Source organism: Flaviaestuariibacter flavus, from assembly GCF_004337505.1.
Lineage (GTDB): Bacteria > Bacteroidota > Bacteroidia > Chitinophagales > Chitinophagaceae > Flavisolibacter > Flavisolibacter flavus.
Genome location: NZ_SJZI01000009.1, coordinates 1 through 55,555 on the forward strand (window position 1 = coordinate 1; position 55,555 = coordinate 55,555).

A 55,555-nucleotide genomic window follows, 5' to 3' on the forward strand; every position below is an offset into this window, starting at 1 on the left:
GATTACATGAGCAAATGAATACATGAGCCGGAGAGGGATGGCTGATGTCGGATGTGTGATGTCTGATTTGTTTGCAGATCCGAGATTCGAGATAGGCAGATTTCCTGCTGCCCTCATGTAATCATGTATTCATGTACTCATGTAATCTGCCTTCAATCTGCTTGCATCTTTTTTGCAGTACATTCCGCCTATGACGAATTTCATCCCGATCTTCCCCCTGGGCATCGTGGTGTATCCGGGCGAGCGCCTCAACCTGCACATCTTCGAGCCGCGCTACAAGCAGCTTATTGCCGAGTGCTATGAAACAAAGCGTCCCTTCGGGATTCCCACCGTGATCAATAACGAGCTGCAGGACTTCGGCACGCTGGTGCAGATCAGCGAACTCAGCAAATTGTACGAGGGCGGCGAAATGGACATAAAGACCGAAGGGCAGCGCATCTTCCGCATCCTGGAAGTGATCCAGCAGGTGCCCGACAAACTGTACAGCGGCGCCATCGTCAACTACCCCGTTACATATGAAGATGCCAACCCCGAAACGATCCGCCGCCTTGTTGCCGGCGTGCGCGAGCTGCACAGGATGCTCAAAGTGACGAAAGACTTTAAGAAAGAAGACAGCGAGCTGCGCAGCTACGATATGGCGCACCACGTAGGCCTCACGCTTGAAGAAGAATACCGCCTGCTCAATTTCCTCGACGAGCGCCAGCGCCTTGAGTTCCTGAAGCAGCACATCACCCGGGTGGTGCCGCTCATTTCAGAGATGGAGAAACTGAAGGAAAAAATCAAAATGAACGGGCACTTCCGGAACATCGAGGGTTTTAACCTGAAATGAGCAGGGACAAAGAAGCCGTCATCAGCAAGGCCGTCATTGCGCGGCACGGAACGAAGTGTAGTGCTGAAGCAATCCCCTGCGGCCGGCCCTGCGTTTATTTGCGCTACCCGAGGCGGTGCCTGCCGTGGGTGATTGCTTCGTATGGCTTGGCCACGCTTTGCCTCCTCGCAATGACCTTCCCAGGGGTTGCTGCGTAGCGGGCTGAAAGCTGTATCTTGCCCCGCACTCAAAACTGACCGTGAACGGGAACCCTACATTCTGCCTCGATTTCGGAAATACCCGCCTGAAGCTGGCGCGCTTCGAGAACGACACCCTCCGTGAAGTGATCTTCCTGCGCGAGGACGCGCTGCAGCACCTGCGTGAGCTGCTGGAACAGTACCGGCCGGCGCGCAGCATCCTTTCATCAGTGGTGCACCACGACCCGGAGATCGAGGTCCTGCTCAGCGCGCACACGCGATTTCACAAGCTGTCCAATACCTCGCGGCTTGCCTTTACTATACCCGTAGGCAAGCCCGAAACCATGGGCGCCGACCGCCTGGCCGTTGCCGCCGCGGCCGTCGACCTGTTCCCGGGCGCGAATAACCTCGCCATCACGCTCGGAACCTGTATCACCTTCAACTTCATCAACACGAAGGGCGAGTTTCTGGGCGGCTCTATTTCCCCGGGTATGGAGATGCGCTTTCGCGCCATGCATGAATACACGGCCAAACTGCCATTGGTAAAAGGCGAATGGAATGTGCCCCTCATTGGCTACGACACCGCCACCAACCTGCAGAGCGGGGTGGTGCTGGGGATGGTGCACGAGATCGACGGCATCATTGACAGCTACGCCGCGCGTTTCGGGAACTTTAACGCCCTTTTAACCGGGGGCGACGGACCCGTTTTAACCCCCCATCTAAAAAACAGGATATTTGCAGACCCCGAACTTATTTTTAAAGGATTATATGCGATCAGCCGCGTCAACACTGACTTCTGAGAAAACCAAACATACTGCGCTCCGCCTGCTGGGTGCTTCCGCACTCGCGCTTACCTCGGTAGCCGCAGGCGCCCAGGGCAACTCGCCCTACTCGCGCTACGGCCTCGGCGACCAAATGTCGAACACCCATGTCATCAACCGCGGCATGGGCGGCATTTCCGCCGGCGATGCCGACAACGTGGATCCCACGGGGCAGTTCAACCGCAATTTCTACAGCCACATCAACTTCAGCAACCCGGCTTCTTACAGCACCTTCCTGGCGCCGCCGCAGCGCACCTCCGGCCAGAAGAAGGCCAAGGCCGGCTTCGGCCGTGTGCTTTTTGACGTAGGCGTGGCCATCGACAACCGCACCCTGCGCGCGCCGGGCGTTACCGACAAGTTCACATCTTCCGAGATCAACATTTCGTATATCCAGGTGGGTATTCCCATCAAAAAGGGCTGGGGCATGGTGTTCGGACTGCGTCCGCTCAGCCGCATCGGCTACCAGATCCAGGACAGTCGCCGGCTTCCGGGCATCGACTCGGTATTCACCGAATACCAGGGCTCGGGCGGCAGCTACCTTGCCTCCGTCGGCACCGGCGTAGCGATCGGCAACCTGAGCCTGGGTGTCAACTTCGGCTACCTGTTCGGCAACCGCGACATCTCCACCATCCGCGATTTCGAGAACGACACCGTTCTGTATTACCACGGCGTCTACCGCGAGCAGACCTCCTACGGAAAATTGTTCTTCAACGCCGGCGCACAGTACCTCGTTTCGCTCAACAAAGCAAAAGATCAGTATATCCGCTTCGGCGCCAGCGGCAACATCCGGCATAAGATGACCGCATCGCAGGACCGCACGGTAGGCACCTTCACCATCGACCCGACGAATCTGACCGACTCCGTGTTCAAGACCAAGGACAACAAAGGTGAGATCATTTATCCCTCTTCTTACACCGTTGGCTTCGTTGCCGGCGGCGGCATCAAGGGCGGTGGCTTCTGGCAGGGCGGTGTTGATGTAGTTCACAGCAACTGGGACGAATACCGCTTCTATGGTCAAACCGACGCGGTACAAAGCAATACCATCATTCGTGTTGGCGGGCAGCTGCTCCCGGCCCCGCTGAGCCGCTCGTTGTTTGGCCGCACCGCTTACCGCGCTGGCTTCGCCATCGGCAAGGACTATGTTACCGCCTCCGGTCGCCTGCCCTTCTGGAGCGCAACCGCCGGCATCGGCCTGCCGCTCGGCCACCGCAACAACATGGCGCGCAACCAGCAAACGATGCTCAACTTCGCGCTCGAATACCTGAACCGCGGCAACAACAACAACCTCCTGAAAGAAAATAATTTCCGCGTCTCCATCGGGCTTAACCTCAGTGACGCCTGGTTCCTGAAACGGAAATACGATTAATGAAGAAGCGCTCCGCAAGGGGCGCTTTTTTTTGCCGGAGAACGACGGGCCGGCTGCGCAAATCATAACAGATCTTATGAAATCTGCGTACCTACGCTCCGCGTCTTTACCGCATCTTTGCACCACTGCTTTGCGTATCGCGATCCTCATATCAGCCACACTCCTGCTTGCCGCCTGCGAGAACGACATGGCGCGCATCAACGACCTTAACAAAACGGTGCAGATGGTGGAAGAGGCAAAGGAGGTGACCACCCTGTTCAGCCAGAGCGGCAACCTCAAAGCAATCCTCAAAGCGCCGCTGATGCTGCGTTACCTGGGCGACTCCACCGTGATCGAGTTCCCGAAAAAGATGCATGTCGACTTCTACGACTCGCTGGGCAGGGTCGAAAGCTATCTCGATGCCCGCTATGCGCGCTATATCGAGAACCGCAGCAAGGTGTTGCTCCGCGATTCGGTGCAGGTGATCAACGTCAACGGCGACACGCTGCGCACCTCCGAAATGTGGTGGGACCAGAACGCGGCCATCTTTTATACCGACTCCACCGTGCGCATTACCCAGCGCGACAAGCGCATCCGCGGCGGCCGGGGCATGGTGGCAAAGCAGGACCTCACCGACGTACTCATTAAATACCCTACCGGGACGGTGCTTGTCGGCACCGATGTGCTGCCGGAATAAACGAGCAGGGTGCCGTGGTTTTGAGGCTCTGAGGTTTTAAGATTGGTTCAACCCGCGTGGCCCATTCCTATTTTTGAACCGCGCCAACCGATCTACGGTTGCACAACTCCAGAACCTCAAAACCTCAGAACCCTAAAACCTTTTTCATGGAATACCGCAGAATGGGCCGCACGGGCCTGCAGCTGAGCGCGCTGTCCTACGGCAGCTGGGTCACCTTTCACAAGCAGGTAGACGACAGCCTCGCCGACGAGCTGATGGGCCTCGCTTATGATGCCGGCGTCAACTTTTTTGATAACGCCGAAGTATATGCGGGAGGAGAAAGCGAAAAACTGATGGGACGCGTACTGCAGAAAAAGAGATGGGACCGCACCTCCTACACCGTTTCTTCCAAGGCTTTCTTCGGCTGGCGCGGAAAAGAAAACAAACCCAACCAGCATGGCCTTTCGCGCAAGCACCTTACCGAAGCCTGCCATGAAGCATTGCAGCGCCTTCAAATGGATTACCTCGACCTGTACTTCTGCCATCGCCCCGACAAAAACGTACCCATCGAGGAAGTGGTGCAGACGATGAACACGCTCATCCAGCAAGGCAAGATCCTGTACTGGGGCACCTCGGAGTGGAGCGGCACCGAGATCATGGAAGCGCACCGCGTGGCCGCCGATTACCGACTCATCGGGCCTTCGGTGGAACAGCCGCAGTACAACCTGCTGGAGCGCGAAAAGGTGGAGAAAGACTATTACAACATCTTCCGCACCGTGGGCATGGGCACCACCATCTGGAGCCCGCTGGCCTCGGGGCTGCTCACCGGCAAATACAACGAAGGCATTCCCGAAGACAGCCGCCTCGCCCTCGAAGGTTTCGACTGGCTGCGCGACAAGCTGATCGCCGATGAAAAGCTTGCCAAAGTGAAGCGCCTCGGCACGCTGGCGCAGGAGCTCGGCGTTCAGCAATCAACGCTCGCCATCGCCTGGACGCTGAAGAATCCCAACGTCACCACCGCCATCCTCGGCGCCACCAAACGCAACCAGCTGGAAGAAAACCTAAAGGCACTCGAAGTGCTCCCGCTGCTCACACCTGAAGTGCTCCAACGCATCGAAGACATCATGGAAACGAAGCCGAAGCTGCCGGATTTCTAAGGCGGAAAAGGGAAAGAAGGTTCGGAACCGCTAAGAAAAGAAGTTGAATAAGCGATTCGCTAAGGAATACGATTGAAAAGGTCCCCGCAAGCGGGACCTTTTATTTGACTGCTGTTATCTAACCAACCTCAAAACCTCAGAACCATAGAACCTCAGAACCTTTCTTAGCGTATCAACTTCTTTGCTTTTTCTCTTTGCGGTGAAAAACTCTTCTTTACCTTTCTCTCATGACTTTCCAAAACAAAACGGTATTCATCACCGGCGGATCGCGCGGCATCGGCAAGGCCATTGCCCTGCGCCTCGCCCGCGAAGGAGCCAACGTAGCCATCGCCGCGAAGACAGCCGAAGCACACCCGAAGCTGGAAGGCACCATCCATACCGCGGCGGCGGAGATAGCGGCTGCGGGCGGCAAGGCACTTGCCCTGCAGGCCGATATCCGCTTCGAAGACCAGATCAATGCGGCGGTGCAGCAGGCAGCGGATCACTTTGGCGGTATCGATATTTTGGTGAACAATGCCAGCGCCATCAACCTGGTGCCCACCGAAACCCTCGAAGCAAAGCGCTTCGACCTCATGCACGGCATCAATGTGCGCGGCACGCTGCTGGTATCGAAGGCCTGCATTCCTTACCTCAAAAAAGGTAGCAACCCGCATATTCTCAACCTCTCCCCGCCGCTCGACCTCGACCCGCGCTGGTTTGGTCCGCACCTCGCTTATACGCTGAGCAAATACGGCATGAGCATGATCGCGCTCGGGCTGGCCGAGGAGCTGAAGCCGCAGGGCATTGCGGCCAACGCCCTCTGGCCGCGTACCACCATCGCCACAGCAGCCGTACAGAACCTGCTCGGCGGCGACTACCTCGTGCAGCGCAGCCGCACACCCGACATCGTGGCCGAAGCGGCCTTCGCCATTCTTTCGCGAAACTCAAAGGAATGCACCGGCAACTTCTTCATCGATGAAGAAGTGCTGCAGCAGGAAGGCATCACCGACTTTTCGAAGTACGCGGTGAACCCGGAGAACGAGTTGCAGAAGGATTTGTTTATCGCTTGAACATGTGAGGAAGCCGGAGAGAAGGAACGCTGATTCCGCATGCGGAATACGCAGATTGGTTATGATCTATACGGATTTTGGTACCAATATCCGTGTGCATCATAACCAATCATAAGAAATCCGCGTTCTTTCTCTCCGCTTCTAAATCACTTTGTAATTCTTGTAGGTAAACGGCCGCCAGCCGGTCCACTTCTCCATGAAGTTCTTGAACTTGTCTTTCTTTCGCAGCCAGTTGCGCGACATATCCCACTCGAACTTCCAGTCCATCTTCGCAATGCGCTCCTGCATCACGGCGGGGTGACGGCCTTCAAAGCGGGCCAGCGAGTTGACCAGCGAAAAAGCATAGCCCTCGGGCACCACCACATTGTCGACATCCGAAACATTATCGATCGTGCCTTCGGCACCGTGGTTGATGATGTCCTTCACATTGAACTTGGCCTTCATCACCTTCGGATCCTGCACCCAGCCATAGTGATGCACATAAGCGTCCACCGGCTTCACGCGCAGCTTCTGGTTGTTGCCCTTCCGAAATCCCTGTGCGTCTTTATACGAATAAAAATCCGGTCGCTTGCGCAGCACGCGGATCTCGTGGCGATACCAATGACCTTCGGCACCCACGTAGTTGTAGGAACCAAAGAAGTGCCGGTACCTGAGCAGGAGCCCGTCCACACGCTTGTTATCCAGCCAGCGGGTCATCGCGGCGCGCAGGTTGTCGTAGCCATCTTCGTGGAGCACTTCGTCGCCCTGGATATAGATGCACCAGTCGGCATCGGCGGGAATCGCGGCATAAGCCTTGTCGGTTTCCACGGCCAGCACGCGTCCGCCTTCTTTCAGGGTATCGTCCCACTCGGTGTCAATGATGCGCACTTTGGGGCTGATGGCCGCCACCAGCTCGCGGGTATTATCCGTAGAGCGGCCCACGGCCACCACCACCTCGTCGCAGAGCGGCAGGATAGAGCGGATCGCTTCCACGATCGGGTATTGAAACGTGGCCGCGTTGCGGATGAAGGAAAAGCCGACGACTTTCATGAACTACAGTTAGGCGTTCGTTTCATTTTCTTCTGCAGGCACGTCATCCGACTTCTCGGGGCGCATCTGCGGGAAGAGCAGCACATCCTGGATCGATACGTTGCCGGTGAGCAGCATGCAGAGGCGGTCGATGCCGATGCCGATGCCCGCCGTGGGCGGCATGCCGTATTCGAGGGCGCGCAGGAAGTCGTAGTCGATGAACATCGCCTCGTCGTCGCCGCGCTCCATCAGCTTCACCTGGTCTTCGAAGCGCTCCCGCTGGTCGATGGGATCGTTGAGCTCGGAGTAGGCATTGGCGATCTCCTTGCCGTTGATCATCAGCTCGAATCGCTCCACGAGGCCCGGCTTGCTGCGGTGCTTCTTGGTAAGCGGGCTCATCTCCACCGGGTAATCGGTGATGAAGATGGGCTGGATATAATGATGCTCGCAACGCTCGCCGAAGATGGTGTCGATCAGCTTGCCTTTGCCCATCGAAGGGGCCACTTCCAGTCCGAGCTTGCCGCATACTTCGCGGAGGCCGGCCTCATCCATCTCGCTTACATCGAAGCCGGTGTGCTCCTTGATGGCTTCATAGATCGGTACGCGCTTGAAGGGTGCCTTGAACGATATCGTTTTGCCGCCGATGATGCTTTCATCGGTTCCGTTGACGGCGATGCAGGTGCGCTCGAGCAGCTGCTCGGTCACGTTCATCATCCAGAAATAATCTTTATAGGCCGTGTACCATTCAAGGATGGTAAACTCGGGGTTGTGCGTGCGGTCCATGCCTTCGTTGCGGAAGTTGCGGCTGAACTCATATACCCAGTCGAAGCCGCCTACGATGAGGCGCTTCAGGTAAAGCTCGTTGGCGATACGCAGGTAAAAAGGCACATCGAGCGCATTGTGATGCGTGATGAAGGGGCGCGCCGCCGCACCGCCGGGGATCGACTGCAGCACCGGCGTATCCACTTCGAGGGCGCCGTGCTCGTTGAGAAACTCGCGGATGGCGTTGATCATCTTCGTGCGCTTCACGAAGGTTTCTTTTACCAGCGGGTTTACCACCAGGTCGGCGTAGCGCTGGCGGTATTTGAATTCGGGATCGGTAACAGCGTCGAAGGTCTGTCCTTCGGCCACCTTCACCACCGGCAGCGGGCGCAGCGATTTGCCCAGGAAGGTGAGCTCCTGCACGTGCACGGAGATCTCGCCCATCTTGGTGCGGAATACAAAGCCTTTGATGCCGATGAAGTCACCGAGGTCGATGAGCTTCTTCCACACGTTGTCGTACAGCATGGTGTCGCCGTCGGTGGCGATGTCGTCGCGGCGCACATACACCTGGATGCGGCCCTGGCTGTCCTGCAGCTCGGCGAAGGCAGCCTTGCCCATGTCGCGCACGCTCATTACGCGGCCGGCGAGGCAAACGGCGGCGAAGTCGTCTTTGTTATCGTCGTTAAATACGGCTTTGATCTCCTGCGAATAGTGACTCACGGGATAGAGGGCTGCGGGATAAGGCTCGATGCCGAGACGCTGGAGTTCGGCCAGCTTCTCGCGGCGGATCAGCTCCTGCTCGGAAAGGTGTTGTGTGCTCATGTTCCTGGAAAAAGTGCGGCAAAGGTACGATCGTGAATCGTCTCCCGAAGCTTCGGGGTATGAATCGTGAATGCAACCCTTGCCGCCAGGCAGTTTACAGCGCGATCCGAAGGTGCATCGCGGCAAAGGAATGGCGTGCGGCGGGATAGGGCAGCAGGGCGGCTTCAGGGGCGAGCACCACGCGCGCAAGGCGCCGGTTGCGGCCGCTGGCCACGAAAAGGGGAATGCTTCCGGCTACGAGTGCGAGCCCGCCGACGGTCAGCCCCACACCGGTGCGCTCGCGTGCTTTGCGGCGCATCCGCTGCGCTTCGGTCTCCACCTGGTAGATGTCGCGGTAATCGGGCTTGAGCATGAACACGCCGATGAGCGAGAGCGTGAGCCCGCTGCCGAGGGAGCTCAGGGCAACCACCTTCTGGCGCCGCGACTTACGGAGGTACCAGTCGGGCGAATACGGCTCGGTCACACCGGGCGGCTCCGGCCGCCTTTGGGCAAAAGCGCCGGTAGCAGGCAGCAGCGGGAACAGCAGGGTGACAAATGCCTTGCACATACGCATGAGCGCCAAGATACTACAGGTAATTAAATGTGTTGCGCAACCGCAAACGCGACTGTGGCCTTCTTTTTGAAAGTACGCCGTCAAAATAGAGCCCCATGTATCGATATATTTTGCTGCTCAGTCTTGCTGCACTGCCGTTCACCTCCTGCGACACCATTAAGAACCTGCCCGGCGCGGGCACCTATGCCCCCATTACCGAGGCGGAAGCCGCCGAAGGCATCCGCCAGGCCCTCGACCAGGGCGTAAGCCGCGGCATCAGCACGCTCAATGCGCGCGATGGCTTCTTCGGCAATGCCGCGTACAAGATCCTGATGCCGCCGGGCGCCCAGCGTATTGAAACAACGCTCCGCGACCTGGGGATGGGCTCGATGGTCGACCGGGCCATCCTGCAGGTGAACCGCGCCGCCGAACAGGCCGTAGTGCAGGCCCGTCCCATCTTTGTGGACGCGCTTCGCCAGATGACCATCACCGATGCCCTCAACATCGTGCGCGGCGGCCGCAATTCCGCTACGCAGTATTTCCGGGACAAAACCACCGCCGCACTCATCACGGCCTTTACGCCCATCATCCGCAGCACCCTCGACCAGGTGAACGCCACGAAATATTACGACGAGGTGATCGGCATCTACAACGGCTTTCCCACCACGCAGCAGAAGCTCAACCCCGACCTCGTTTCCTATGTAGCCGGCAAGGCCGTCGACGCACTCTTTGACCAGGTGGCACAGGAAGAAGCCAATATCCGCGCCAACGCCGCCGCCCGTACGACGGATGTGCTGAAGCGGGTGTTTGGGGCTGCCGCCAATAACCGCGGCTAAGCCGATATAATGAACACGGAACAGGGAATCAGGAACACGGAACCGCAGAACCTTAGAACCCCGGAACCTTAAAGCCCTTCTTATCGTCCTGCCTTCCTAATTTTAGGCATGACCTTTACCAACCCGCCCATCGACCTTGCCGCCCTGCCACCGGTAGCCGGGCTCGGGCTGCAGGCGCCCGAGCCCGGCTACCGGCGCCTCCTGCGGCTGGAGTGGCGCCTCACGGCGCTCTTCGCCTTTGCAGCGGCAGCCGCGTTGTTTTACTTTATTCCTTCCTGGCGCGACCGCACCGCTATGTTTGTTACCGGCGGCGTACTGGGCCTGCTGCTGTTGTGCTGGTACCTTGCCATCGAGCTTGGCTGGCCCTGGCGCGGCTATGCGCTGCGTAGCCACGACATCGCTTACCGCTCCGGCTGGATCTTCCGACGCCTGCAGGTATGTCCCTTCAACCGCATCCAGAACTGCAGCCTGAGCCGCGGTCCGCTCGACCGCCGCTATGGCGTGGCCACCCTCGCGCTCTATACCGCCGGCAGCGACAGCGCCGATATGAAACTGCACGGCCTTCCCGTAGAAACCGCTGAAAGCATCCGCGAATTCCTGCTCAACCGCATCCATGGAAACCACGACAACACCGTCCCCGGCACCGCTGATTGACTGGTCGCGGCCGCAACGCCAGCCCTGGGCCGGCTTCGCCATCACGCTGCTGCACTCGCTGAAGATCGTGCTGCGCATGGTGTGGCCGGTGATCCTCCTGCGCGTCTTCAAAACCGACAAGGAAGAAGTGGGACGAAAGGGCTGGGGCCTCATCGCCTTTGTGCTCGTCATCGTTGCGCTGACCATCATCATCAGTTTTGTGCAACGCTACTTCTTCCGGTTTTTCATTGCGGGCGGCGAGCTGCAGGTGCGCAAAGGCTGGTTGAAAAAAGAAGTGATTTCCATCCCGCTGGAGCGCATCCAGTCGGTTGAGATCGAAGAAGACCTCATGCACCGCGCCCTCAACCTGGTGAAGCTGCGCATCAATACCGCCGGCTCTTCCAAAACCGAAGCCACCATCGATGCGCTGCGCCGTCCCATGGCGGAGGCTTTGCGGGACGCCCTGCTGCTTGATCGTAGTTCTACGGATCAACAACCGGAGACGGGAGCAACAGGGGAAACGGCGCCGCGCCGGCGCGTGGCGCTGCAGCTTTCGGGTTACGACCTGCTGCGGCTGGCGCTCACCGCCAACCACCTCGAGGCCTTTGTGCTGCTGCTCATCTTCGGCTGGGGTCTTTACGACGACCTGCGCCCCATTGCCGAACGCATCTTTCCGGGCCGCGCCGAGCTTGCGGCCGCGGGATTTAAGGCACTGCTCCTTCTCGGTATCGTGGTGCTGATCGTCACCTTCGTATACTCCGGGCTGCGGACGGCGCTGCGTTTTTATGATTACCGCGTGCTGCAGGACGACAAAGGCTTCAGCCTGCGTTATGGCCTCATCGACCGGCGGCAGCGCGTAGTGCCTTTTGAAAAGATCCAGTACCTACAGTGGCGCGCCAACTGGATGCGCCGCCTCTTCGGGCTTTGGCTGCTGGAACTGGGCGCCGTGGGCGAAGAAGAACTGAAACGAAAGCAGAAGATGGAGATCCCGCTCACCGGGCCGGCGCAGGTGGCACCACTGGCGGCGCTCTACCACCCGGTGCCCGATGTTGCAGCAACGGAAGTCCTCCGCATCCACCCAGTGTATCCCTTCCGGCGCCTGCTGCTGGTGGGCCTGTTGCCGCTGCTGGTGCTGCTGCCCGCCACCTGGGCTGCGGGCGAGGAAAAAGCGCTGCTCCTGTTGCTGTGGCCCGCCTTTACGTTCCTGATGTCGACGCTGCGGCAACGCAAGTTCCGGCTCTGGATGTTCGGCGACGTGCTCTACCTCCGCGGCGGCCTGCTGGGCGAATCGTTTACATTGTTGAAATGGTACAAGGTGCAGTCGGCACACATCGTGCAAAGCCCGTATCAAAGAAGCCATGAACTCGCCTCCGTAGAACTACATACCGCGGCCGGCAAGATCAAGGTGCCGTGGATACCGCTGGCGGAAGCGCAGGGGATCGTGGATTATGCCTTGTATAAAGTTGAATGTGAAGAGCGGGTGTGGATGTAAGCGCCCCTACTTGCAAACCAGCACGCCCAGCTGCACATCCAGGTCGAGTTGCTGGCTGCCCATCGTCATCGGCGCCCATGAACCTGTCGGCGTCTTAAAATACATCCCTGTCGCTCCGACCGGGTGCGCCGCAAACGAGTAGCCGTATAACTCCGTTATGGCCTGCGGCGGTGGCGGCCCGTCGAAGGGGACCTTCCAGCGGTACTCTTCGCCCGACACGATCAGCTCGAACACAACGAACAAGCCCTCTTCCGGTACCGGGATGCGAAACGACTCGAGCGGCGTTTCAAACCAGCCGAACTTTTTGCCGGAAACGCGGATGTCATCGTACACGAGCTCCTCGCCCGGACACCCTTCCGCATCGCGGGCGTAGAAGCGCAGGCGAACCGGCGTATTGGGGTAACCGCGGTAGCGCTTGTTGGCGTCAAAGCAAGTTTTAATACCCCAGCCCAGGGTTTGGATGGTGCCGGGCCGGCCTGATGGATTTTTCACCCACACGGCCATCTGCGCGCCGGTAAGCCATTGTATATAGCAGATCGTTTTCGACTGCTTCAGGGCTCCGGCCTGGTCGAGAAACAACGGCAGCGCCGGCTTGCAGCCCTTCACCACTACCTCCGGCATCGTCTTCTGAACAAGCGCTATCCTATTGCGATCACCTACATGCAAACGAGCAGGACGAAATCCAACAAAGCTGAAATCGAGCACTGCACTTCGCAGGCTGTCCGGCAGTGTTGCGCGGCCCAGCGAGTCGGTCATTAGCACCCAGTTCTTTTCAACGCTGGCAATGGTTGCATACGGAAGCCCGCGGCCGGAGGCGCTGTCGACCACATGAAGCACCTGTTGTGCGGAGCTGAAAAGCGGCAGGAGAAGAAAAAGCAGTAGGCGCATTGACTGAGGCATTTAGCTTGATCAGGTGTTGCCAGCGATGTTATCTTAATTAGCACATACTCGTACCTCGAGCCCTACCGCCGGAACCATGCGCGGCCGGTTTGCCCAGGGCATCGCCGGATCGGAAGGTTAATAGCGCACCGGTGCGGCCAGAGTCGTTCGCCACATAAAAATGCAGGCGGATAGGGGCATCGGTGTGTTGATTGCGGTGAATACCCTCTACGAAGAAAGTTAACGACTGAAGCCACGCGCTTTTACCCGTGCTGTTGGGAACATAGGTTTTCCAAAGAATTCCAAAAACGTTCGCGTACAAACCGAGGTAGTAATTCCAACGGGCTTTTGTCACACCCAGATTTGCATTTTTCCAATCCGTGCAATTCGGAACCACTACCTCCGGCAACGACTTCCATGCCTGAACACTGTCGGCATTTTGTGCAGCGGCAATAAGTCCTGTTGCACTGAACATAATTATGAAAAGCAGTTGGCGCATATTTCAATTGACAGAATTCAGTCGACGCAATAGCGAACATCGAGACCAACCGCCGGTCCATCGCCCAGGCGGGCGAGCTGCGGCGACCAGCCCCCCCCAAAAGTCATGCTGGGTGCCGCGCGGCATCGCTTCGAACACAAAAGCACAGTGCTTGTTCAGATGTTTCCGGCCTTCCCAGCCTTTTAACCGCATCCCGCGCACAGGCGCGTACCACCACCTCGGGCAGCACGCGCGGTGACAAAGCAACGGCAGCCGCTCCGCGCACGGTGATCTTTCGCGCATCATAGCCGACAAAGCTGGCCTGCAACGTCTTTCCCATCAGGCTGTCGGGAACCGCAACAACGCCGGCGGAGTCGCTGACGCGGCCCCAGGCACCATCTGTTGTGCCGACCGAGGCATAAGGCAGCCCGCGCCCGCTGGCGCTGTCCACAATACGAATGTTCACTTGGGTGAATGCACAAAGGGGCACGCATAAAAACAGGAAGAGGAATCGCATAAAGGAGTATACCGGAAGATACTTCGAAATAGCATCCCTCCTACTCGCGGCAAAACCGCACGCTCAGCCCGAGGGCCGGCTCGGGCGGCAACACCGGGCGCATGCCGGGCTTCTGCAGGTCCTGCGCCCGCTCGCGGAGCACCGGCGCCGCATCGAAGCGAAAACCATAAAGCTTGTCGGTCCACGCACCGCCGGCACCACTATCTCCTTTCACCTCGTAGCGAAACTGCGGCCCGGCATCCGGCACCTCGATCCCGATGATCAGGCCCTCGGCAGGCATCGGGATGCGGTAGGCCGTGAGGTCGACGTTGATGCGGCCCGTGCGGCCCGGCACCACGCGCACGGCTTCACCGGTAAGCGGGATGCCATTGCGGCTCGTATCGGAAGGAAGAAAGAAGTGCAGGGCCACCGGCGCATCGGTGTGCTGCCGCGGCTCCTGGCGGTCTACATAAAACGTGAGTGACTCAATCCAGCCGTTGCGGCCCGTAGGATTACTGATAAAGACATGAAAACGCATCCCGAACTGCCCGTCCGGGATGCCGATTGAGGGGCCGGCGGGACGGCGCGTCACACCCAGCTCCATCGGCCGCCAGGCCGCGCAGTTGGCCACCACCACCTCCGGCAGCGCCGCCGCGGGCTGGGCAGCCACGCTGGTTACAATCAGGAAGAAAAGGATCGTACTCAAAAAGCGCATGGGCTCATCAGGCCTCGAGCGTCAGCAGCACCTGCCAGGCTTCGGCCACCTTACCCGCATCCAACAACCGGGCCGCATAGCTGTGCACCTCGCGCTCCATATCGGCCGGGTTGAGCGAATAGTATTGCACGATCTGCTTCAGGTGGGCGTCGTCGAAGGCGGGCTCCACCACGGGCGACTCATGCACGTTGGCCAGCATGCCGAGGTGGTTGCCGCTCAGGTAACGGCTACCGCGGATGGCTTCGGGCAGGGCGTCGATGCCGATGCCCAGCTTCGTGTTGGGCTTGGGCACGGTAAAGAGGCTCTCCGGCGTTACGCGGCTGTACCAGTCGCCGCCAAGGCGCGCCACCAGGTCGAGGCCCTTCTGGTCGATCTTCTTATCGGCGTCCAGCAGGCTGTCGTCGATGTGGACGACGAGCACCTCGCAGATCACGAGCTGCCCCGCGCCGCCTTCTTCGCCGAGCGACTTCACCTCCAGCACGCGGCACTCCAGCTTGGCCTTCGCTTCCTTCACCATCGGCGGGCGTACCACCGTGGCTGCTTCCTTGGTCAGGCCGGCCTTGATGAATTCGTCGGTACCCTTGGGATACTCGCAGCTGGAGAGCGAGGTCTGCTGCACGATATCATAGGTAACCATGTTGATCACCACCTCGGGCACGGCCAGCACGTTTTCGAGCGTGTGCTTGATGGTATTGTCGCGCACGCGCCGCGAGGGCGAAAAGATGACGATGGGCGGCTGCGAGGAAAACAGGTTGAAGAACGAGAAGGGGCTCAGGTTGGGATTCCCGTCGGCGTCGATGGTGGAGGCGAAGCAGATCGGGCGCGGCGCCACGATGTGCTGCAGGTAATACTGCTTTTCAGAAGCCTTCAGTGTGCTCAGATCGAAGATCATGCGGCAAAGAAAGGAAAAGACCGGGAGCCGCAGTTCATCCTGCAATGCGGCCGTTTGGTTCGAAAGGCAACTGCATTGCGCGCCCGCTGGCTTACTTTAGTCTTCACAAAAAGAACAACCATGAAACGACTGCTCTTCTTCTGCCTCGCGCTGCTGGCCATGACCGCCCTGCGCGCACAAACAACCCTCGAAGGAAAAGGCCCCGTTACGCGCCGTGAGGTGCCGGTGAGCGCCTTCACCACGCTCGATGCCGGCGGCATGTACGAGCTGCGTCTTTCCAGCGGCAGCAAAGAAAGCGTTACCATCGAAACCTACGAAAACCTGCAGGACCTTTTCGAGGTAAAGCAGGAAGGCAGCAAGCTGAGCATCCGGATGAAAAAACGCGAGGGCGGCCTCAACTTCCGCTCCAAGACGACGATGGTCGTATATGTAACCGTTCGCCAGCTCGACAAGCTCGACCTGAGCCTGATGGGCGCGGTGCGCACCGAGGGCACCATCACGCAAAAAGAACTGAAGGTATTCAACAAGAGCATGGGCGAGGTACGCCTCAGCCTGGCGCTGGAGCACTTTGAGCTGATCAACGAAGGCATGGGCCGCGTGGTGCTCGAAGGCAGCGCCGCCGATGCCGGCATCCGCAACAAAGGCATGGGCGAGCTGCAGGCCGGCGAGTTCAGGGTGGGATCGCTCACCCTGTCGAACAAAGGCATGGGCAGGGCCGTGGTGAACGCGGAGAAGGAGCTCATTTACAAAGACAATATGATGGGCAAGATGGAAAACCGCGGCGGAGCGCGCTTTGTTACCAAGCTGAACTGATTAGACTACTCATCGGATCAAAAGGACGCCTTCGGGCGTCTTTTTTCGTTTATGGGAGCCGATTGCCGTTGACACCCGCGACGAGGCCTTGCCGGCATCACATGCGCAGGGCGAGATCCTGATGCTGCGCATCAGGATGACAGGAAACCGGGAGGATTCAACGGGCGGCCCGTGTAATATTTCCTACCCGGGGGGCAGCACCCCGGGCCGCCCTGTTGGTTAATCCAGGCCCTTTGTCATCCTGATCGCCTGCGATCAGGATCTGATCCTACTGCCATCACGCAGATCATTGCCGCCCAAACCCACGGCAGGCCACTCATCACAGAAAAAACAAAAGACTGTAACAACCGGACGCCTCCCCCGTTATACGAAAAAATTCGTCTAACTTAAATTAAACCACGACCATCATGAAAAAACTCCTCCTGGCCGCCGGCCTCCTGGTAACCGCGGGTGCGGTATCTGCCCAGAATGAATCCCCAACCGGCAACGGAAACGTTGTTACCCGCGAGGTGCCGGTTAGCTCCTTCGACGAGATCCGCTCCGGTGGCATCTACCAGCTCCAGCTGTCGCAGGGTACGAAAGAGTCGGTGACCATCGAAGCGGATGAAAACCTGCAGCAATATTTCAGTGTGAAGAACAACGGCTCGAAACTCGTGATCGAGATGACCAGGAAGGACAACTTCAGCATCCGCAAAAGCACCAGGATGGTGGTGCACGTTACATTCCGCAACCTCAAGTCGATGGACCTGCAAATGGTCGGCAACGTTCGCTCGGCTGCGCCGCTTACCTTTTCCGATCTCCGCATCCGGAACAGCTCGGTGGGTGCCGTTGACCTGAAGCTGACAGCGAACACCCTCAAGCTTGATAACAGCGCGGTGGGCGCCGTTTCCCTCAGCGGTAAGGCCGACCGTGCCGTCATCAATTCCAACGCCGTCGGCGCCATCCACGCCGGCGACTTCGTGGTGCAAACCCTCACCATCGACAACGACGGCGTAGGCTCCGCCGAAGTGAATGCGGAGAAAGAGATCAATGTAAAAGATTCGTTCCTCGGGAAAGTGAAGAACCTGGGTGCGGCGAAAATGAAAAAGAAAGAAACAATTTAATGCGGTAATGTGATAATGCGGTAATGCGGTAAATAGAGACCTGCCGACTACCAAAGCGAAGGCCGCTCCAATGGAGCGGCCTTCGCTTATTATCACATGATCACATTACCGGATTACCGCATTCATCATACGTTTTTCTTCAGCTTCAAAATGCTCCACTCGGTTTCTTCGGGCACCATCTGGTTTTCAAGCGATCCGAGCGCGTCGATCTTCATCACCACTTCATCGTTGGGTTGCAGCCACTGCTCTTTATAGTTGGGATCGTTCAGCTTGCCGGTGCCATTCAGTTCGAGGAAGCAGCCGGTGCCCACGGTGCCCGAGCCGATGACATCGCCGGGGTAGAGGTCAACGCCATAGGAGGCGCGCTCGATGATCTCGGCGAAGGTCCAGTCCATGTCGCCGAGGTTGCCTTCGCTCACGGGCACGCCGTTGACGGTACAGGTCATTTTCAGGTTCCAGCTTTTGCCCACGTGGCCTTGCTTGGGCGGCACCTCGTATTGCTCCAGCTCGTCGAGCGTTACCAGCCAGGGGCCGATGGTGGTGGCGAAGTCCTTACCCTTGGCCGGGCCGAGGTTGAGCAGCATCTCTTCCATCTGCAGGCGGCGCGCGCTGAGGTCGTTCATGATCATGAGGCCACCGATGTATTCGTCGGCATGCTCCGCGGGAATGTTGCGCCCGTGCTTGCAGATGACGATGGCCGCCTCCAGCTCGAAGTCGAGCCGCTCGAAGTGGTCGGGCATGCAGCGCACCGGGCCGGGGCCGTACACCGCGTGGTGGTTGGTCATGTAAAAGATGGGGTATTGGTCAAACTCGGCGATCATATCCACCTTGCGGTTGCGGCGCGCCGCGGCCACGTGCTGGCGAAAGGCGTAGCCGTCGCGGCAGGAGGTGGGATGCGGCACGGGCGCCAGCAGCTGCACCCCGTCGATGGCAACGCCTTTGTTGGCGGCGATGCGGCCTTCTTCCACCAGTTTGACGCCGGCCTGTGCCACGGGCAGCACATCGTCCCAGTACTGGAGAAACATGCTCATGGTGCCGGGCAGGTCGGGGTGCAGCAGCTCCATATCATAGAGCTTGCCGTTCACGAGTGCGGCAAGCTGGTCCTGTTCGTCTTTGAGGTAGGAAACGAGTTTCATGAATTTGCGGGTTGTGCGGCGAAGATAGGCGCTCAGGGCTTCGGCTTCGCTCCCCTGTCGGCTTCGGCTTCGCTCAGCCTGACAGGGCACTTTGTCACGCTGAGCCTGTCGAAGCGTGTCATCCTGAGCGGAGCCGAAGGATGGCCCCCGGCTGGCAGCCCTGCCGCCGTTAGCCTGACGGGTCGGGGACCCTGAACCGCCCCGCTTAGGCGGGGCGGGCTCTGCGGCGGGTGCACTCCATCCGCGCAAGACCCCACCCCCTGCCCCTCCCCAAAGGGGGAGGGGAGTGAGACCCCACCCCCTTTGGGAAAGAAAACGACAACGCCTAAACGATAGCGAACATGCTCCAGAAGAGAGCGAACAACGCCTGGAAGACAGCGAACATCGGCTGAACGACACCGAACAACGCCTGAATAGCAGCCGACAATGCCCGGATGACAGCTGACATTATCCAGACGGCACCGAACAATGCCCGGACGACAGCCGACAATGCCTGGATGACAGCGGACAATGCCTGAATGGCAGCCGACAATGGCTAAACGGGAGCGGACATCGTCTGGACGATTTGCAAAATCACCGAACCAGGTGTTTGTTTTTCAACGGGTTGCGCGTAGAAAAACGTGTTTTTACGCTAACGCCCACCCCTTTCGGGAGTGAGAAGGGACAAAGCGCCGCGTAGCGGCGCCACCTGTTAACCCTGGGCTTCAGCCCGGGGTGACGAAGCATGCGCGCTCCCCTCTCCCTCCGGTAGAGGGGCCGGGGGTGAGGGACCAAAGGCGAGGACGCTCCCGCCAACGGCGGTTCAGGGTCCCCGACCCGCATACTAATGGCTCCACGGGGGCCACCCGGGGGCATCATCCGCCGGCTTCAACAGGTAGTAACCGCACTTTAACGTCTACCCGGTAACTACAAAATGCAAACGCGTAAATTTGCCCCGGAAATACCGTGTAGTATGAAATTCGAAAAGATCCACAATAAAGGGCAGGCCCAGCTGTTCAGCAACCCCGCGCTGGAAATGCTTACCAAGGCCAACCCGCTCGTTATCTGGGGCATGTACCTGCCCGTTATCATCGGCTTTCCCATCTGGGCCGGCGGCGCCTTCGGACTCAGCGCGGCCCGCGTGCTGACGATCTTCCTCGCCGGCTCCTTCTTCTGGACCTTCTTCGAATACATCGCCCACCGCTTTATCTTCCACGCCGTAGCCGAAAGCGAGCGCGCCCGCCGCGTGGTGTACGTGATGCACGGCAACCACCACCACTTCCCGCGCGACAAGCAGCGGCTCTTCATGCCGCCCGTGCCCAGCATCATCCTGGCCTCGGCCATCTTCGGGCTGCAGTACCTCGCCCTTGGCAAGTATACCTTCGTTTTCTTCCCCGGCTTTATGATCGGCTACCTCATGTACGGCACCATGCACTACGCGATCCATGCCTGGAACCCGCCCTTCAAGTGGATGAAGCCCCTGTGGCGCAACCACCACCTCCATCACTATAAAGATGAAGGCAAGGGTTACGGCGTTTCCACCACCATCTGGGACCGCGTTTTCGGCACCATGTTCGACCTGAGGAAAGAGAAGGAAGACAAGGAGAAAGTGAAGGAACTGATGTTTCAGAAATAATGCGGTAATGCGGTAATGTGATAAATGTAGTCTGCGCCTGCAGACTATTTTATTCTACAGGCACTGCACTTACCCGTTGCCGAAAGCTTTCCTGGTTCCACCCTCTATTACCGCATTATCACATTACCACATTATCACATTAACTCCCGTGGGTCACAAAAAATTAGTCCGCTTCGCCGAAATAGAAACCTTTCCCAACGTGCTGCAATACCCCGAGGGGATAGCGGGCAAGTGGAAGGAGTTCTTTAAGAACGACAACCCCATCACGCTCGAGCTCGCCTGCGGCAAGGGCGAGTATACGCTCGGCCTCGCGCGGATGTACCCGCAACGCAACTTCCTGGGCATCGACCTGAAGGGCAACCGCATCTGGGCCGGCGCCAGGAAAGCACTGGCCGAAGGCCTCGGCAACGCCGCCTTCCTGCGCATCCTTATCGATGGTATTGAAAAATTCTTCGCACCGGGTGAGGTAGACGAGATCTGGATCACCTTCCCCGACCCGCAGCTGCGCACCGGCAAGGCCAAGAAGCGCCTTACCCACCCGCGCTTCCTCCGCCGCTACCAGCAGCTGCTGAAGCCGGGTGGCCGCATCCACCTCAAGACCGACAGCCCCAACCTGTATGGCTTCACCATGAAGGTGTGCGAAATGTACGGCTGCACCGTGCTGGAGCATTCCGACAATGTATACGCACAGCCGGAGATAAAGGACGAGCTGAAGATCAAGACCTATTACGAGTCGCTCGACATTGCCGGCGCCGCCCGCGTGCACTACGTTTGTTTTACCCTACCGCAAACCATCCCCGGCACGGAGCTCGACGCGCGCCTGCAGGAAGAACTGAAAGAAAATGAACAACCCGCTGGTTGAGGGCGAAGACTACTACTGGAACGAGCAGGGCTATGTAGTGCTTACCGAGAAGCACCACCTCGCCCGCGGTTATTGCTGCGGCATGGGCTGCAAGCACTGTCCCTACGACTGGGAGGCGGTGCCCGAGCCGCGGCGCAGCGCGCTGCTGGAAGAGAAAGGCCGCTGATTTTTTATGATCTGTTAGGATGAACCCAGATTTTGGTACCAACATCCGCGAAAATCATAAGCGATCTGCGCATCCCGCACGCGGGATCAGCGTTCTTTCTCTCCCGTCTTTCGTACATTTCCACTTATGAAAAAGCCGCCGCTGAAAACGGTCACGCCCTCGGGGCGTAGCGACAAGGAATCGTTTTTCGAGCTCGTGTACGATGTGGTGCGCCAGGTCCCGAAGGGGCGCGTTACCTCTTATGGCGCCATCGCCGCGGCGCTCGGCACCAAAGGCTCGGCGCGGATGGTGGGCTGGGCCATGAATAACTGCCACGCCCTGGTGCCGCCCGTGCCCGCCCACCGCGTGGTGAACCGGCTTGGGCTGCTCAGCGGCAAGATGCACTTCGGCGAACCCGACCGGATGGAAAAACTCCTCAAGAAAGAAGGCGTGAAGGTGGTGGACGACCGGGTGCAGGACTTCGACAGGAAGTTCTGGGACCCGGCGACGGAGTTAAGTTTATGAAGGGAAAGAAGAGTCTTTCACCGCAAAGAAAAGAAGCTGAAAAAGCGTTTCGCTAGGGAATACAATTGAAAGGTCCCGCCTGCGGCGGGACTTTTTATTTTGATTGCTGATCTCCCGTGCTTGGATTTAAACAAACCTCAGAACCTTAGAACCCAAAACCCAAGAACCTTACTTAGCGTATCAACTTCTTTTCTTATTCTCTTAGCGGTGAAAGACTCTTCTTTCCCTTCTAATTCTTAACCTAGATCAATGTTGCAACACCATTAATCGCCCGACATTTGTGTCAACAAACCGAACACAAATGAAAAAGATCCTGTTCTCTTCCGCCCTCGTCCTGCTCGGCGCCGGCGCTTTTGCCCAGAGCAAAACCTGGACTGTTGATGCCTCCCACTCCAATGTCCGCTTTACCGTCACCCACATGGTGATCTCCGACGTGGAAGGTGCCTTCCGCAAGTTCAACGGCAGCCTCGTTTCGGCCAAGCCCGACTTTACCGACGCCGCCATCAACTTCGCCGTTGACATCAACAGCATCGACACCGATAACGACAGCCGCGACAAGCACCTCAAATCCGATGACTTCTTCAATGGTGAGAAGTACCCCAACATGACCTTCAAAAGCACCTCGTTCCGTAAGCTCTCGGGCAACAAGTACGAGCTGAAGGGTAACCTCACGATCCGCGACATCACCAGGCCGGCAACCTTTGCCGTCACTTACGGTGGCACCGCCAAAGATCCCTGGGGCAATACGAAAGCCGGCTTCAAGGCCAGTACCTCCATCAACCGCTTCGACTACGGCCTGAAGTGGAACACGCTTACCGAAGCCGGTGGTGCCATGGTTGGTAAGGATGTAGCCATCGACCTGAAGCTCGAGTTCGCCCAGGCGAAGTAATTCTGAAATCTCCAATCTCAGGATCCCGGATCTACGGTAACCTGGGACGTAAAGGCAATCGGTTTGTGTGTGCTGTCGCCCGGCAACGGGGGCAGTTACCCAGCCGATTGCCTTTGCATTTTTACGGGCTTTGATTTTAGCGCTGCGGGCAATTCTTCTCGAGGTAATTGTCTATGTAATCCTTGTATTTGTTGAGCACTTCGAAGTTGGAGCCGGCGCTTGCCAGTGCAGCCTTGTAGGTTTCGAGCGCCGTTGCCAGCTGCTTTAACTGGAAATCGACATCATCACGGAGCTTTTCGAAATCCTCGATCTTCTGGATGTTTTCGTAAAAGTGAATATAACCTCCCACGATCGGGACAAGTTCGAGCAACTCGTTCTTTGCATTCTGAACCATTGCCTTCTCGAAGTCTTCCTGCGACGCAACGTCGATCATGTCGTTCACTTTGTTGTTGAACTTATCCACGCGGTAAGCCACTTTGCCCACCTTGCCCAGTTGAACGGCCGTGCGCGCGAGCGTTCCGGAAGGCACGAAGTCCACCACCAGGTCGCGGACCGTTTTCAGGTGCAACCGGATCTGCGCCCAATTGGAGCGTGCGTTCTTACTATCCTCCAAAAGCTCGATCCGCAGCTTTTCGATATCGGCAACCAGCTCCGCTTTCAACTGATACTTTGAACGCGCCTTGTCCCACTGCTCAAAAAGCCGCTCGTCGCGGTAGGCAACCATCTGTGCACAGTCGCCGGCCGCCCGCGCTGGCTTCGCGGGCGACAGGACTTCCGGCTCCTTTGCCACCACCGGCTTTTTGATGACAACCGGCTGTGCGGACAGCTTTTTATTTCCGGACGCCGGCTTGCCGGCGGCGATGGCGAGCAAGCGCACGCTGACGCTGCTCACCATCGACGTAAAATTGCCCGGGTAGGTGCGGATGCGGCCGCAGTCGCCGCCATCCACCCGCAGGTACTGGAGCGACTCGGCCTGGCGCGGCGCCAGCATATAATCGATCCGGCGCTCGGCCGTGAGCCCGCATACAGAAGTGACATATGCCTGGAAGGAAACCGTCACTTTCTCGTCGCTCATATTGGCGACGGCAAACACCACTTCTTCTCCGCCGTTCTGCCCGCGGGTGTAGGCCTGGGCCAGCACGCGCGCATCGCCGGCGTCGAGGCGCCAGCGCAATTCGCCGTCACTGTAGGTCTGGGCCCGGGCCGTAGAAACAACAAGCAGCAGCAGGGCGGGAAGAACACGCGTCATGCGGGTAGCAGCAGCTTTCATGAAAACAAGTTAACTGATTTTCGGCAGCCGTGCTACCGGTGCAAGGGCTGCCGCGGGGGCAAAACCTTTCGAAACCTAAAACGGTTCTCTCCATATTTTTGCCGCATAACGGCATGCATGAAACTTTCCCATCTTTCCGAAACGCTTATCGGCTCTGAGATCGTGAAGCTTGGCGGTGAGATCCGTGAGCGGATCCGCCAGGGCGAAACCATCTACAACTTTACCGTTGGTGATTTTGACCCGAAGATCTTCCCGATCCCGAAGGAGCTCGAGGAGGCGATCATCGATGCGTACCGCAAGCATTTCACCAACTACCCGCTGGGCGAGGGCAACCTCGACCTGCGCGAGTCGATCGCTGCCTTCAGCAAGCAGTTCCAGGGGCTTGCGTATGGGCTCGACGAGATCCTTGTAGCCTCCGGCGGCCGCCCGCTTATCTACGCGCTGTACCGCGCCATCTGCGATACGGGCGACAAGGTGGTGTATGCCGTTCCGAGCTGGAACAACAACCACTACACCCACTTCGTAAGCGGTGAGCACGTGGTGGTGGAAGCCACTGCCGAAAACAACTTCATGCCCACGGCCGCCGACCTGGCGCCGCACCTTCCGGGCGCGGCCCTGCTGGCACTCTGCTCGCCGCAGAACCCCACCGGCACCACCTTCCGCCGCGAAGACCTCAAAGCGATCTGCGACCTCGTCGTAGCCGAGAACGAGCGCCGCGGCGACGGTGAAAAGAAGCTGTACCTGCTGTACGACCAGATGTACTGGATGCTCACCTATGGCGGCATCGAGCACGTCGACCCCGTGTCGCTGCACCCGGGCATGCGCCCCTATACGGTGTACGTAGACGCCGTGAGCAAGGTGTTTGCCGCCACCGGCGTACGCGTGGGCTGGAGCCTCGGCCCCGCGCATATCCTGAATAAGATGAAGGCGATCCTGTCGCACGTAGGCGCCTGGGCGCCGATGGCCGAACAGAAGGGCGTGGCGCAGTACCTGCGGCAGACCGAAGCCATCGGGCAATACCTGGCGCATTTCCGCGCCGAGCTGGAAGAGCGTCTGCGTAGCATCTTCGACGGCTTTATGCAACTGAAAAGCGAAGGCCTGCCGGTGGATGCCGTGGCACCCGAAGCCGCCATTTACCTGACCCTGAAGATCGATGCGGCGGGCCGGCGTACGGCCGGTGGCACCGAACTGAAAGACCAGTCGGATGTAACCTCGTATATCTTAAAGGAAGCGAAGCTGGCGGTAGTGCCTTTCTATGCTTTTGGCGCTTCGCGCGACACCGCCTGGTATCGCCTGAGCGTGGGCACCTGCAATAAGGAGGAAATCGGGGAGATGATCGGGAAGCTGCGCGCGGCGCTGTGCGCCCTGCAGCCGCTGGCTTAATTACGGTTGATGAGGAAGTAAAACGGCTTCAGGTCGGGGGTAGCAACGGCTTTGAGGATCTTGCGGGACTTCCGGGTGATGCTGTTGCGGGTAACCAGTTCGTGCGCCTGGCAGAACACGTCATCGCATTCCACCTGCGAAAGGATTTTGTTGAGACAGTCCACGGTCTGGTTCAGGGCCTGCTGGCTCTGGTTTTGCTCCTTCAACAATACCAATAAGTCTCTTTTACCGTTTTCCATATAGTCCCCGTTTATGTGTTACATTCCTCGTTGACTCGGACAGCCGCATTTGCTGCCGCGACCACTGCCGGAATAATAGTTCCTGTTACAACTGGTCACACTGATAAAAGTCAAGAACAATGCCACATATACCAACAGTTTTCTCATAGTATCGCTTTCTGATCTAACTAAATTACCACCCTTTTATGATGCGTGTTGACCAAACCCGGAAAATTTAACATGAGCTGCCGCCCCGCACCGGCCGGACCGCGCATCCTGGTGGCGGCCCTCGACTGGGGGCTGGGTCATGCAACGCGTTGTATCCCAATAGTCCACCGCCTGCTTTCGCGCGGCGCCACGGTGCTGCTGGCGGGCAGCGGCGCCTCCGGCGGGGTGTTGCGGGAGGCTTTTCCCAACCTCTCCTACCACGAGCTCCCGGGCCACGAAATACGCTACGCACGCAGCGCCGGCGGGCTCATGTGGAAAATATTGCAGCAACTGCCGCGGCTGGCGCGCACCACGAAAGCAGAGCGGCGCTGGCTTGCCCGATTCGTGCAACAGCAAGGAATTGACGCAGTTATCTCCGACAACCGCTACGGACTCCATCATCCCGGCCTGGCCACGGTTTTTATTACCCATCAACTGGGCATCCGCACCCCGTTGGGCAGCGTTGGCAACAACCTGTTGCGCCGCTACCACTACCGCCTCATCGGGCGCTTTGGCGCCTGCTGGGTACCCGACGGGCCGGCGCCGGGGCTTTCCGGACTTCTCGGTCACCCGGGGCCGTTACCCACCGTGCCTACGCGCTACATCGGGCCGCTCTCGCGATTTCAAAAAGCCGAAGCCGCAACGCTGTTCGACCTCGCGGTGGTACTCTCCGGCCCCGAGCCGCAACGCGGCATATGGGAGGCGCAGCTGCTGCAGCAATTGACCAATTTTCCGGGCAAGGTGCTGCTTGTGCGCGGCCAGCCGCGGGATAAAACTTCCGTCACCTCCGGCAACCTGACCCGCGTGGGACACCTGCCCGCCGCCGAACTGCAGGCCGCGCTGGCCGGCGCCGCCCTGGTGCTGGCGCGCTGCGGCTACAGCACCGTGATGGATCTCGCGGCACTCGGCAAACGCAGCATCCTGGTGCCCACACCCGGCCAGACCGAGCAGGAATACCTCGCCCGACACCTCACGGAAAGCGGGTTCGCCTGCTGCCTTCCGCAAAAGGATTTCAGCCTGCAACAGGCCCTCGCAACGGCCGGCCGCTTTTCATACCATCTCCCAACCGCTTCCGGCCATCAACATCTTGATGAAGCAATCGACGAACTGCTGGCGCGGCTGGAGGTGAACCGGGAGGCGTAAGCCGGGAGCATGCATTGCGAGGCCCCGCGCCTTGTTAGGCGTCATCGCGACCGCAGCGAAGCACACCTGCGGTAAAAAAATGCAACGGGCCGGGCAGCAAAGACTTCCCGTGGACGATTGCTTCGCCGTCTCCCTCCGCACGCCTTCCCGCAATGACGGCAATGAGGAAGCGCGGCCGCCACTGCCGCACGTCCGAGATCTGACATCTGACATCTTCCCGGCATCTTATCTTGCACGCGATGCGCCCCCGCCTGCTGGCCCACATTGCCGTACTCGCCGCCAATATCTTCTTCGCCGCCAACTTCAGCTTCGTGAAGATGATCACGCCGCGCCTTGTAGCGCCCTTCGGGCTCAATGTGTACCGGGTAGGCTGCAGCCTCGTGCTGTTCTGGCTGCTGTGGCTGCTGGCGCCCGACAAGCGGGCGCCGCGACGCTCCGATATCGGCCGCATCATCGCCTGCGGGCTCACCGGCGTCGCCGTCAACCAGATGCTGTTCATCCGCGGGCTCACGCTCACCACCAGCATCCATGCGGCACTCCTGATGCTGACGACACCCCTGCTCATTACGTTATTTGCCCTGCTGGTGCTGCGCGAAAAACTCACCCGCACCCAGGTTCCCGGCCTTCTGCTTGGCGTGGCGGGCGCGGCCTGGCTCATCGCGGGCGGCGCGCAGAGCAGGCTGGCACCGAACCCGCTGCTCGGCGACGCGCTCATCCTGGTCAACGCTATCTCCTATTCGATGTATTTCATTCTCGTGAAGCCCCTGATGACCCGCTACACGCCGCTGGAGGTGGTGCGCTGGGTGTTCACCGCCGGCTTCGTATTCATGCTTCCTTTCGGCTGGAAGCAGGCCGCCGGAGTACCTTTCACCATCTTCACCGCAACGGATTGGGCGGCCCTGGCGGCCGTGGTATTCACCGGCACCTTTTTGGCCTACTGCTTCAATGCCTACGGCATCCGCCACCTCGGCGCAGGCACCGCCGGAGCGTATATCTATACGCAGCCGGTATTCGCGGTGTTCATCGCCACGCTGGTTCTCAACGAGCAACTCTCTTTGGAAAAAGGACTCGCGGCCGCACTCATCTTCGCAGGTGTTTTCCTGGCAACGCGGAAGCCGCGAAAAAACGAAGCCTGACATTCGTTCTTTTTCGAAAAAAGCAATAGCTTGGTGGCAAATCCATTCCAATGAAAACAGCATCCCGCCTGTTGGCACTCCTTTGCCTGTGCGCGCTCTTCAGCTGCCGCGCCGAACCTGTAGATTACAACGACAACACTGCCGCTTACCTCACGATGGGACAATGGAAGGTCCGCGAATGCGTGGGCGATGGCGTGCCGGCCGCAGACCTCACGGCCTACAGCCTGCAGTTCACCAACGACGGACACTTCACCGCACGCCGCAACGGGCAGGTGCTGGAAGGCAACTGGGACCTGCGCCGCCACCCGGACGGACAGTCGCTGCAACTCCGCCTCGACGACAGCAACAACGAGCTCGCCCCCGTCAGTAATACATGGAGCCTGCGCTACTCCGACCCCAACGAGCTGAAGCTCGAACGCAGCGGCGCGGCCCTGCACCTGGGCCGCCCGTGAAAGGCATTGCCATGACTCACTAACCCTCCCCATACAAAAAGGCTCCCGCGCGGGAGCCTTTTTCATAAGTATCAAAACATCAACCCACAGGGTTCTTGGGATAATCGAAGAAGAGGAATTTCTTTTCTGCGGTCGCAAACTCCGCCCAGGTTTTTCCTTCCATACCTACGGCAAACACGGCGCAGGTCGGCATATCGTCTATCCGCACATTGGTGAGCGTGTTGACGTATTCGGTGATGCCGGGATTGTGGGCGAAAAGCGCCACCACGTTTTTGTCGGCGGGCAGTGCCGCCACGGCATCCGCGAAGGCCTGCACCGTGGGCTCGTAGAGGTGGTCCACCACTACGATATCATCTTTTTCAAACCCGAATGCTTCTGCGAAAAAGCGCGCGGTGCGCCGTGCCCGCTTTGCCGGGCTTGTAACGAAGTGCTCCACCTTTACTTTTTCCTTCACCCGCTCCGCCATCTCGGGCGCATCTTTCTTACCGCGCTCATTGAGCGGCCGGTCGAAGTCTTTCATCGTGATGTCGTCCCAGGAACTTTTGGCGTGGCGAACCAACAATAATATTTTCATAGTGTGCTAGTGGGTTAGTGTGCTAATATGCTAAAATAATAAAAGGCCACCCGTATAACCAATGCCCCGACTACTAGCACACTATCCCACTCGCATACCAGCACACTAATAACCGCGTGCATTCTTTCCCTCCATGTAATTCATGAAAGCTTTGTTTACCACGCGGTTGCCACCGGGGGTGGGATAGTTGCCGGTGAAGTACCAGTCGCCGAGGTTGTTGGGGCAGGCCTCGTGCAGGTCTTCGATGGTCTGGAAGATGACCGACACCGGTATCCTGAGGCCGACGGGCGTGATGAGTTCGGCGATCTTGTTGGTGATCTCCTGGTTGGAGAAAGGCTTGTAGAGGTGCTTCACGACGTTCACTGTATGCAGGTCGCCGCGCTGGTGCAGGGCCACGCATTCGTCATAGAGCTTTTGCAGCAGGTCTTCCTGCCCGCGCTCTTTCAGCAGGGCCACGGCGGCATTGAAGGCGATGAAGTCACCAAGCTTGCTCATGTCGATGCCGTAGCAGTCGGGGTAGCGGATCTGCGGTGAGGAGGAAACCACGATGATCTTTTTGGGCTCGAGGCGCGCCAGCATGCGGATGATGCTTTCCTTGAGCGTGGTGCCCCGCACGATGGAGTCGTCGATCACCACCAGCGTGTCTTCACCCGCGCGCACAGTGCCGTAGGTAACGTCGTATACGTGCTGCACCATCTCGTTGCGGCCCGCGTCTTCGGTGATGAAGGTGCGCATCTTCACGTCCTTGATGGCGATCTTTTCCATCCGCACCCGGCGGCTGATCATCTCCTGGAGCTTTTCGGGATCCACATCGCGGCCCCAGCTTTGAATGCGCTCGATCTTGATCTGGTTGAGATAATCCTCGCAGCCTTTCAGCAGCCCATAAAAAGCTACTTCGGCGGTGTTGGGAATAAAGGAGAAGATGGTGTTCTTGAGGTCGTAGTCGATGCACTCGAGCACCGGCTTGCTCAGGTTATAGCCGAGGCGCTGGCGCTCCTTGTAAATTTTTTCATCCGATCCGCGCGAGAAGTAGATGCGCTCAAAGGAGCAGGCCTTGCGCTCCTTGGGTTCCACCACGGCTTCGATCACGTAGCGTCCGTCGGGATATACCACGATGGCGTGGCCGGGGAGCAGTTCCTGTACTTCATTTTCGCCCACATTGAAGGCGGTGCGGATGGCGGCGCGCTCGGAAGCAGCCACGATCACTTCTTCATCGATATAATAATAGGACGGACGGATGCCGTGGGCGTCGCGGAACACGAAGCCCGTGCCGTTGCCGGTGAGGCCACCCACGTGGAAGCCACCGTCGAAGAGCGGTATGGCTTTGCGGAGCACGGAGAGCACGTCGGTGCCACCGGGCGCGGCTTCGTCGGCCTGCACCAGGAAGTGGTGGAGCACTTCCATCATGGCGGCGAGGTCGCTTTGCTTCTGGAAGACGCCGGGCTCCAGGCCGATGAGCGAGAAGAGCTCCTCGGTGTTTACGAGGTTGAAGTTGCCGGCCAGGGCGAGGTTACGCGCCGGCACGGTATGCCGCTTCACAAAGGGATGACAGAATTCGACGTTGTTGCGGCCCTGGGTGCCGTAGCGCAGGTGCCCCAGCAGCAATTCACCCATGAAGGAAAGATGGCCCTTCAGCAGGCCGGGATGATTGGTGGCGTCGGGGTTGAATTTCTGGAGCTCGTTGTATTCCTGGCCGATCTGCCGGAAGAGGTCGGCGATGGCGCCGCTGTCGGCGCTCCGAAGACGCGCCAGGAACGGATATCCCGGCTCCACATCCAGCTTTACCGCGGCTACGCCGGCACCGTCCTGCCCGCGGTTGTGCTGCTTTTCCATCAGCAGGTACATCTTGTTGAGTCCCCACAAAACAGTTCCGTAGCGTTGCTGGTACCAGGAGAAGGGCTTACGAAGACGGATAAAAGCCAGGCCGCATTCGTGTTTGATGGCGTCGCTCATAAAGGTGAATGAGCCGCAAAGGTAACGGGAGAATGGGGTAATGGGGGAATGTGCTGATGGGGCAATATGCTAGAGTGCTAGTGTGTTGGAAGTGGCCCTAAATAATTCCCGGAGCAACGATGGGGGGTAGATACCGATCGCCGGCGGTCAGGATGACAGGCGGCAGAGAGATGCAAGCGGGCGGCCCGCGGTGCAGCTCAAGGATTCGGGAATACCAACCCGGGCCGCTGTTCAGGAACCCGGACTCCTGTCATCCTGATGCGCAGCATCAGGATCTTAAACTCGCGATTGGGAGACAGGCTCTCGTGTGCTAATCGGCTGCCGGCTCTTGCCTCATGCGCCCCTGTCTTCCGGCAGGGGTACGGCAACGGTGATCGTACTTCCTTTGCCCGATACCGATTGGATTTCGACGGTGCCGCCGAACATCCCTGCGCGGTTTTCCATATTGGTAAGGCCGAGGCCGCGGCGTACGCTGGCGGGATCGAAGCCTTTGCCGTCGTCGGCAACGCGGAGGAAGGCGGTGCCGCCTTCGCGGCCCAGGGTGATGTCGACGCGGGTGGCGCCGGCGTGCTTTACGATGTTATTCAGCTGTTCCTGCAGGATGCGGAAGAACATCAGCTTGCGGTTGTCGGGCACCGACTCTTCGTCGAAGCCCTCGCAGCTGAAGCGGATGCGCAGGTGCTGCGTGCGGGTGATGGTGTATACGAGGTCGTTGATCGACTCTTCGAGGCCGAGGTCGCCGAGCGTGGAGGGGATAAGGTTGCGGCAAAGGGCGCGGATCTCGTTGATGACGTCGGAGATGTTGCGGTTGGCAAGGGCCACCATCTCGAGGGTTTCTTCGTCGGCGGTGGCCTTGGCGAGATCGAGGTACAGCTTGATGGTGGTAAGCTGCTGGCCGATATTGTCGTGGAGCTCCTTGCCGATCTCGGTGCGTTCTCTTTCGGAAGAGTCGATCGTGGCCTGGGTGAGCTGCCGCTGGTGGCTGATCTGCTCGGCGAGGAGGCGGTCTTCGAGCGCCTTGCGCTCGCTGATGTCGGCAAAGGATGCAATCACATATTGAAGCACCTGCTGCTCGTCGAAAACGGGATCGGCATTCACCAGCAGCCAGATGCGGCGGCCGGTGACGGGATGCAGGTGCCCCATAACGAAGTTGCGCACCGGCTGGCCGGTACGGATGGCGCGGAGCGCGGGCAGCTGGTCGGGGGTAATGGGAGCGCCGTGCTCGCTGATGACGCCCCAGGCGGCAGCGGGCAACGCGGTTCCCATGAGGGTTTCGGGGGGCAGGCCCAGGATGCGGGTGGCGGCCTCATTGCAGGTTTCGATCACGCCGTTGACATTGAACATCATTACCCCGCTCTGGATATTGCGTACCAGCAGGCGGAAGCGCTGCTCACTTGCTTTCAGGGCTTCGGAGGCCTCCTTGCGCTGCGAGTCGTCGTGGAAATAAATGGCGATGCCGCCGACGCTGGGATTGGCCAGCAGGTTATTACCCCGCACGAGGCACCACAGCCAGGGCCCGTCCTTGCGACGGAGGCGCACGTTGATGAATTTGATTTCGGCATTCTGGTTCACCTCACGCATAAAAGCTTCCGAAGCTTTCGAATGATCCTCGGGATGCACAAAGTCGAACGCCCATTTGCCCAGCACCTCGGCATAGTCGTAGCCCAGCACATGCTTGATGGAGGGTGATGCGAAGGTGATGCGGCCGGACACGTCCATGAGCAGGATGCCGTCGAGGGCGTCGGCGATGAGGCCGCGGTAGAAGCGTTCCTTGCGGTGCAGGTTCTGTTCGGCGATGCGCTCGGCGGTGCGGTCGCGGCCGATAACCAGGATGCCTTCGGGCCGCCCGTCGGCACCGGGAAGAAAAGTGAGCGTAAACCAGAAGTAGTGACGCTGCCCGTCGCGGCCGGCGAAGGGGAGCTCGCCCTGCCAGCGCCCGGTGGTGGCCACCTGCGCCTTGATGGCCTCGAGCGGCTCGGCCGGGCTGTATTCGAAGGCAACCAGTTCGGAAATACGGCAGCCGACCGCCCCATCCGGGTCGATGCCGAAATGACGCACGGCGGCCGCGTTAAGCGAGCGCACGTGGAAGTCGAGGTCGGCGGTGACGATGACATCATCGAGCTGTTGCAGGATGAAGGCATGCTGCCCAGCCGGGGGCAATATTGTAGGGGCAGGCATCGGGTTCACGGGATACAAAATTGGAAGAGCCACAAAGGTAGGCAGAATGCAAGGCCGTGGTTAATATTACGGCTGGGTCCCGCAGCCTGTCGGTGGGAGGCGCCGGATGCGGGGATAAAAAAACCCCGACGCGGTGGTCGGGGTGGGAAACTTTATTTGCTGGCTACCTTTTGCGCCTGCGTCCAGCGCTGGATGCGGCTGCAGTGGTTCATCGCCGGATCCACCATCACGTAATGGTCGCCGAGGTGATCGTTGAGCCACTTCTCGAGGGTATTCATTTTCTTTTCCTCGAGGGCCGACTGCGCAATGCGGTTGTAGTCGTCCTTCAGGTTCATGCGGTGCGGCTCGGTGCGGGTCTTCAGGTAGATGAGGCGCACGCCTTTGTCGCTGCGCTCGTTGGTGAAGACGGCCGGCTGGGAGTACTCGCCTACCTTGAGGCGGCCGAGCTGGGCCACCACTTCCTTGTCGAGCTCGTCGATGGTCACGTAGGTGCCGTTGCGGCCCTGGATATAGGGACCCTGGAACTTGGCGGCCTCATCGTCGCTGTAGCGGCCGGCGGCAGTGGCAAAGTCGATGGTTCCGGCAATGAGGCGGGCACGTACGGAGTCGAGCTTGGACATACCGGCGTTTAGCTCGATCTCGGTTACCGGTGCCTTGCGGAGGATGTGGCGCACGATGGCGTCGTCGCCGGTGCGCGACATCAGCTGGATGAGGTGGAAGCCCGATTTGGAGCGCACCACGTTGGAGATCTCCCCTTCCTTGAGGCGGAAGGCCGCGGCAACGAAGGCCGGGTCCCAGCTCTTGTCGGTGCGGTTGATCTGGTACTGGCCGCCACGGTCTTTGGAGCCGGGGTCTTCCGACACTTCCTTAACCGCCTGCTCAAAGGAGATCTGCTTGCTGGCGATGCGGCTGCGGAGGCTGTTCATTTCGGAGATGACGTAGGCCTCTAGGTCTTTGGAAGGCTTCGGGTATACGATGATCTGGCCGATCTCGAGTTCGCTCTCGAAGAAGGGCAGACTGTCTTTGGGGATGCGGTTGAAGTAGTTGCCTACTTCGGTGGGGGTGATGCGCACGTTCTCCACGATCTTACGCTGCATCATCTGGGCGAGCTTGTTTTCGCGCACGGATTCGCGGCCATCGTCCTTGATCTGGTAGATGGTCTTGCCGGCGATACGCTCCAGTTCTTCCTGGGTGCCGTAAACACGGATAAAGTGACGGATCCGCTGGTCGAGCTCGGATTCCACTTCATTGTCATCAAGCTTGAGGGAGTCGCGCTCGGCCTGGAGCATAAGGAGCTTCGACACGAGGGCCTGCTCGATGATGGAGCAGTCGGCGCCGGCAGGCACTTCCTGGCCCTGGCGCTGGGCATCGGCAATGGCGTTGCGGATGTCGGATTCGAGGATGATGCGGTCGCCCACCACACCGATGATGCGGTCGCCGACCTGCTTGCGGGGCTGGGCAAAGGCCGCTGCCGCCAGGAGGAAGGAACAAAGAACGAGGAAAGACTTTTTCATACGCGTAGCGTCAAAAATAGGGTATCGGGCGCGGAAACGGCCGGGGCTGTGGTAGATTAACATTTGTTTGCGCGCCCTTACCCGAGCCTTCCCCAGAGAAAGGAGTAGATGTGCGTACCGATTAATGGTAACAAAGCATCCCGGAGGGATGCACGCTCCTTAGCCGGGCATGCAATGCCGGGAAAGAAAAATGGCCGGCATTATTCGGCATGCCGGAGGCATGCACGTTGTCCCGCCGTTCCCGGAACCCCGCAGCCTCTGTTAACGCGCATCCCTCCGGATGCGTTGTTGCGTTCCGGACCGCATTTACCCGGCATTGCATGCCGGGCTGAAAAACGAGCATCCCTCCGGGATGCAGCTTTCTTTCAACTAAAAAGACCCCGCGGCGGCGGGGTCTCATTTCGATATTCGTTATTCCTTGATCGTTATCCGATATTCTTACAGCGTACGCTTCACTTCCTCGAGCTCGTAGGCTTCTACGATATCGCCAGGCTTGATGTCGTTGTAGTTCTTGATCGTCAGACCGCACTCCATGCCCATGAGCACTTCCTTCACGTCGTCTTTGTAACGCTTCAGGGAGCCCAGTTCCGCGTTCACGCCCTCGCCGGTGGGGTACACCACGATGCCGTCGCGGATGATGCGGATCTTGTTGTCGCGCTTGATGCGGCCGTCCAGTACAACGCAACCGGCAACGGTGGCCTTGTCGAACTTGAACACCTCGCGGATCTCCACGTTGGCCACGATCTTCTCCTGCGTCTTCGGTTCGAGCATGCCCTCCATGGCGGAGCGCAGGTCGTCGATGGCGGAGTAGATAACCGAGTAGGTCTTGATCTCGATACCGGCGCCTTCGGCGAGGCGGTTGGCCTGCACCGAGGGACGTACGTTGAAGCCGATGATGAGGGCGTCGGAGGCTTCTGCCAGCGACACGTCGCTCTCGTTGATCTGGCCCACACCCTTGTGGATGACGGATACCAGGATCTCTTCGGTCGACTGCTTCTGCATCGAGTCGGACAGTGCTTCCACCGATCCGTCCACGTCGCCCTTGATGATGACCTTGAGTTCCTTGAAGGTACCCAGGGCAATACGACGGCCGATTTCGCCGAGGGTGATGTGCTTCTTGGCGCGCATGCCCTGCTCGCGCAGGATCTGGGCGCGGCGGTTGGCCACCTCTTTTGCTTCGGCTTCGTCTTCGTATACCTTGAATTTCTCACCGGCCTGGGGAGCGCCGTTGAGACCGAGGATCACCACCGGCACCGAGGGGCCGGCGTCCTTCATCTTCTTGTTGCGTTCGTTGAACATCGCCTTCACGCGGCCGAAGTGCTGGCCCGATACCACGATGTCGCCGTTGTTGAGCGTACCGTTCTGCACCAGCACGGTGGTCACGTAGCCGCGACCCTTGTCGAGGGAGGCTTCGATCACGTTACCGGTAGCTTCGCGGTCGGGGTTGGCCTTCAGGTCGAGCAGTTCGGCCTCCAGCAGGATCTTCTCCAGCAGCAGGTCTACGTTGATGCCTTTCTTGGCCGAGAGCTCCTGGCTCTGGTATTTACCACCCCAGCTTTCCACCAGCAGGTTCATCTGTGCGAGCTGCTCGTAGATCTTGGTGGGGTTGGCGCCGTCCTTATCGATCTTGTTGATGGCGAAGATCATCGGAACACCGGCGGCCTGGGCGTGGCTGATGGCTTCACGCGTCTGGGGCATGATGGCGTCGTCGGCCGCGATCACGATGACGGCGATGTCCGTCACCTTGGCACCGCGGGCACGCATGGCGGTAAACGCTTCGTGACCCGGGGTATCGAGGAAGGTGATGTCCTTGCCATTCGGAAGATGCACCTGGTAGGCACCGATGTGCTGGGTGATACCACCGGCCTCACCGGCTACTACGGTCGCATTCCGGATATAGTCGAGGAGCGAGGTCTTACCGTGGTCCACGTGACCCATGATGGTCACGATGGGCGAACGCGGCTTGAGGTCTTCGGCCTCGTCGGCTTCTTCCTCCTCGTCCATTTCGAGTTGCTTTTCCATATCGATGAATTCGACGTCGTAGCCGAATTCGGAGGCCACCAGCTCGATCACCTCGGCGTCGAGGCGCTGGTTGATGGACACCATGATGCCAAGCCCCATACACTTCGAGATCACTTCGGCGAAGGAAACGTCCATCAGGTTGGCGAGCTCGCTTACCGAGATGAACTCGGTTACCTGCAGCTTGTTGTCCTCGTGGCCATCCATTTCGTCGCCGCCGCCGCTGCTGCCGAAGCGCTTTTTGCGCTGGGCTTTGCTCAGCTTCTTGCCGCCGCCGGCAAGGCGTGCCTGTGTTTCCTGGATTTTGCGCTTGATCTCGTTGTCGTCGATCTGGCGGTTGGGGTCGTCGCGACGACCACCGGGTCCGCGGCCACCGCGCTGCCCGGGCTGGTTGCCCGTGCGGCCGCGGCTGCCCTCGCCGGGGCGGGTAACAGTAAAGCGACCGCCGCCGGAACCCTGGGCTCCGCTGACGCCTGCTCCCGGACGGGGCGGGGTATCGGGTGCTTTCTTGATGGGAATGCGGTTGCGCTTGCGCTTCTCGTCCGGCTTCGGACGGGTATCATTATCCACCGGCAGTTCGATCTTGCCCAGGATCTTGGGGCCTTCGAGCTTCTCGGCGCGGATGTTCTCGATAACGGGTGCCGGGGGTTCGGCTTCCGCCTTCGGCTCTTCGGCTTTGGGGGCCTCGGCAACGGGGGCGGGTGTTTCGGCTTTTGCCGGTGTTTCCACTTTCAGGACCTTGGCCTTAGGCGCTTCAGCTTTGGGCGCTTCGGCTACCGGCTGCGGTGCCGGTGTTTCGGCTGTAGGAGCCGGCGTTTCGGCTACAGGGGCCGGCGTTGCCGGTGCCTCGGCGGGCTTTGCCGGTGCCGCGGGCTCTTCCTTCTTCGCCGCGCCTTTCTTGGGGCGGGTAGAGGAGTCGATAGCCGACAGGTCGACGGTGCCGAGGATCTTGGGGCCGATAGTCGGCGTAGCGGGGGCGGGCGCCGGGGCTTCCGGTGCCGGGTCGGCCTTTGCGGGTGCCTCGGGTTCCGGGGCGGGCGCGGGTACTTCCGCTACGGGTGCGGGTGCCGGGGCTTCCGGAGCGGGAGCAGGAGCGGGTGCCGGCTCCGCCTTGGGCGCTTCAGCCACGGGTGCGGGCGCGGGTGCCGGCTCCGCCTTCGGAGCGGCAGGTGCCGGCCATTCGGCCGCGGGGGCTGCCTTGGGTGCCTCGGGAGCAGGGGCCTCCGCTTTGGGCGCGGTCTTGGCGCGCTCCTCGCGCTGCTTGGCCATCACATCTTCTTCCTCCTTGCGCTTCTTCGCCTCGGCGATGGCGCCCTTCGGAAGGTCGATCTGCTCGGCCTTGTGCTTCGCCACCTTGTCGGAGTTGAACTCCTGCTGCAAGGCGCGGTACATGTCTTCGGTCAATTTGGCCGTGGGTTTCAGGTCGTCGCGGTTGAAACCTTTTGCCGCCAGGAATTCCACCAGTGTATCTTTACCGATGTTGAACTCCTTGGCCGCAGCCATTAACCTGGGTGTTTGAATTTCTGCCATTAATATTTTTTATAACAAATCGTCTCTACTTGTCGGTTACCTTTTTCAATTCGTGTTTTCCGAAAAGGTAACCCTTGGTGCATGTGCCCTTCGGCAAGCTCAGGGTGACAGGCGGGCCTCGGCAAGGTTAGCCTGACAAATAACTGTCAGGCTGAGCCTGTCCAAGCTTAGCCGCGATCAAACTCGGCCTGCAGGATCTTGCGCAGGTCGGTGATCGTTTCTTTTTCAAGGTCGGTGCGGCGCTCGAGCTCCTCCAGGCTGAGATCGAGCACGGAGCGGGCGGTATCGCAGCCCACCTTCTTGAGCGCCTCGATGATCCAGGGCTCCACCTCATCGCTGAACTCTTCCAGGTCGATATCGAACTCCTCGGTCTCGCCTTCGTTATCGCGGTAGACGTCGATGTCATAGCCTGTCAATTCACAGGCCAGCTTGATGTTGACGCCGCGGCGGCCGATGGCCAGCGACACCTGGTCGGGCTTCAGGTAAACGGAAGCGCGCTTGCCTTCGTTGTCGATCTCCATGGAGGTGATCCGGGCGGGCGTCAGCGAGCGCTGGATCAGCAGCTGGATGTTGGCCGTCCAGTTGATGACGTCGATGTTCTCGTTCTTCAGCTCGCGAACGATGCCGTGGATGCGGGAGCCTTTCATACCCACGCAGGCGCCCACGGGGTCGATGCGGTCGTCGTAGGACTCGACGGCCACCTTGGCGCGCTCACCCGGGTCGCGCACGATCTTCTTGATAACAATGAGACCGTCGAAGATCTCCGGCACCTCGATCTCGAGCAGCTTGGCCAGGAACTCGGGGGCGGTGCGCGAAAGAATGATGACGGGGTTGTTGTTCTTCATGTCCACCTTACGCACTACGGAGCGGATGGATTCGCCCTTCTTGAAGTAGTCCTGCGGGATCTGCTCGCTCTTGGGGAGGATGAGCTCGTTGCCTTCCTCGTCGAGGAGGAGCACTTCCTTCTTCCACACCTGGTATACCTCGGCGGAGATGATCTCGCCGATGCGGTCGCCGTATTTTTTGGCGAGGATGGCTTTCTTCAGGTCTGCGATCCGCGATGCCAGCGTTTGCTTGGCGGCGAGGATGGCGCGGCGGCCGAAGTCTTCGAGGTTCACCTCTTCATAAAGTTCTTCGCCGACGGAGTAGTCGGGCTCGATCTTGATGGCGTCGGAGTATTCGATCTCCTCGAGGGTGTTGTAGATATCGCCGTCTTCCACGATGGTGCGGCGGCGGAAGATCTCGAGGTCACCTTTTTCCGCGTTCACGATCACGTCGAAGGTTTCGTCGGAGCCGTACTTTTTGCGCAGCAGGGTGCGGAATACGTCCTCCACGACCCGCATGAGGGTGGGGCGGTCAATATTTTCGGCGTCTTTGAACTCCTGGAACGCTTCAATCAGGTTGATGCTTGCCATACAATTCTGGTTTTTTTCCGTGAGCCGTCAACCTAAAGCCGTGAGCGCTGGCGCCCGCGGCCCGGGGTGGGCCCTGTCGATTAGAACTTTACTTGAACTTTTGTTGTTTTAATATCGGTAAACAGGATAGTCTCCTGCTTCATTTCTTTCTTTTTGCCCTTACCGGCCTCGGTTTCCACCACGATGCCGTCTTCGGTGGCGGCGGTGAGCTTGCCTTCAAGCCGGGTGCCGGCCTCGTCGGCGAGGGTCACCTCCACGTAACGGCCCACGTTCTTGGCATACTGGCGGTGCAGCTTCAGGGGTTCATCCACGCCGGCCGACGATACTTCGAGCGAGAAGTTGCCGTCGGGGAAGAGGCCGCCTTCCTCGAGCTGCTTGTACAGCTTGCGGTTGTACTGCACGAGGGCAGACAGGGGCAGCCCTTCATCGCTGTCGAGAAACACCTTGATGTTGTTGGTGGGCTTGATGCGCACGTCCACCAGGAAGTGTTTCGGGTCTTCGATGAGGCCTTCGATCTGCGTTTTCAGGGTCTCGATCAGGTTCTCTGTTGTCATAGTATAAAAGAAGAAGGGAACGGCCACGTTCCCTTCATTCGTCAAATCCGGCACGAAAGTAAGCAAAAAGGCCTATTCATTCCAAAACCTTTTGGGAGGTTTTTGCAGGTTTTAAAGGGTTTTTCACGGTTCGGGAGGGTACAGTGAGGTTTTAGGGGGTTCTAACGGTTTTGGAAGGTTCCCGCGGGTCCTGATGGTGCCTGGTTTTTAAAGTTCGGGCTATGCGCCGGGGGCTGCGACCGGGGGAAAAGTTAATAATGAGCCGAAAACGTAAAAGCTCAAAACCGTAAAACGCCGAATCGGGTACCTTTGGGTGGCTATGCTCGCTGTACTTTTCTACATATTCCTCGCCTACCTGCTTTTCCGCTTTGTTTTCGGCTTCCTGGTCCCGATTATCCGCACCACGCGCCAGGTAAAGCGGGGCTTCCGGGAAATGAATGAGCGGATGGGCTCCTTCGGCGGTCAGCACCCCGAAGATCTCCACTCGGCGCAGGCTCCCGGCCAGCGGAGCCAGGTAAATTCCAAGGCCCCTTCCAAAGACGACTATATCGACTTCGAGGAAATCAAGGAGTAAAGCCCTGAAATTCCTAAGTTTGCAAACCCAAAGAGGATCTCGGATCTCGGATCTCGGATCTCGGATCTCGGATCTCGATCGAAATCGGACATCCGACATCGGAGATCACCAAATTCTCTTTCGGATCCTTAGCTCAGTTGGTTAGAGCGGCTGACTCATCAAGGATTGTTCTTTGATATTCTGTATTTTGAAAGAAAGCTTTACGATGGCACCTAGAATATGCGTTGTTTGCGCGACCCCGATAAGCGGTCAGAAGGTGAAATACTGCAGCAATGCATGTAAACAAAAAGACCACTATCACCGGGTGAAGCAGCAAACAACCACGTATCATTCTCAAACGATCCGCTCATTGCGGAGGAAGCTACAACTCGTGGAGATGTTTGGTGGAAAATGTGATGCGTGTGGTTATGATAAAAACCTGGCAGCATTACATTTTCATCATATCGATGCGAACAATAAAGCGTTTAAGTTAGATGTACGTTTTCTATCGAACCGAACATGGGAAGCAATCATAAGCGAAGCTCAAAAATGCAGATTACTTTGTTCCAATTGCCATTCAGAGTTACATCACCCTGAACTGGCTCTTGATAAAGTTCAAAGAATGATCAGCGGTGCCGCCGGCACGAAATTGCCGGATGGGATAGGGGTTAATTCAGGGAAGCCTTCCTTTTTGCAAACGCAGAAAGATGGTAATCCTGAGCCAAGCAGGACGAATGGTTAGAAGAGTAGTCCTGAAGGTGCAGAGACTAGGAAGTGCGGAAACCAGCCAATAAGCTTCCAATAACGCCCCTCACCTGACTGCTCCGCATTAAGCGGAATAAAAGGTGGTGAGATAGTCCAACTACTTCGCGAAAGCGGAGGAAAGTGAATCAGCGGGTCGTGGGTTCAAGTCCCTCAGGATCCACCAACAAAAAGGGCTGCCCAACGGCAGTCCTTTTTCATTTCCGGCATTTACGCCGCCTGCGGTCCGCCGAGCAGCTGGCGGATGCTTTCGGCCCAGCGGCGCGCCCGTTTTTCGAAGGGTACGGCATCTCGGCCGTCGGCCTTCACATTATAGAAAACGATCTCGCAACCGGGGCGGCTCTTGAATTCCAGGCGGAGGCTGATGCGGCGCAGGAAGGCGTCGAGGCGGCGGCCCGAAAGCGCACCGGGACGGATGGGCGCGTATTCTTTTTTTACGGTGCATTCGCGGATGTCGTCGAGTGCGATGAGCTGCTCACCCGAATCCACCACCAGGAGGCGGCGGTTGCGGGCGTCGAGGCCGATGACGGTGTCGCGCAGGATCTCCTGGCTCGACAGCAACAGCATGCGGCGGGCGGCGGATTCCGTAAAGCGATATAAGAGCTGTTTCATTGATTCTGTTTTAAGTATTCAGGACGGCAGCGGACCGGTTCCGATCGGCTGCCGGGATTCGAGGCCTGCGGACACTTGCGCTTAGCCTCTGCTGGCCCGGCGGCGCCGGTACAACAGCGCCAGCATAAAAGCCGGCACCGAGAGGTACAGCAGGCGGTAGGCGCCCGGGTGCCCGGTGATGCCTTCCTCAAGGAGGACCGCATTGAGCAAGGCCAGGGCCAGCACAACGTTGGCAGCCACGAAAACCGGTTTGGATTTTCGATGCATGGCAGGAATTAACATGTAAAAAGAAAAGGACGCGGGCATCCGCGCGTTGCAATCAGGCTGCCGTCTTGAAATCTTTCCAGCTCGAGAAATAGTAGAGCTCCGAACAGAAGGGAACGAATTCGGGGAAGGACCAGGTATAGCAATCACACATGTCGAGGATCAGCGTGGCGACATGCCCTTTGTGAAGGTGTTGTATGATTGCGGGATTCATCCCGACAAACTTAAACCGTTTTCCATCGCTGCCCGCATCCATAACCATAAGAAAGGTTAAAGCGGCGCCGGCCGGAAGCAATCGTGGCACGATTCTCCGCCTTAGTGGCAAAGCATTTTATGAAAGACACCAATACGGCCTATGTGCCGGAATCCAAGGAAGAAGGTACCGGCCTGGTGATCTTCATGTGTACCCTGCTGCTGCTCTTCTTTATCGCGATCATTTACGTGGCGGTCAACAGCTTTTAGCGCAGCAGCACATCCCGCAGGAAAGGTTAAAGCGTAGCGGCCGCACCCCGACGGGGAGCGCCGATCCCCTATTTTCGCGGCATGCTGCGTCTCCTGCTCTTCCTGCTGCTCCTGCCCGGCGCATTGCGTGCCGGCACCAACGCGGCGCCTTCGCTGAAGAAGGCGCTTGCGGAAGGCAGCGTGGTGGCGCGGCACAGCAACCCGGCCCATACCGAGCTCGCGCCCCTGCAGGCCCTGGTACTCCCCGCCGCGCGTGTAACCGGCCACCTCGTTCCGGGCGGCGCCCTGCTGCCGGTGGCCCCGGGGCTTTCCACGCCCTTGCTTCCCCATTCGATGCGGGGCACAACGCGCCCCTGGTGCACCGCCGCGCATCGCTACCTGCGGCACAACTACCCCGCGCATGCCTTCTGGTAAGAAAAAGACGAATCCCGCCCCCGGGCATCTCAGCACTTTTTCTTCACTTTAAATTGACTACCATGGCTATCCTGATCACGGCCGGCATTTTGCTGGCTTTTATCGCAGGCGTCATCGGGCTGCTCGTGTTCGTGAATAACCGCGACAAGCGACGCGCTGCCCGCGATACCCGCCCGTCCTAAGCGACCTCCCCTGATCAGTGTAGGCAAATCGTTTCGCTATGCGTTTACAACCCGACAACATCCTGCTCATTGGCTCAATCCTGCTGCTGATCAGCGTGCTCGCCGGCAAAGCCATCCGGCGTCTCGGTGTGCCTACGCTGATCTTTTTCCTGCTCGTCGGCATTGCCGCAGGCTCCGAAGGGATCGGCGGCATCGCTTTCGACAATGCGGCCTTTGCCCAGTTCATCGGCATCGTTGCCCTCAACTTCATCCTTTTCTCCGGCGGCCTCGATACCAACTGGCGGCATATCCGCCCGGTATTCGGCAAAGGCCTGTCCCTCTCCACCATCGGCGTGCTCATCACCGCGGGCACCGTAGCCCTCTTCATGCACTATGTGTTCGGCTTCACCCTTGCCGAGGGCGCCCTGCTGGGCTCTGTAGTATCGGCAACCGACGCGGCCGCGGTGTTTTCGATCCTGCGCGGCAAAGGCGTGGGCCTCAAAGGCCCACTGCAACCCATGCTGGAGCTTGAGAGCGGCTCCAACGACCCGATGGCCTACTTCCTCACCATCACCTTCACCGCCATCGTGGCGGGGGAATCCACCTCGGCAACCAATATGCTGCTGGCCTTCGTACGCGAGTTCGCTATCGGCGGCGCGCTGGGCTACGCCATGGGACGCGTGTCGGTGTGGATCATCAACCGCATCCGCCTGGGCGCTGAAGGGCTTTACCCGGTGCTGACACTGGGCCTGGCGATGTTCACCTACTCCTTTACGCATTACCTGGGCGGTAATGGGTTTCTTGCCATTTACCTCTGCGCGCTCATCATGGGCAACAGCGCCATGCTGCACCGCCGCAGCCTTACCCGCTTTTACGACGGGCAGGCCTGGCTGATGCAGATCATTCTCTTTCTTACGCTCGGACTGCTGGTCTTCCCTTCGCGCATCTACCCCATCGCGGCCATGGGCCTGGCGATATCCGCCTTTCTCATCTTCGTGGCCCGCCCGCTCGGCGTTTTTGGCGCGCTGGCATTCGCTAATGTCAACACGCGGGGCAAGTGGTTCCTGTCGTGGGTAGGCCTGCGCGGCTCCGTGCCGATCGTGTTTGCCACCTACCCGCTGCTGGCCGGCATTGCAAAAGCCGACCTCATCTTCAACCTGGTGTTTTTCATTTCGGTCACCTCGGTGCTGCTGCAGGGCACTACACTTTCCTATGTGGCGAAGAAGCTGCGTGTGGCCGTTCCGGAAAGCGCCCGGCGCCGCATCGATCCCGCCTTCGAGGCGCAGGACCACATCCGCGGCTCCATGAGCGAGGTGCTGGTGGTACCCGGCGCGCCGGCAATCGGCAAGCGGATCGTGCAATTGCGCCTCCCGGCCTCGGTTACGATCCTGGCGGTGCAGCGGCACGGGCAATACATCGCGCCAAATGGGTCGACGCTGATCCAGGACGGCGACCAGCTCACCCTGCTCGCAGAAAACAGCGACACCATCTCCCAGCTGCGCGACTGGCATTTCGGGAAAGCACGCAGCCCGCTTCCGCCTGCGTGAGCGGCCCGGCTTTCGTTAACTTATTCAGAATGAGGGCCTCCAAACGTTAAACAACGGCCATTAGAAGGGGTTTAAGAGGAGCTCTTCGGATTAAATCCGTATGTTTAACCTGAAAGCCCGGAGGCCCGGGCTTTCCTTTTGCCCTTAACGGAAGCTCACGGACTAAAAAAACCCTATGGCCAAGAACTCTTTCATTGACAATCTTTTACAAACGCCTTCGTATGGCTGGCAGGATGAAAACGGCGAACTGATCGTTCCCACAACGCGGCAACTCTGGCGCGAAACCTTTTCCCGCATCAATGTTTTTAAAAACAAGAACAACTGGATCTCCGCCATCAGCGTAGTGATGATCGCCTGCCTGATGCCTTTTGCCGTGAAATTTTTTGCCTCGTATTTTTCCTGGAAGCTGGTCCTCCTGGCCGTGTTTTACAGTATGGTGATCATGGGCACTCACGGCACCATCTGGTATCACCGCTATTGCACGCACAAGGCTTATAAATTCAGTCACCCCATCTGGCGCATCATGACGCAAAACCTGGTGATCAAGACTTTCCCCGAAGAGATGTACGTGCTCTCGCACCACGTGCATCATGTAAAGTCCGACGAGCCCGGCGATCCGTACAACCCGCGTGGCGGCTTTATGTATTGCATGCTTTCGGAATTCAACCACCACAGCATCAACAAAAACCTCGACGAGGCCGAATACCGCCGCGCCGCGCGCTTTATGGAGCACAGCGGGGTAGAGCTGAACTCCTATGCACAATACCGCAAATGGGGCTCCGTGGCCACGCCGGTGGCGACCATCGCCAACTGGGCACTCAACTGGGCCTTCTGGTACGTAGCACTGTTTCTCATCGGCGGTCATGCATTGGCCTGCGCGCTTTTCACCGGTGCCGCGCTCTGGTATATCGGTGTGCGTGCATTTAACTACACCGGTCATGGCAAAGGCGAAGTGAAGCACCAGGATGGGATCGACTTCGACCGCAGCAACCTGTCGGTAAACCAGGTGCGCCCCGGCCTCTTTGCCGGCGAATGGCACAACAACCACCATCTCTATCCCGGCTCGGCGCGCGCAGGCTTCCTGCCTTCGCAAATCGACCTGGCCTGGATCTATATCTGGACGCTTCACCGCATCGGCATGGTGGCTTCCTACAAAGACTCGAAAGCGGAGTTCATGCGCAAGTACCTCAACAAAGAGCAAAGCGCCCGCACCGTAGAACCGGCTTTCAACAGCCAAGCCGCACAGCACATGCCTCATCGGCTGTAAACCGGAATTAAAGCAGCACTTTCTGCTTTCCAATAGCTACGGCCCGCTTCATGGCGGGCCGTAGCTATTTTAGAAAGGTTCCGGAAGAAGCTCAGCTCCCTGGCCGGGTGTTCCCACCAGCGCGTTTACCCTCGTCGTAGTGCTCGCGCAGGTCCACCGGCGGCTGCTTCGTCTTGTGCGTCCGCATCTGCAGGATGTCGACGAAAAGCGCGAAGGCCATCGAGAAATAGATATAGCCTTTCGGGATATGGAAGCCGAGGCCCTCACCCATCAGCGACACGCCGATGAGCATCAGGAAGGAGAGCGCCAGCATCTTGAAGGCCGGGTGCCTGTTGATGAATGCGCTGATGGGCCCGGAGGCGAACAGCATGATGGAAACAGTAACGATCACCGCTACGTACATGATCCACAGCTCGTCTACCATACCCACGGCGGTGATGATGGAATCAACCGAAAACACCAGGTCGAGGATGAGGATCTGGGCGATCACGCCTTTGAAAGAATGCGCCTTGATGTTTTTGGAAGTATCACCTTCCTCGCCTTCGGTCTTATGCCAGATCTCCTTCGAGGATTTGTAAATGAGAAAAAGCCCGCCGGAGATAAGGATCAGGTCCTTGCCGGAGATGCCTTGCCCGAACACGACGAACAGGTCGCCCTCCAGCTTCAGGATGATGGAGATGAGGCCCAGCAGCACGAGGCGCAACACCATGGCGAGGAGGAGGCCAAGGCGCCGGGCCTTCTGTTGCTGCTCTTTGGGCAGCCGCGCCGCAACGATCGAAATAAAGATCACGTTGTCGAGACCGAGCACGACCTCCAGCAGGATAAGCGTCAGCAAGGCAATGACTTGTTCCATAAGTGCAAAGATTGCGCTAGGGCATCAATAAGGGTGCCGTGCTAACGGGAAGCCCTGTACGCAGTAACCCCGTGCGCTGCCTACAGCCAGCGCTTCCGCTTAAAGATCCACAGGAAGAGCAGCGAGGCCAGCACCATCAATGCCAGCGCAAAGGCGTAGCCGCCGCGCCACTGCAGCTCGGGCATATGCCGGAAGTTCATGCCGTAGATGGAGGCGATGAGCGTGGGTGGCATGAACACCACCGTCACCACCGTAAAGATCTTGATCACTTTGTTCTGCTCGATATTGACGAGACCGAGGAAGGTGTTCTGCAGGTATTCGAGGCGCTCGAAGTTGAACTGGGTATGCTGCAGGATGGAGCCGATATCTTTCATGATGATGCGCAGGCGCTCTTTGTCGTCGGCGTCGATGTTGCGGCTTTTGACAAGGGCCGACACGAGGCGCTGCTTGTCTACGATGCTTTCACGCGCCTGGATGGTGCTTTCCTGCAGCTCGGTGATATCGATAAGCACCTGCTCCTTGAAGGAGCGCTCTTTGGTGAGCTTGCGGCTGATATCGGTGGTGAGGCGCATGCTGTATTCGATGAAGTCGGCGTCGAGGTCGATCTGGAACTCGATGACGGTCAGCAGCAGGAAGATGCCATCGATGCCCCTGGGCGAGCGCAGGCTTTTAAGCCGTTTCACGGTAAGGGCGAAGGAGCGCAGGTCGGCATCGCGCAGTGTAAACAGAACCCCTTTCTGCAGGATGAAGGACACCTGGTCGGTGACGATGGTGTGGTTGGCATACAGGATGAACGTGTTGTTGCCCTCGGTGTAATCCTCGTCTTCAAAAAAGCGTGAAGAGCTTTCGATCTCGGCTGCCTCCTGGCGGGTGAAGAGCTCCACGCCGAACTGCTGCTCCACCATGGCCTTCTCCTGCGCCGATGCGCCCTGCAGGTCAACCCACACGATCCGGTCGCAGCCCTCGGGCTGCAGGCTCCCGGGTCCTTTTTCCCAGGTCAGCCTACCTTGCTTGTTGATATAGAAAAGTCGGATCATAGCCTATGGCGCCTGCGGCGGCGGCCAAAGATAGCCTGTCGTAAGCTTTCGTACTGCTGACCAAAAGGCGGCGGCACCGGCCTACATTTGCATCGCCCGGCAATATGCTTATCTTAGATGCCCAAACCCGGCGCTCGTGTCACCGGCCCCGGTTCAAAAAATCAAAACCCAGATGATCAGCTATCCCCTGCTCTATTCGCTCAACGACGGCACCCGTGTGGAAGTAAACCCTGTTCTTGATGGCGAGGCTTTTATGTTCAGCCTCGACAAACCCGACGCCGAGCCCGAATCTTTTGTATGGGCACCTCCCGGCTCCAAGAGCAGCCACATGAATTACGAATCGGCGCTTTCGGCCAACGAAATGGAAGCGCTCCAGAATTTCCTGAAACAACAACGTTCCTGACCGATCCGGCACTACGTCATTTTATTCCGGCATAGCGCACGAGGGCTGCCGGCGCATCCGCCTGCGCGCGGGTTGCGCCCGTCAGCGGGCGGCCTTCGCGCAATCCACGGGTTCCCAGCGTTCCTCGCTCAGAAACTGAACCGACCCGGGATGCGCGTAACGCACCGTGTCGCCGGAGTTCTCCATAGGGCCCACGCCCCGTACGAGGCCATTGCCCTCGCGGCGGAAGAAAATCTCCATAACGCTGCTGCTGCCTTCTGATTCAAACACGTATATCAGGCGGTATACATTACCCGTAACCTTGCCGGTGACGGTGCCGCGGCTGCTGTCTTTTTCATAATTGTCGAAGCCGAGGTCGCCGCTGAGGTCGGCGCCGTTGCGCTGCAGGCGCAGGGAGAAGGTGTCGCGTCCCTGCACGCGGCGGTAGCAGGTTTCGCCGTCGGCAGGCGCCGCGGCCCTGGTTGTCTCGGTAGTCTTTTTTTTGTTGTTGTTGTCGTTGCCGGAGCAGGCCGCCAGCAACAGGAGCAGCAGGAAGGTGAGGTTACGCATGACGCTTTTTGCCAGCCGCTCAAATTACCGTGCCAGTACGCCCGTTGGCGCCCGGCAACCCATGCACTGTTTGGTGCAACCCGGCGCCTTCTGTACCGGTGCCCGCGCGGGCAATGCCGTAGCTTTGAGGGATGCAGCTGCTCCAGCAAATCGCCGCCACCTATAAGCGTTCCTTTTCAGGCCTCAGCCGCGAAACCTGGCTGCTGGCCACCGTCATCCTCATCAACCGCTGCGGCTTCATGGCCGTGCCTTTTATGAGCCTTTACGTAACGCAGCACCTGCACCGCAGCACCGGCGAGGCCGGGCTGATCATCGCCTTGTTTGGCGTCGGCTCCGTGGCCGGGGCGGCAACGGGCGGCTTTCTCACCGACCGTTTCGGACCCAAGCCGGTGCAGATCGGCGCGCTGGTGACGGGTGGCGCACTCTTCCTGCTCTTCTCCTCCATCACTCATTTCGGCACGCTCTGCGCGCTTGCGCTGGTGATCGCCTTTTTCACCGAGTCGTTCCGTCCCGCCAACTTCGCGGCCACGCATACCTATGCGCGCCCGGGCACCAACACGCGCTCCTACGCCCTCAACCGGCTGGCGATGAATATCGGGTGGGCCGTAGGCTCCGGCCTCGGCGGGGTGCTGGCTTCGATCAACTACCGCCTGCTTTTTCTTGTCGACGGCGGCATCAGCATTATCGCCGGCGGCGCGATCCTGCTGCTGCTTCCGGCCGTACGCCCGCAGCTGAAAAAGCGCAAGGCCGGCGCCGCGCCGGTGCGCCGCCCCTGGCAGGACGCGATCTTCCTGCGCTTCATGACGGTGACCACCTTGTTTGCCACCTGCTTCTTTCTCATGTTCCGCATCGGGCCCGTGTTTTTCAAAGAGCGCTGGGGACTCAACGAATCGGTGATCGGGCTGCTGCTGGGGCTCAACGGAGTTATCATCGCGCTCTTCGAGATGGTGCTCACCGCCCGCCTCGAAAAGCGGCCGCGGCCACTGCGCTTCGCCATGGCGGGAGCCCTGCTGCTGGGTGCCGCCTACCTGTTTCTCGCCCTTCCGGCCTCGGCAGCGCTCCTGGCTGGTACTGTGTCAATGTTGCTTTTTACCGTAGGAGAAATGTTTGCGCTGCCCTTTCTCAACAGCTTCGTACTTGGCCGCGCCGACGAATCAAACCGCGGTCAATATGCCGCGGGTTATACGCTTTGCTGGAGCTGCGCCCAGGTGATCGGGCCGGCGGGCGGCTTTTTCCTGGCCGAGCACTGGGGCTACGGCACGCTGTGGCTCCTGCTGACGCTGCTGCTGGCCGGCGCGGCCTGGGGCTACGGCCGTGTGCAGCAGCACTCCACGTCGGAACAGGCTTTAGCTACTTTGGCGGTGGAGGCCGAAGCGCAGCCGCAGGGCGTGTAAGACCGGCAGCATAAGCTTCACCGCCGGTAGTCGCGGATAAAGGCGGCGTACACCTGGCACTCCGCCACCAGGTCGTTGAAATAGGCGGCGTCCACGCCCTGGCGGCGCAAGGCCTGTTCGCCCGGCATCCGGAAGGGCGCCCGCTTGCTTTCATCGATCCCGGCCACGGCGGCGAGGTAGTCGAGCCAGCGCCGGTCGCACTGCTGCATCATGTAATAGCAAAAGGTTTTAAGGCGCCGGTCGGTGGCATGGCGCCACCCGGTTTCATAATAAGCCCGGGCCTTTTTGCAGCCGTAGTAATCGTCGTTTTCAGCGCTTCGTTGCACCCGGGCGGTTCGGTAGGGGTTGCCCTCCAGTTCGTACATCGACCGGTATTGGCGGGTAGCCAGCCACGACTTCCCATGATAGCTCATATTAAACCAGGCATTGCCCAGCTCCAGCGCCGCCCGTGCCGGCTGGATACCGCGCTGCAATTCGCGCTCACGCCGCAGCAGCCCGCGCACCAGGTCGGGCTTCGTCATCGGGTAAAGACGGTCGCGCTCCTCGTTCTTCTCGAAAAGGTTTACGTAAAAGGGGTCGCCGAGGTAGTAGTCATCATAGGGATAGCGGTGCCAATAGCTTTCCGGTATGGCTTTCAACACGGGCAATGCTTCGGCGGGGCGCTGCCGGCGGAGATACCAGGAAGCTTTGTAATCGAGGAGGCGGTTGCGATCCCAGTAGCCGTGGCTGCTGTCGGGCCGCGCCTCCAGGTACATGTCTTCGGGCGAGCGGAAGGGCGCCCGGGTAACGAAGCGCTCGAAAGCCGATTTGCGGGCCCGGTCCAGCACGGCGATCATCGCATCGTAATCGGCGGGAAGCGCCTCCTCCCCTACAAACTGGTACACACCTTTGTAGCTGCTGATGGGCAGCTCACCCAGCGCGCGGTTGGTTTGCGACAGCAACAGGAGCCCGCGCACCCGGTCGCCGCGGGCCATCAGCTTGCGGGCCGTGTAAAGTACCAGCTGGTTGCGCAGGATGTCGGGATCGGTGACACCGAGGCTGCTGTCGGAAGCCGTAGCCAGGCGCATAAAGCGCCTTTCCGTTTCGGGCCCGAAGTCCTCTTCGAGGTCGAGCAACAGGCGACTCACCGCAACCTGCGTGCGCAGCTTACGCGGCAATCCCCTCACGCTTTCGGCAAGGCGCAGCTCGCTTCGGGCGCGGCTCCTGTTGCGCAGCAGCAGCGACAGGTGGGCATCGTAAAGATGCAGCAGCACGCGTTCATTACCGCGCACATCGCGGGCCGCGTCCCGTAGAAATACGGCCAGCGACATTGCATAGGAAATGTCTCTGCGGCGGTTGCTTTCGAGGTCGGGAACAAGAAAGCGGTCGTTGTTATAATCATAGTCAGGCTGCGGCCCGGTAGCCGACCAGCCGAAATCGCTCGTTTTGCTGGTGAGCAGCCAGTCTTCGATCTTGTTGATCTCACGCAGCAGCAGGAAAGACAGGTCGCGGTGGTGCCGCTCCAGTGCGCGGATACGCTTTATATCGCCGAGGGCGCGGCCGCGGTTGTTGAAGGCGCGCATGGCCAGCACCGTGGCCTGCTCCTGCCGGCTGCCGGCCATTGCGAGGACAGCGTCGGCGTCTTCTGATCGAAAGTGGATGAGGCAGTTGCTGCGCCGGTAGCCGCCCGCGAACGCTTTTGCAAACAGGTACCCACGCGCCGGCCCGCTTCGCTGCAGCGCCAGCTGGTACAGTGCCGCGGCCTTCACCCAGCTGTTGCCGGGCCCCGGCGCCACCCACGCATCGTACAACTGCTGCTGCGCGAGTGTATCGCGGCTGAAGCCAAGCACGCGGATGCCCTGGAAGGCGCAGCGCAGCTGCAGGAAAGGGCTTTTCGATTTATGATGCAGGTCGCGCAGTGCGGCCGCCACGGAGGCCGCGCTTACATTGGGGCCTTGCTCCTCCCAGGGATCGGGGTTGGCTGCGATGGACTCAACTTCTTTCGATAGTTGCATATAGCGAAGCGCATCTTCATGCCCCTGCGTTTGCAGCCAGCGCAGGAAGCTGTTGGTGGCGGCATCGTCCGGTCCGCCGGGAAAGTCATCCGGATCGGTGTGATTAAGGATCGTATCGATGGCGGACAGCGTAACACCGGGCCCGGTTTCGGCGCGCCACTCCGCCAGGTTCTGCGCCAGGTCGGGGCGGGCGGCCTGTTCGAGATCATCGTGGTACAAGTAGGTGGAAGCGAAATAAAAAGGCGACAGGTCGGGCGCCTCCACGATGTCGGGCTGCAGCAGCCAGAAGCGGTAGGTGCCCGGCCATACGCTGAAGCCGCAGGCCCGCGCCGTGCGCTTGGGAAGCAGCAGGGCAAGCAGGCTAGCGGAAAGAAGCGTAAACCGCAGAAAGGGTGTCATGACCGTAGTGTTTGATCTCGTTTTCGGAAAGCTCAAAAAGGGCTACGCTGTACCTGCGCGTGTTCACCGCCGTTTGCGCCAGCGCCGCCGCCGCCCGCAGGTCGGCAACCGAGGTCTGCTCCACCTTCAGCTCGTCGCCGGGACGGAGGTAGATATCGTTGAAGACGGTGTCTTGCGTCACGGCATAAAAAGGCCCGCCTTTATGGGTGACAAAGGAGAGCGCGCGCACCTTTTCTTCGTCGAGGCTGTTCTGGATGCCATAGAATTTTCCCTTGCGGAAGATGAGCGTCCAGGAAAAGGCCGGGAGCGCCATATCGAGCGGCAGCGGGTAGCGCGCCGCTCCGTCGAAATAAGCGGCTGCTTTTTTCTCGTCGAAGATGGAAGAGCCCGGCCCGTAGCGCGTAGGATCGCTGATATTGTAGATCATGAGCATGCCGCGATTGACGGGCGGCACGCCGGTTTTGCTAAAGTGCTTGTACTGGTGCAGGCGGATTGTGGCCGAAAGCCGGATGCTGTCGGGCACCTGGCGCCGCAGGGCGCGCAGGAACGCGAAGTAGGCCGGAGCTGTCGCCACGGTCCAGTCGCAGTCGACCTGCACCTCGCGCGGCCGGATGGCCCCGCCCCAGCCGCGCAGGTAGTGGCGGTCTTCGTATTGGAGGTCGATGGCGTCGAGCCCCGGCAGGCAGCGCCGCGCCACGCGCCGGGCCAGCAGCGATACAGCTTCGACGGTATCGATCTGCTCAAACACTTTGTTGGTGATGAACACGACGGGCACAAACTGTGGATTGACACTGTCGTAGAGCCGCAACTGTTCCTTCAATTTCTCGGGGCTGCCTTCCGACATCGGCACGGCGCCCTGCACCGGGTCCCAGTCCACGTCGAGCTGACGCACGTACAGCTTTTGCAGCCCGGTCTTTTTTACGAAATGGCGCTCCGAAGCCTCGGGCTCGCTGCTGCGCCAGTAATAGTAAGCACGGGTTACCTGCGACCGCTCGCGGCAGGAGGTGAAAATTGCCAGGAAAAAGAGGAGGAAAGCAGTGGTGGGCCGGGCCCGGGGAGGTTCCATAAAACACCGCTGCAATTTTGAATGCGGGCGGCAATCCTAATGTACGATGGCAGAATCGCCGCCTCCAAATACGAACACGTTAAAGCGTTCTTAAAACCGAAAGCATCTGTAGTTTTACGGTATGCCGGTGATTTTGCTGTATACCCGCAGGCCGGGCGCACTTTTCATCCTCCTGCTGCTTCCCCTGCTGTTTCTCTGGAGCCTGTTCTTCGAAAAGGAGCCGGACATCCCTTCCGTGGAAGAGCAGGAGCGCCTGCGGCGGGAGCGTGCTGAATAGATACATCGTTCCGGCCCGCTCCTTGCATCCGGACCTGCCATGATCGGCTACCAGGCATCCCACGAGCAATTTAGTCCCTCTCAACTGCTGCGCTACGTACAGCTGGCCGAAGCGGCCGGCTTTACCTCGGTCAACAGCTCCGACCATTTCTTTCCGTGGAGCCGCGCGCAGGGCCAGAGCGGCTTTGCCTTCTCCTGGCTGGGCGCGGCTCTTGCCACCACCACACTTTCCTTCACATCGGTGTGCGCCCCCGGGCAGCGCTACCATCCCGCTATCGTGGCGCAGGCGGTGGCGACGCTGGCCGAGCTCTTTCCGGGCCGCTACGACGTGGCGCTCGGCTCGGGTGAAGCGCTCAACGAGCGGATCACCGGCGCACCCTGGCCGCCGAAGGCGGAACGCAATGTGCGCCTCGGCGAGTGCGCGGCGATCATCCGCGCGCTGCTGCAGGGCAAAGAAGTAACGCACCATGGCACCGTGACCGTAGAAGGCGCCCGCCTGTATACGGTCCCGGCAGCGCAGCCCCGCCTTTTTGCCGCGGCGCTGTCGCCCGAGACGGCAGGAATCGTGGCTGCCTGGGCCGACGGGCTCATCACCGTGCGGCAGGAATACAGCCGCATGCGGGCAGTGCTGGATGCGTTCCGCAGCAACGGCGGCGATGGGAAACCGGCCTGCGTAAAGGTCGACCTCTCCTACGCCGCCACCGATGCCGCCGCGTTGCAGGGCGCATGGGAGCAGTGGCGCAACAATATCTTCTCCGGCACCGTGCTGGGCGAATTGAGCACCGTGGCGCAGTTCGATGCCCTCGGCGACCTGGTGCAGCCCGAAGAGGTGAAAGAAAAGGTGCTCGTCTCGTCGAGCCTGGAGGAGCATGCCGATGCCATCGCATCATTGAAGGAGCTTGGCTTTGAACGGATCATCCTCCACAACGTAAACCGGGAGCAGGAGCGGTTTATTGAGGATTTCGCGGCGAAGGTGCTGCCGCAGTTCAATGCGCGAATGCGGTAATGTGGTAAAGCAGCGCCGAAAGAGGACCGACATATTATTTACAATGCGACGGTGGCTTATCCGCCACCGTCTGATATTATCACATTACCACATTCCCTAATGCCGCCTATCTTTGCGCCCACCCGTTGGGTTAACCTTTCCTTAACCCTTTGGCGGCTACTTTTGATTTTTAACCTGATTTATGAGAAAACTCTTTCTTGCTGCACTGGGCCTGTGTCTTTCCGGTGTGTTGTTTGCCCAGTCCGACTCTTCGGTAAAGCGCAGTATTCTTTCCAGCCGCGGCCTGCCGAAGGGCAATGACCAC

At 59.2% G+C, this 55,555-nt stretch carries 57 protein-coding genes (1 of these 57 cut by a window edge); 31 read left to right on the forward strand and 26 right to left on the reverse strand.

Annotated elements, in window-relative coordinates; genetic code table 11:
* Window positions 1-190 precede the first annotated feature (190 nt).
* The 6 genes from EPD60_RS06760 to EPD60_RS06785 all read left to right on the forward strand — a co-directional run bounded on the left by EPD60_RS06760 (window position 191) and on the right by EPD60_RS06785 (window position 6,053).
* Window positions 191-829, forward strand: a complete 639-nt coding sequence (locus EPD60_RS06760) for an LON peptidase substrate-binding domain-containing protein (RefSeq protein ID WP_131448160.1) — start codon at window positions 191-193, stop codon at window positions 827-829.
* A gap of 238 nt (window positions 830-1,067) precedes the next feature.
* Window positions 1,068-1,805 carry a type III pantothenate kinase gene (locus EPD60_RS06765; protein WP_131448161.1) on the forward strand — a complete coding sequence of 246 codons (738 nt, stop codon included), beginning with the start codon at window positions 1,068-1,070 and terminating at the stop codon, window positions 1,803-1,805.
* The gene (locus tag EPD60_RS06770) at window positions 1,774-3,192 is read left to right on the forward strand and encodes a hypothetical protein (protein WP_131448163.1); all 1,419 of its coding nucleotides are present in this window, start codon (window positions 1,774-1,776) and stop codon (window positions 3,190-3,192) included. Before EPD60_RS06765 ends, EPD60_RS06770 begins: the two co-directional genes overlap by 32 nt.
* Window positions 3,193-3,322: 130 nt before the next feature.
* The gene (gene lptC / locus EPD60_RS06775) at window positions 3,323-3,868 is read left to right on the forward strand and encodes an LPS export ABC transporter periplasmic protein LptC (protein WP_165871447.1); all 546 of its coding nucleotides are present in this window, start codon (window positions 3,323-3,325) and stop codon (window positions 3,866-3,868) included.
* 146 nt (window positions 3,869-4,014) lie between these two features.
* Window positions 4,015-5,004, forward strand: coding sequence for a potassium channel beta subunit family protein (locus EPD60_RS06780; RefSeq protein WP_131448167.1), 990 nt, complete (start codon window positions 4,015-4,017; stop codon window positions 5,002-5,004).
* A 227-nt stretch (window positions 5,005-5,231) separates the two neighbouring features.
* Complete coding sequence (locus tag EPD60_RS06785) at window positions 5,232-6,053, forward strand: SDR family oxidoreductase (RefSeq protein ID WP_131448169.1); 822 nt, start codon at window positions 5,232-5,234, stop codon at window positions 6,051-6,053.
* Between the two features lie 141 nt (window positions 6,054-6,194).
* On the opposite strand, the gene EPD60_RS06790 is transcribed toward EPD60_RS06785, so the two are convergent.
* From EPD60_RS06790 to EPD60_RS06800, 3 genes are all read right to left on the reverse strand, one after another.
* A complete protein-coding gene (locus EPD60_RS06790; protein WP_131448171.1) occupies window positions 6,195-7,082 on the reverse strand; it encodes a glycosyltransferase family protein in 888 nt (295 codons plus the stop codon).
* A gap of 9 nt (window positions 7,083-7,091) precedes the next feature.
* The gene (gene lysS / locus EPD60_RS06795; RefSeq protein ID WP_131448173.1) at window positions 7,092-8,645 is read right to left on the reverse strand and encodes a lysine--tRNA ligase; all 1,554 of its coding nucleotides are present in this window, start codon (window positions 8,643-8,645) and stop codon (window positions 7,092-7,094) included.
* A gap of 94 nt (window positions 8,646-8,739) precedes the next feature.
* Window positions 8,740-9,192: a hypothetical protein gene (locus tag EPD60_RS06800; RefSeq protein ID WP_131448175.1), complete on the reverse strand. Its 453-nt coding sequence runs from the start codon at window positions 9,190-9,192 to the stop codon at window positions 8,740-8,742.
* 101 nt (window positions 9,193-9,293) lie between these two features.
* Between EPD60_RS06800 and EPD60_RS06805 the strand changes: the two genes are divergently transcribed.
* From EPD60_RS06805 to EPD60_RS06815, 3 genes are all read left to right on the forward strand, one after another.
* The gene (locus EPD60_RS06805) at window positions 9,294-10,013 is read left to right on the forward strand and encodes a DUF4197 domain-containing protein (RefSeq protein ID WP_131448177.1); all 720 of its coding nucleotides are present in this window, start codon (window positions 9,294-9,296) and stop codon (window positions 10,011-10,013) included.
* Window positions 10,014-10,121: 108 nt separating this feature from the next.
* Window positions 10,122-10,667, forward strand: a complete 546-nt coding sequence (locus EPD60_RS06810) for a PH domain-containing protein (RefSeq protein ID WP_131448179.1) — start codon at window positions 10,122-10,124, stop codon at window positions 10,665-10,667.
* Entirely contained in the window at window positions 10,627-12,138 is a 1,512-nt protein-coding gene (locus EPD60_RS06815) for a PH domain-containing protein (protein ID WP_131448181.1), read from the forward strand. The genes EPD60_RS06810 and EPD60_RS06815 overlap by 41 nt, the downstream gene beginning before the upstream one ends.
* A gap of 6 nt (window positions 12,139-12,144) precedes the next feature.
* On the opposite strand, the gene EPD60_RS06820 is transcribed toward EPD60_RS06815, so the two are convergent.
* The 5 genes from EPD60_RS06820 to EPD60_RS06840 form a co-directional block, all read right to left on the reverse strand.
* The gene (locus tag EPD60_RS06820) at window positions 12,145-13,026 is read right to left on the reverse strand and encodes a peptidase associated/transthyretin-like domain-containing protein (protein ID WP_131448183.1); all 882 of its coding nucleotides are present in this window, start codon (window positions 13,024-13,026) and stop codon (window positions 12,145-12,147) included.
* 49 nt (window positions 13,027-13,075) lie between these two features.
* Window positions 13,076-13,516 carry a hypothetical protein gene (locus tag EPD60_RS06825; RefSeq protein ID WP_131448185.1) on the reverse strand — a complete coding sequence of 147 codons (441 nt, stop codon included), beginning with the start codon at window positions 13,514-13,516 and terminating at the stop codon, window positions 13,076-13,078.
* 103 nt (window positions 13,517-13,619) lie between these two features.
* Window positions 13,620-14,012, reverse strand: coding sequence for a peptidase associated/transthyretin-like domain-containing protein (locus tag EPD60_RS06830; protein WP_131448187.1), 393 nt, complete (start codon window positions 14,010-14,012; stop codon window positions 13,620-13,622).
* Between the two features lie 40 nt (window positions 14,013-14,052).
* Window positions 14,053-14,697 (reverse strand): hypothetical protein, encoded by a 645-nt coding sequence (locus tag EPD60_RS06835; RefSeq protein WP_131448189.1) that lies wholly within the window; start codon window positions 14,695-14,697, stop codon window positions 14,053-14,055.
* Window positions 14,698-14,713: 16 nt separating this feature from the next.
* Complete coding sequence (locus EPD60_RS06840) at window positions 14,714-15,598, reverse strand: flavin reductase family protein (RefSeq protein WP_131448191.1); 885 nt, start codon at window positions 15,596-15,598, stop codon at window positions 14,714-14,716.
* Between the two features lie 120 nt (window positions 15,599-15,718).
* Between EPD60_RS06840 and EPD60_RS06845 the strand changes: the two genes are divergently transcribed.
* Window positions 15,719-16,411 carry a GIN domain-containing protein gene (locus EPD60_RS06845; protein WP_131448193.1) on the forward strand — a complete coding sequence of 231 codons (693 nt, stop codon included), beginning with the start codon at window positions 15,719-15,721 and terminating at the stop codon, window positions 16,409-16,411.
* Between the two features lie 407 nt (window positions 16,412-16,818).
* A complete protein-coding gene (locus EPD60_RS06850) occupies window positions 16,819-17,514 on the forward strand; it encodes a head GIN domain-containing protein (protein WP_131448195.1) in 696 nt (231 codons plus the stop codon).
* Window positions 17,515-17,639: 125 nt separating this feature from the next.
* Here the strand turns inward: EPD60_RS06850 and EPD60_RS06855 are convergent, their stop codons facing one another.
* Window positions 17,640-18,650 carry a fumarylacetoacetate hydrolase family protein gene (locus EPD60_RS06855; RefSeq protein ID WP_131448197.1) on the reverse strand — a complete coding sequence of 337 codons (1,011 nt, stop codon included), beginning with the start codon at window positions 18,648-18,650 and terminating at the stop codon, window positions 17,640-17,642.
* Between the two features lie 952 nt (window positions 18,651-19,602).
* Between EPD60_RS06855 and EPD60_RS06860 the strand changes: the two genes are divergently transcribed.
* From EPD60_RS06860 to EPD60_RS06880, 5 genes are all read left to right on the forward strand, one after another.
* Window positions 19,603-20,265: a sterol desaturase family protein gene (locus EPD60_RS06860; RefSeq protein ID WP_131448199.1), complete on the forward strand. Its 663-nt coding sequence runs from the start codon at window positions 19,603-19,605 to the stop codon at window positions 20,263-20,265.
* Between the two features lie 148 nt (window positions 20,266-20,413).
* On the forward strand, window positions 20,414-21,127 hold the full coding sequence (gene trmB, locus EPD60_RS06865; protein ID WP_131448201.1) for a tRNA (guanosine(46)-N7)-methyltransferase TrmB: 714 nt from the start codon (window positions 20,414-20,416) through the stop codon (window positions 21,125-21,127).
* A complete protein-coding gene (locus tag EPD60_RS06870; RefSeq protein WP_131448203.1) occupies window positions 21,108-21,293 on the forward strand; it encodes a C1orf53 family protein in 186 nt (61 codons plus the stop codon). Before trmB ends, EPD60_RS06870 begins: the two co-directional genes overlap by 20 nt.
* A 126-nt stretch (window positions 21,294-21,419) precedes the next feature.
* On the forward strand, window positions 21,420-21,797 hold the full coding sequence (locus EPD60_RS06875; protein ID WP_131448205.1) for an MGMT family protein: 378 nt from the start codon (window positions 21,420-21,422) through the stop codon (window positions 21,795-21,797).
* A 301-nt stretch (window positions 21,798-22,098) separates the two neighbouring features.
* On the forward strand, window positions 22,099-22,686 hold the full coding sequence (locus tag EPD60_RS06880) for a YceI family protein (protein ID WP_131448207.1): 588 nt from the start codon (window positions 22,099-22,101) through the stop codon (window positions 22,684-22,686).
* 136 nt (window positions 22,687-22,822) lie between these two features.
* Here the strand turns inward: EPD60_RS06880 and EPD60_RS06885 are convergent, their stop codons facing one another.
* Window positions 22,823-23,956 (reverse strand): hypothetical protein, encoded by a 1,134-nt coding sequence (locus EPD60_RS06885; protein ID WP_131448209.1) that lies wholly within the window; start codon window positions 23,954-23,956, stop codon window positions 22,823-22,825.
* 117 nt (window positions 23,957-24,073) lie between these two features.
* Here EPD60_RS06885 and EPD60_RS06890 point away from each other — a divergent pair, with 117 nt between their 5' ends.
* A complete protein-coding gene (locus tag EPD60_RS06890) occupies window positions 24,074-25,339 on the forward strand; it encodes a pyridoxal phosphate-dependent aminotransferase (RefSeq protein WP_131448211.1) in 1,266 nt (421 codons plus the stop codon).
* Here the strand turns inward: EPD60_RS06890 and EPD60_RS06895 are convergent.
* Window positions 25,336-25,578 carry a hypothetical protein gene (locus tag EPD60_RS06895; protein WP_131448213.1) on the reverse strand — a complete coding sequence of 81 codons (243 nt, stop codon included), beginning with the start codon at window positions 25,576-25,578 and terminating at the stop codon, window positions 25,336-25,338. The genes EPD60_RS06890 and EPD60_RS06895 overlap by 4 nt on opposite strands.
* A gap of 219 nt (window positions 25,579-25,797) precedes the next feature.
* Between EPD60_RS06895 and EPD60_RS06900 the strand changes: the two genes are divergently transcribed.
* From EPD60_RS06900 to EPD60_RS06910, 3 genes are all read left to right on the forward strand, one after another.
* The gene (locus EPD60_RS06900) at window positions 25,798-26,907 is read left to right on the forward strand and encodes a glycosyltransferase (RefSeq protein WP_131448215.1); all 1,110 of its coding nucleotides are present in this window, start codon (window positions 25,798-25,800) and stop codon (window positions 26,905-26,907) included.
* A 239-nt stretch (window positions 26,908-27,146) separates the two neighbouring features.
* A complete protein-coding gene (locus EPD60_RS06905; protein ID WP_131448217.1) occupies window positions 27,147-28,043 on the forward strand; it encodes a DMT family transporter in 897 nt (298 codons plus the stop codon).
* Between the two features lie 50 nt (window positions 28,044-28,093).
* Window positions 28,094-28,495, forward strand: a complete 402-nt coding sequence (locus EPD60_RS06910) for a hypothetical protein (protein ID WP_131448219.1) — start codon at window positions 28,094-28,096, stop codon at window positions 28,493-28,495.
* 79 nt (window positions 28,496-28,574) lie between these two features.
* On the opposite strand, the gene EPD60_RS06915 is transcribed toward EPD60_RS06910, so the two are convergent.
* From EPD60_RS06915 to EPD60_RS06945, 7 genes are all read right to left on the reverse strand, one after another.
* Window positions 28,575-29,069 carry a SixA phosphatase family protein gene (locus EPD60_RS06915; RefSeq protein ID WP_131448221.1) on the reverse strand — a complete coding sequence of 165 codons (495 nt, stop codon included), beginning with the start codon at window positions 29,067-29,069 and terminating at the stop codon, window positions 28,575-28,577.
* Between the two features lie 105 nt (window positions 29,070-29,174).
* Window positions 29,175-31,022, reverse strand: a complete 1,848-nt coding sequence (locus EPD60_RS06920; protein WP_131448223.1) for an amidophosphoribosyltransferase — start codon at window positions 31,020-31,022, stop codon at window positions 29,175-29,177.
* Window positions 31,023-31,355: 333 nt separating this feature from the next.
* The gene (locus tag EPD60_RS06925; RefSeq protein WP_131448225.1) at window positions 31,356-33,200 is read right to left on the reverse strand and encodes a PAS domain-containing sensor histidine kinase; all 1,845 of its coding nucleotides are present in this window, start codon (window positions 33,198-33,200) and stop codon (window positions 31,356-31,358) included.
* Between the two features lie 152 nt (window positions 33,201-33,352).
* The gene (locus EPD60_RS06930) at window positions 33,353-34,714 is read right to left on the reverse strand and encodes a peptidylprolyl isomerase (RefSeq protein ID WP_165871448.1); all 1,362 of its coding nucleotides are present in this window, start codon (window positions 34,712-34,714) and stop codon (window positions 33,353-33,355) included.
* A gap of 438 nt (window positions 34,715-35,152) precedes the next feature.
* Window positions 35,153-38,263, reverse strand: coding sequence for a translation initiation factor IF-2 (gene infB, locus EPD60_RS06935; RefSeq protein WP_131448229.1), 3,111 nt, complete (start codon window positions 38,261-38,263; stop codon window positions 35,153-35,155).
* A gap of 167 nt (window positions 38,264-38,430) precedes the next feature.
* Window positions 38,431-39,678, reverse strand: coding sequence for a transcription termination factor NusA (gene nusA / locus EPD60_RS06940; RefSeq protein WP_131448231.1), 1,248 nt, complete (start codon window positions 39,676-39,678; stop codon window positions 38,431-38,433).
* Window positions 39,679-39,758: 80 nt separating this feature from the next.
* The gene (locus tag EPD60_RS06945; protein WP_131448233.1) at window positions 39,759-40,232 is read right to left on the reverse strand and encodes an LSm family protein; all 474 of its coding nucleotides are present in this window, start codon (window positions 40,230-40,232) and stop codon (window positions 39,759-39,761) included.
* 319 nt (window positions 40,233-40,551) lie between these two features.
* Here EPD60_RS06945 and EPD60_RS06950 point away from each other — a divergent pair, with 319 nt between their 5' ends.
* Together EPD60_RS06950 and EPD60_RS06955 are read left to right on the forward strand one after the other, a co-directional pair.
* The gene (locus EPD60_RS06950) at window positions 40,552-40,806 is read left to right on the forward strand and encodes a hypothetical protein (protein WP_131448235.1); all 255 of its coding nucleotides are present in this window, start codon (window positions 40,552-40,554) and stop codon (window positions 40,804-40,806) included.
* A gap of 187 nt (window positions 40,807-40,993) precedes the next feature.
* Window positions 40,994-41,527 (forward strand): HNH endonuclease signature motif containing protein, encoded by a 534-nt coding sequence (locus EPD60_RS06955; RefSeq protein WP_131448237.1) that lies wholly within the window; start codon window positions 40,994-40,996, stop codon window positions 41,525-41,527.
* A gap of 230 nt (window positions 41,528-41,757) precedes the next feature.
* Here the strand turns inward: EPD60_RS06955 and EPD60_RS06960 are convergent, their stop codons facing one another.
* The 3 genes from EPD60_RS06960 to EPD60_RS16880 form a co-directional block, all read right to left on the reverse strand.
* The gene (locus tag EPD60_RS06960) at window positions 41,758-42,159 is read right to left on the reverse strand and encodes a hypothetical protein (protein WP_131448239.1); all 402 of its coding nucleotides are present in this window, start codon (window positions 42,157-42,159) and stop codon (window positions 41,758-41,760) included.
* Window positions 42,160-42,240: 81 nt separating this feature from the next.
* Window positions 42,241-42,426, reverse strand: a complete 186-nt coding sequence (locus EPD60_RS06965) for a hypothetical protein (protein WP_131448241.1) — start codon at window positions 42,424-42,426, stop codon at window positions 42,241-42,243.
* A 52-nt stretch (window positions 42,427-42,478) separates the two neighbouring features.
* Entirely contained in the window at window positions 42,479-42,637 is a 159-nt protein-coding gene (locus tag EPD60_RS16880; protein ID WP_165871449.1) for a hypothetical protein, read from the reverse strand.
* Between the two features lie 119 nt (window positions 42,638-42,756).
* Between EPD60_RS16880 and EPD60_RS17300 the strand changes: the two genes are divergently transcribed.
* From EPD60_RS17300 to EPD60_RS06980, 4 genes are all read left to right on the forward strand, one after another.
* Window positions 42,757-42,885, forward strand: coding sequence for a hypothetical protein (locus EPD60_RS17300; RefSeq protein ID WP_262708834.1), 129 nt, complete (start codon window positions 42,757-42,759; stop codon window positions 42,883-42,885).
* A gap of 81 nt (window positions 42,886-42,966) precedes the next feature.
* A complete protein-coding gene (locus tag EPD60_RS06970) occupies window positions 42,967-43,299 on the forward strand; it encodes a hypothetical protein (RefSeq protein WP_131448243.1) in 333 nt (110 codons plus the stop codon).
* Between the two features lie 220 nt (window positions 43,300-43,519).
* Window positions 43,520-45,007 carry a potassium/proton antiporter gene (locus tag EPD60_RS06975; protein WP_131448245.1) on the forward strand — a complete coding sequence of 496 codons (1,488 nt, stop codon included), beginning with the start codon at window positions 43,520-43,522 and terminating at the stop codon, window positions 45,005-45,007.
* Between the two features lie 175 nt (window positions 45,008-45,182).
* On the forward strand, window positions 45,183-46,274 hold the full coding sequence (locus tag EPD60_RS06980) for a fatty acid desaturase (RefSeq protein WP_131448247.1): 1,092 nt from the start codon (window positions 45,183-45,185) through the stop codon (window positions 46,272-46,274).
* A gap of 91 nt (window positions 46,275-46,365) precedes the next feature.
* Here the strand turns inward: EPD60_RS06980 and EPD60_RS06985 are convergent, their stop codons facing one another.
* Together EPD60_RS06985 and corA are read right to left on the reverse strand one after the other, a co-directional pair.
* The gene (locus tag EPD60_RS06985) at window positions 46,366-47,127 is read right to left on the reverse strand and encodes a TerC family protein (protein WP_131448249.1); all 762 of its coding nucleotides are present in this window, start codon (window positions 47,125-47,127) and stop codon (window positions 46,366-46,368) included.
* An 80-nt stretch (window positions 47,128-47,207) separates the two neighbouring features.
* Window positions 47,208-48,164: a magnesium/cobalt transporter CorA gene (gene corA / locus EPD60_RS06990; RefSeq protein WP_131448251.1), complete on the reverse strand. Its 957-nt coding sequence runs from the start codon at window positions 48,162-48,164 to the stop codon at window positions 47,208-47,210.
* A 172-nt stretch (window positions 48,165-48,336) separates the two neighbouring features.
* Between corA and EPD60_RS06995 the strand changes: the two genes are divergently transcribed.
* Window positions 48,337-48,567, forward strand: coding sequence for a hypothetical protein (locus EPD60_RS06995; protein ID WP_131448253.1), 231 nt, complete (start codon window positions 48,337-48,339; stop codon window positions 48,565-48,567).
* Between the two features lie 81 nt (window positions 48,568-48,648).
* On the opposite strand, the gene EPD60_RS07000 is transcribed toward EPD60_RS06995, so the two are convergent.
* Entirely contained in the window at window positions 48,649-49,116 is a 468-nt protein-coding gene (locus EPD60_RS07000) for a hypothetical protein (protein ID WP_131448255.1), read from the reverse strand.
* A gap of 131 nt (window positions 49,117-49,247) precedes the next feature.
* Here EPD60_RS07000 and EPD60_RS07005 point away from each other — a divergent pair, with 131 nt between their 5' ends.
* Complete coding sequence (locus EPD60_RS07005) at window positions 49,248-50,510, forward strand: MFS transporter (RefSeq protein WP_131448257.1); 1,263 nt, start codon at window positions 49,248-49,250, stop codon at window positions 50,508-50,510.
* Window positions 50,511-50,527: 17 nt separating this feature from the next.
* Here the strand turns inward: EPD60_RS07005 and EPD60_RS07010 are convergent, their stop codons facing one another.
* On the reverse strand, window positions 50,528-52,903 hold the full coding sequence (locus tag EPD60_RS07010; RefSeq protein ID WP_131448259.1) for a hypothetical protein: 2,376 nt from the start codon (window positions 52,901-52,903) through the stop codon (window positions 50,528-50,530).
* A complete protein-coding gene (locus EPD60_RS07015) occupies window positions 52,866-53,969 on the reverse strand; it encodes a DUF3142 domain-containing protein (protein WP_131448261.1) in 1,104 nt (367 codons plus the stop codon). Before EPD60_RS07015 ends, EPD60_RS07010 begins: the two co-directional genes overlap by 38 nt.
* Window positions 53,970-54,090: 121 nt before the next feature.
* Here EPD60_RS07015 and EPD60_RS16885 point away from each other — a divergent pair, with 121 nt between their 5' ends.
* From EPD60_RS16885 to EPD60_RS07025, 3 genes are all read left to right on the forward strand, one after another.
* The gene (locus EPD60_RS16885) at window positions 54,091-54,246 is read left to right on the forward strand and encodes a hypothetical protein (protein ID WP_165871450.1); all 156 of its coding nucleotides are present in this window, start codon (window positions 54,091-54,093) and stop codon (window positions 54,244-54,246) included.
* A gap of 39 nt (window positions 54,247-54,285) precedes the next feature.
* A complete protein-coding gene (locus EPD60_RS07020; protein WP_131448263.1) occupies window positions 54,286-55,251 on the forward strand; it encodes a TIGR03885 family FMN-dependent LLM class oxidoreductase in 966 nt (321 codons plus the stop codon).
* 181 nt (window positions 55,252-55,432) lie between these two features.
* Window positions 55,433-55,555 carry the beginning of an outer membrane beta-barrel protein gene (locus EPD60_RS07025; protein WP_131448265.1) on the forward strand. The gene runs 606 nt beyond the window's last position, so only the first 123 of its 729 coding nucleotides appear in the window; the start codon lies at window positions 55,433-55,435; its stop codon lies off the right edge, out of view.

Bases quoted from the DNA above. Each gene is read 5' to 3' on its own strand.
- EPD60_RS06830 (WP_131448187.1), bottom strand. From the start codon at position 14,012: ATGCGATTCCTCTTCCTGTTTTTATGCGTGCCCCTTTGTGCATTCACC.
- EPD60_RS06810 (WP_131448179.1), top strand. From the start codon at position 10,122: ATGACCTTTACCAACCCGCCCATCGACCTTGCCGCCCTGCCACCGGTA.
- EPD60_RS06855 (WP_131448197.1), bottom strand. From the start codon at position 18,650: ATGAAACTCGTTTCCTACCTCAAAGACGAACAGGACCAGCTTGCCGCA.
- EPD60_RS06805 (WP_131448177.1), top strand. From the start codon at position 9,294: ATGTATCGATATATTTTGCTGCTCAGTCTTGCTGCACTGCCGTTCACC.
- EPD60_RS07020 (WP_131448263.1), top strand. From the start codon at position 54,286: ATGATCGGCTACCAGGCATCCCACGAGCAATTTAGTCCCTCTCAACTG.
- EPD60_RS06860 (WP_131448199.1), top strand. From the start codon at position 19,603: ATGAAATTCGAAAAGATCCACAATAAAGGGCAGGCCCAGCTGTTCAGC.
- EPD60_RS06945 (WP_131448233.1), bottom strand. From the start codon at position 40,232: ATGACAACAGAGAACCTGATCGAGACCCTGAAAACGCAGATCGAAGGC.
- EPD60_RS06845 (WP_131448193.1), top strand. From the start codon at position 15,719: ATGAAACGACTGCTCTTCTTCTGCCTCGCGCTGCTGGCCATGACCGCC.
- EPD60_RS06780 (WP_131448167.1), top strand. From the start codon at position 4,015: ATGGAATACCGCAGAATGGGCCGCACGGGCCTGCAGCTGAGCGCGCTG.
- EPD60_RS06950 (WP_131448235.1), top strand. From the start codon at position 40,552: ATGCTCGCTGTACTTTTCTACATATTCCTCGCCTACCTGCTTTTCCGC.
- EPD60_RS16885 (WP_165871450.1), top strand. From the start codon at position 54,091: ATGCCGGTGATTTTGCTGTATACCCGCAGGCCGGGCGCACTTTTCATC.
- EPD60_RS17300 (WP_262708834.1), top strand. From the start codon at position 42,757: ATGAAAGACACCAATACGGCCTATGTGCCGGAATCCAAGGAAGAAGGT.
- EPD60_RS06760 (WP_131448160.1), top strand. From the start codon at position 191: ATGACGAATTTCATCCCGATCTTCCCCCTGGGCATCGTGGTGTATCCG.
- EPD60_RS06980 (WP_131448247.1), top strand. From the start codon at position 45,183: ATGGCCAAGAACTCTTTCATTGACAATCTTTTACAAACGCCTTCGTAT.
- EPD60_RS06910 (WP_131448219.1), top strand. From the start codon at position 28,094: ATGAAAACAGCATCCCGCCTGTTGGCACTCCTTTGCCTGTGCGCGCTC.
- EPD60_RS07005 (WP_131448257.1), top strand. From the start codon at position 49,248: ATGCAGCTGCTCCAGCAAATCGCCGCCACCTATAAGCGTTCCTTTTCA.
- EPD60_RS06900 (WP_131448215.1), top strand. From the start codon at position 25,798: ATGAGCTGCCGCCCCGCACCGGCCGGACCGCGCATCCTGGTGGCGGCC.
- EPD60_RS06970 (WP_131448243.1), top strand. From the start codon at position 42,967: ATGCTGCGTCTCCTGCTCTTCCTGCTGCTCCTGCCCGGCGCATTGCGT.
- EPD60_RS06785 (WP_131448169.1), top strand. From the start codon at position 5,232: ATGACTTTCCAAAACAAAACGGTATTCATCACCGGCGGATCGCGCGGC.
- nusA (WP_131448231.1), bottom strand. From the start codon at position 39,678: ATGGCAAGCATCAACCTGATTGAAGCGTTCCAGGAGTTCAAAGACGCC.
- EPD60_RS06975 (WP_131448245.1), top strand. From the start codon at position 43,520: ATGCGTTTACAACCCGACAACATCCTGCTCATTGGCTCAATCCTGCTG.
- EPD60_RS07015 (WP_131448261.1), bottom strand. From the start codon at position 53,969: ATGGAACCTCCCCGGGCCCGGCCCACCACTGCTTTCCTCCTCTTTTTC.
- EPD60_RS06840 (WP_131448191.1), bottom strand. From the start codon at position 15,598: ATGATCTTCGATCTGAGCACACTGAAGGCTTCTGAAAAGCAGTATTAC.
- EPD60_RS06825 (WP_131448185.1), bottom strand. From the start codon at position 13,516: ATGCGCCAACTGCTTTTCATAATTATGTTCAGTGCAACAGGACTTATT.
- EPD60_RS06885 (WP_131448209.1), bottom strand. From the start codon at position 23,956: ATGAAAGCTGCTGCTACCCGCATGACGCGTGTTCTTCCCGCCCTGCTG.
- EPD60_RS06790 (WP_131448171.1), bottom strand. From the start codon at position 7,082: ATGAAAGTCGTCGGCTTTTCCTTCATCCGCAACGCGGCCACGTTTCAA.
- EPD60_RS06995 (WP_131448253.1), top strand. From the start codon at position 48,337: ATGATCAGCTATCCCCTGCTCTATTCGCTCAACGACGGCACCCGTGTG.
- EPD60_RS06850 (WP_131448195.1), top strand. From the start codon at position 16,819: ATGAAAAAACTCCTCCTGGCCGCCGGCCTCCTGGTAACCGCGGGTGCG.
- EPD60_RS07000 (WP_131448255.1), bottom strand. From the start codon at position 49,116: ATGCGTAACCTCACCTTCCTGCTGCTCCTGTTGCTGGCGGCCTGCTCC.
- EPD60_RS06770 (WP_131448163.1), top strand. From the start codon at position 1,774: ATGCGATCAGCCGCGTCAACACTGACTTCTGAGAAAACCAAACATACT.
- EPD60_RS06890 (WP_131448211.1), top strand. From the start codon at position 24,074: ATGAAACTTTCCCATCTTTCCGAAACGCTTATCGGCTCTGAGATCGTG.
- EPD60_RS06800 (WP_131448175.1), bottom strand. From the start codon at position 9,192: ATGTGCAAGGCATTTGTCACCCTGCTGTTCCCGCTGCTGCCTGCTACC.
- EPD60_RS06905 (WP_131448217.1), top strand. From the start codon at position 27,147: ATGCGCCCCCGCCTGCTGGCCCACATTGCCGTACTCGCCGCCAATATC.
- lysS (WP_131448173.1), bottom strand. From the start codon at position 8,645: ATGAGCACACAACACCTTTCCGAGCAGGAGCTGATCCGCCGCGAGAAG.
- EPD60_RS06870 (WP_131448203.1), top strand. From the start codon at position 21,108: ATGAACAACCCGCTGGTTGAGGGCGAAGACTACTACTGGAACGAGCAG.
- EPD60_RS06965 (WP_131448241.1), bottom strand. From the start codon at position 42,426: ATGCATCGAAAATCCAAACCGGTTTTCGTGGCTGCCAACGTTGTGCTG.
- EPD60_RS06820 (WP_131448183.1), bottom strand. From the start codon at position 13,026: ATGCGCCTACTGCTTTTTCTTCTCCTGCCGCTTTTCAGCTCCGCACAA.
- EPD60_RS06920 (WP_131448223.1), bottom strand. From the start codon at position 31,022: ATGAGCGACGCCATCAAACACGAATGCGGCCTGGCTTTTATCCGTCTT.
- EPD60_RS06985 (WP_131448249.1), bottom strand. From the start codon at position 47,127: ATGGAACAAGTCATTGCCTTGCTGACGCTTATCCTGCTGGAGGTCGTG.
- EPD60_RS06915 (WP_131448221.1), bottom strand. From the start codon at position 29,069: ATGAAAATATTATTGTTGGTTCGCCACGCCAAAAGTTCCTGGGACGAC.
- EPD60_RS06895 (WP_131448213.1), bottom strand. From the start codon at position 25,578: ATGGAAAACGGTAAAAGAGACTTATTGGTATTGTTGAAGGAGCAAAAC.
- EPD60_RS06815 (WP_131448181.1), top strand. From the start codon at position 10,627: ATGGAAACCACGACAACACCGTCCCCGGCACCGCTGATTGACTGGTCG.
- EPD60_RS07010 (WP_131448259.1), bottom strand. From the start codon at position 52,903: ATGACACCCTTTCTGCGGTTTACGCTTCTTTCCGCTAGCCTGCTTGCC.
- EPD60_RS06930 (WP_165871448.1), bottom strand. From the start codon at position 34,714: ATGAAAAAGTCTTTCCTCGTTCTTTGTTCCTTCCTCCTGGCGGCAGCG.
- EPD60_RS06925 (WP_131448225.1), bottom strand. From the start codon at position 33,200: ATGCCTGCCCCTACAATATTGCCCCCGGCTGGGCAGCATGCCTTCATC.
- infB (WP_131448229.1), bottom strand. From the start codon at position 38,263: ATGGCAGAAATTCAAACACCCAGGTTAATGGCTGCGGCCAAGGAGTTC.
- EPD60_RS06875 (WP_131448205.1), top strand. From the start codon at position 21,420: ATGAAAAAGCCGCCGCTGAAAACGGTCACGCCCTCGGGGCGTAGCGAC.
- EPD60_RS06880 (WP_131448207.1), top strand. From the start codon at position 22,099: ATGAAAAAGATCCTGTTCTCTTCCGCCCTCGTCCTGCTCGGCGCCGGC.
- corA (WP_131448251.1), bottom strand. From the start codon at position 48,164: ATGATCCGACTTTTCTATATCAACAAGCAAGGTAGGCTGACCTGGGAA.
- EPD60_RS16880 (WP_165871449.1), bottom strand. From the start codon at position 42,637: ATGAATCCCGCAATCATACAACACCTTCACAAAGGGCATGTCGCCACG.
- EPD60_RS06960 (WP_131448239.1), bottom strand. From the start codon at position 42,159: ATGAAACAGCTCTTATATCGCTTTACGGAATCCGCCGCCCGCCGCATG.